Below are 55787 nucleotides of genomic sequence, written 5' to 3'. Positions count from 1 at the left end.
TTATTCTCCTGCTTGCATTGAGCAAATCAGTGGTGAATCAGAATGTAGTTTTCATCGTCAGGTACACGGCGCCACGGTCCTCGGTCGTGGCACCACCTCCGGAGAAGGACGAGTAGCCCCCGGCGTAACAGGCGTAGTTTTCGTTGCCGCTGAAGGCGTTCGGGGTAGAGCCGTCACCGCCTTTCGGGCCGGTACTCACACCGCTGGTGTTGCACTTGTCGGTCTGGCCGAAGGAGTCCACGTACTTCAGGTCGACAAAGTATTTGTTGTACACAACGGCACCGACGCCCACGGCATAGTTGCCGGTGTCCTTGGCACCACCACCGGAGACCGGCGACACACCGTCGAGACCGACGTTGACCGACATCGGCGCGTTGAGGTCGACACCGGGGAACACCTGGTACCAGGTCGGTGTGAAGTTGACTGCCAGGCCCCAGTTGTCCCGGGTCGGCGCGTCGATGCCGCGATAGCTGTCCTTGCCCTTGTAGAGTGCTTCGTTCTTGCTATCGAGCTTGAGCAGGTTGCTGTAGTACAGCTCGGCAAGCACAGTCGCCTGATCGAACACCGGCGTTTTCGGCAGGGTCATCAGACCGTTGAGCGTCCAGTGCAGGGTGTCACCAGTGGCGCTCATGCTGTCGCCACGGCTCGGGGTGTCGTAGATCACACCCGTCGCGTCGGTACGCGCAGGCAGCAGGCCGAGGCCCTTGCCCAGGCCCAGCGGGCTGTTGGTGCTGACGATCGCCGGGATACTGGCCAGCGGCATGTTGTGACGGATGTTCAGGTCCGAACCGACGCTGATCCCGCCCACGTCCTTGGACAAGCTCAGGCCAAAGATCTTGATGTTGTCGGCATAGGCCAGTTGATAGGTGGCGGAATCCAGCGAGTTAAGGGTGTTGACCACCGCAGGCACTTGCCCTGCCGGACGGGTGCCGTTGGGGTTGGCCGAGGTAATGCCCCGGGCATCCAGCCAGGCTTGCGGGAGGATTTCCGAGGTTTCGCGGTAGTAGACGCCGAGGGTGCCATCCAGCCAGGCCGGCGACCACTTGGCCATGACGCCCCAGTCGCCGCTGCTGCCCGGAGTCAGGTCATGGCCACGACGCACGTTGGTCAACGCGTTGCACGGCGCCAGGCCACAACCCAGCGGGCTGCCAGGCACCACGGCGTTGGTGTTGCCGAGCAGGAAGGATTGCGCACCAAAGCCGACCAGGTCGGAACCACCGTAGTAGGTCCCGGCTTCCGGCAGACGCGCGGCATCCCAATCGAGGAAGTACTGGGCACCCACGGTCAATTCCGGATTGACGGTGAACGACATCGACAACTGGTTGCGCGGCACGAACAGTTCCTTGGCTTCGGTGCCAGGCGATGCGGCAAGCTTGGCCAGGTCGAGGCCGGACTGGCCGTAGCTGACCGAGTGCACCGGGTTGAGAATGGTCTCGCCCCAGAACACGTTGTGCTGACCGGCCTTGACGCTGAGCATCGACTCCTCGCCCACTTCGGTGCTGTAGAACACGAAGGCATCGAGGATTTCGCCCGAAGGACCGCTGTAGTAACGCTGGGCATAGTTGCTCAGGTGCGAGCTGCCATTGCCGACGTTGTCATGGGTGACCCCAGCCAGGCGCGGGTCGTTGGCGATCAGGCCCGACGTCGAGCCATTGCCGTTGACGAACGGGTTGGAGTTGGAACCGGTGTTGTCATAGGCCTTGTCGTACCAGGTGGCGGCGCTGACACGAAAGCCCATGGCGTTCTTGTAGACCACGTCCATTTCGGTCAACAGGTCGATACGGTTGGTGATGTTGGTGCCGGCCTTGCGGAAGTTGTAATCGCCGTCGTTATTGTTCGGCGTCCCCAACATGCGCTTGTCGGCACTTTCGGTGCGCACGCCGTAGTTGTACTTGACGGTGTTATCCAGGCGCGCGGTCCAGTCCGGGTTACCCAGGTCGATCTCGACCCCATGGGCCAGCGGCGCGATCACGGCCAGAATGGCCGAGGCCAGCAAGGTGTAGCGTACGGTGGTGAAGCCGTGACTCTTATTGTTGTGCATTGCGTTGTCTCCGCCTTTTTGTATTTGTTTTAAGCGCAGCCGCCCTCACGCAAACCTCTTTGGGTTTACGTTTTAAGGAATGAGGGCAAATGCCGGTGGCGTACTGCCGGTCCAGCTCCTTGTACTAGCGGTCCAGCTCCAGGATGAGTGCTTCGGCTTGCTGCCAGTGGCCAAATCCTGCGGCCGGATTTAGGTGGCCGACATCGCCCAGATTGAGCAATTCGGCGCCCCAGCCTTCTGCCATGCGGGTGACCGCAGGCAGCGTGGCAAGGTGATCGTTGGTGCTGCCGGCCACGATGCTGCGAAATGGCAGCGGGCCTTGTGGCAGAGGATTCCAGCCCTGGTTACGCAGGGTTTCGGAAGATGGATAGTTTGCCGGCCAGACCGCATCGAGGTCCGGTGGCGCAGCCAGTAAAGCGCCCTTGATCGGGCGGCTGTAGTGCGCTGCCCAGTGCGCGACCATCAGCACACCGGCGCTGTGGGCCACCAGAATCACCGGGCCTTCGATCTGTTCGAGTTCGTGTTGAATTGCCCGCACACGGGCCATGCAATCGAGCTTGTCGGTCTCCAGTGGCGGGACGCTACGTACTTTGCCCAGCCGGGCTTGCAGCAAGGTTTGCCAATGTTCGGCCACGTGCTCGCGCAGACCCGGGACGATCAGAACGGTGGCGGCAGTTTGCAGTTTGTCCACGGTCAACACCTTCGCTTTCTCGATAACTCGACTGGCTGTTTTCGCCAGGGGCTTTTTGTAGGGTCGACATTAAAGTTCGCCCACCCGAAGCGCTTTACATTGGACGTCAGGCACTTTTCTTTTGATGACAAATTGTCGGACATCCGGACAGCTAGACCACTGGTCGAAAAACCCCGCAGGTTGGCGCAGGGTCACTGTAATCAACGGATGAACGCGGATGGCACCATGCAGCGCAGAGGATGGGTGAGCGCACAGCATGAAAACCATCAACGACATGACAACTGTTCAACTGTTGATACGCTGGATATAGTCGCCACGCTCACGCCAATCACCATCGGCCCAGGGAAGACTTTGCATGACCAAGCTTGTTCGCGCCGCCGTCTTGACCAACTACCTTGAGGTCACCCAGTACCTGGGTTTCAACCCGCGCGACGTGCTGGCCGCTGTCGGCCTGAGCAAGGCCCAACTGCAAGCCCCTGAACACCGTATCCAGATCGATGCCGCCGTCCGCTTGCTGGAAGACTCGGCCGTCGCCAGCGGCTGCCAGACCTTCGGCCTGAGCATGGCCGAGTCGCGCCAGCTCTCGGACTTCGGCGTGGTCAGCCTGCTGCTCAGCCACCAGCGCACCCTGCGCGATGCCTTGCAGGTGGTGGTGCATTACCGGCACCTGATGAATGACTCGCTGGCGATATTCATTGAAGAGGCCGGCAAGATGGTGATCATCCGCGAAGAGGTGGTCACCGAAACCCCGATGCCCAGCCGCCAGGCCACGGAGCTGGCCATCGGCGTGATGTTCCGCCTCTGCGCGGCCCTGCTCGGCTCACACTGGCACCCCTACAGCGTCAACTTCATGCACCAGGCACCGGACAACCTGCACCTGCACCGGCGTCTGTTCGGCTGCAAACTGGAGTTCGGCAGCGAGTTCAACGGCATCGTCTGCTCCGACGCCAGCCTCGACATGACCAATCCCAACGCCGACCCGGCGATGGCGCGCTACGCCCAGAGCTACCTCGACTCGCTGCAGGGCCACCAGGGCACCTCGATGCTCTTCGAAGTGCGCAAGGCCATCTACCTGCTCCTGCCCATGGGCCGCGCCACCATCGAACAGATCGCCCAAAGCCAGGGCATGAACGTACGCACCCTGCAGCGTCGTCTCAAGGACGATGGGTGTGCGTTCAATGACGTGATCAATGATGTGCGTCGCGATCTGGTGCTGCGTTATCTGGACAACCCGAATTATCCGCTGAGCCGGATTGCCGACATGCTGGGTTATTCGATGGCGAGTTCGTTTACGCGATGGTTTATCAGTCAGTTTGGAATGCCGCCGGCGGTGTGGCGGAGTTCGCAGAAACAAGGTGGGGCAAAACCTTCCTCGGATGGCAAAGAGTCTTGAACGCCGCGACCTTGCAGGCAACCTGACAAGCCACAACGCCAGGCTCAATACGCCCCATCCCCCGCTCTCCTTGGCTGAAGGCGTTTCTGACAGGTGCAGCCCACACCACTCACGCCCATATCCCACACGCTCTTCAGACCCGACTGGCTGCGCCTGCGCGCCCTCCGTCTGCATGCTTGTAGCCGTTGCAACTCGCTGATTTCACACCTAGGGACGGGCATTTCGCTGAAAGGCACGCACTCATGGAAAAGGATTTTGACGGCCACCACTGCGCCGTTTGCCGCGACCAAGCCAAGGCTCGCGCCCGGCGGCCCGCCCCGCCACCAGACCCGGTCGAGGAGCAACGCAAATACGATGAAATGCTGGTTCGCCGACGGGCCCGTGAAGAGCAGGTTATCCAGGCGTGGGAAGCCAAAGAGGCCCGGGAGGAAGCGGCGAAAATCAAGGTCACCTTGCGCATCGGAGTGTTTTTCGATGGCACCGGCAACAACCCATTCAATGTCGAACTGGGGCGTCGATGCGGGGCGCATCATCCGGTTTCGGCGCAGGACATGGAAGGGGCTTGCAAGCCGTATATGCGAGACCCTGAGGGCAGCTATGGCGGGGAAGTGACCAATATCAAGCGGTTGCATGAGTTGTATTTGGAGACGGCTACCCCAGAAGAAATCGTCCAGAAAAAGCAGGCATTCGAGAAGGTTTACATCGATGGCATCGGCACCACCCCGGGCGGGCAAGACCGTTTTTTGGGTATGGCGTTTGGACGGGGTGAAACCGGCATCGAGGCCCGGGTGTTTCAGGCATTCAGTGAAATCAAACAGAAATTATTCGGCTTTCACGATGACTACCCGAACATGCAGATCAGCGCCTTGGTCTTCGATGTCTTCGGTTTCAGCCGCGGTGCGGCCGCTGCCCGACACTTCGCCTGTTTATGCATGGCCGGAAGCAACAGCCCGCTCCAGGACACGTTGTACCTACCCAGCCGCCTGTTTGCCCGCGATTTCATCAAGGTGTTCGGTGAAGGGGTTAAGACAGGGTTTATAGGCCTGTTCGACTCCGTCGCTTCCGTAGGTGGCCTGAGTAACCTCGGCTATGTGCGCAGCCCGGCCGCACCCGGGGTCAAGTTGCATCTGCCGCCGCGCTACTTTCCTCATGTTCTGCAACTGGTAGCGCGGGACGAATACCGCGCCAATTTCGCTCTTAACAGCGTCGGTCCAGAGCACAAGGAAATCAGCCTGCCTGGGGCCCACTCGGACATCGGCGGGGGTTATCGCGATGAAGCCGAAGAGTGCGTATTACTGAACCCTCTGCAAGCACTGGACGTGGGCGCAACCACCGACGTCAAAACCACCTCAATCTATCGTGAGGCTGAGCGGGAACGGGTGAAGTGGCACGCCAAGGGTTGGCCACTGGAGATGCTGGAACTGGTGACGCCTGAGCCTGTCAGGTTGCCATCTGCCCCCAGAGAGCAGGGAGCACCGAAACAGAAACGGGTGTTCGTCGGCCTGCAGTTACGGCGCAAGGTCAGTGCAGGGCTGTCGCGGGTGTATTTGCGGGTAATGTGTGAGGCGGCCAAAAAACACGGTTGTGAGTTTTTGCCCTACCCAAACGAACCCGACACTCAGGTGCCCGAAGATCTGCAAAGTCTTTGTGCCCGTTTCATCGCTGGCGACTACAGCGTTGGCATTGCCGAAGTGCAGTTGCTGAAGCTGCGCTACATTCACCAGTCGGCGCACTGGAACCCTACTTTTCTGTCCGGACTTCGCACAACTCGATTTGAGCTGGCCTATGCCAACGTCCCCACGGCGGATGCCGTGCGGGTGCACCACCCTCATGTTCCAGAATGGACGCTGTAACCATGAAAATCCCATTTGTATTACTGACCCTGTTGGCGATAAGCGGGTGCCAGACTGCGGACCCGCTGTCCGCCAAAAATGACTACAAACTGCCATGGTGGGGCATTGGCTTCACCGAACCAGCCCACATGACGGTGTGGGTAGAAACCTCGGCCGTCGAAGACATCAAGGGTCGGACCTTTCATCATGTCGCAGCAGGAACAGCGGCCCGCATTACTCTTGAGAATGGCACTGAAAACGCCCGCGGCTGGTCGGGCGTCGGCCGGGGATCAATGCCCGTGACAGGTGCCGATCTGCCTAAACGTATTTTTGTACGCTGGCAATCGATCGTGGAACGCAAGACCTACGCCGGCTGGATCGATATCTCCGAGTCGACCCGCGACATCATGCGCAACGCAACGGCCCGGCGTTGCCACAAATACCCGGAACACAGCGCTAACCCAAGTGCGCTCCTGAATCTGGGGTTGGCGCCGGGCGGCATCATTCAGGTCTGGGCCCGGGACAACTGCTACCACGCTAACAAAGTCGACCGCGGGCAAGTCGGTATCGAGCCACTGGGTCCTTATCTTGGAAAAAACAAAGGACGCTACGCCTGGGAAATCAAAGACTCCTCCCAACGCTACATCGATCGCTTCGGCATTCCCTATGGCAGTTGGTGATCTATGCCCCCCAACATCCACAGCCAAAAAAAACGGCGACTGCTGGTACAGTCGCCGCGAAGAGCGCGATGTGGAACGCACATTCCCACAGGTGTAGTGTTCGACTGGAGGCTAGAGCCCCCAGCGCAGCAACAGCAGGACCAGCACGACGAGGAACACCGTCTCCCCGACCATCAGCAGAATCGGCTTGATACCGACCGCTGCCAGCTCCCTGAGCCGGGTCTTCATGCCCAGTGCACTGATGGAAATCACCAGGCACCAGCGCGACAACTCATTGACCCCGCCTTGCACCGCCGGCGCGATCCAGCCGGTGCTGTTGATGCAGGCCAGGATCAGAAAGCCGACGGCGAACCACGGCAACAGTGGCGGACGCTTGCCGGTCGGGTCGGCGCCTTGCATGCGGGTGATCATCGCGGCAGTGACGATCACCGGCAGGAGCATGGCAACTCGCATCAGCTTAACCACGGTGGCGGTGTCACCGGTCTCGGTCGACATGCCGTAGCCGGCGCCGACCACTTGGGCGACGTCGTGGATGGTGGCCCCGAGGAACACCCCGGCCACTTGCGGTGAAAGCGATAGCCAGTTGGCAATCATTGGATAGACGATCATCGCCAGGGTCGACAACGCCGACACGCCGATCACCGTGAACAAGGTCGCGCGCTCTTTCTGCGGATGGTTCGGCAACGCCGCCGCCAGTGCCAAGGCTGCCGAGGCGCCGCAGATCGCCGTGGCGCCACCGGTGAGCATGCCGAACAGCCGCGAGAAACCCAGAAACTTCGCGGCGATCACAGACACGCTGATGGTCACCACCACCAGGATCACCACCAGCGCTATCGGCTTCCAGCCCAGCGCCGCCATTTGTTCCAGGGTGATGCGCATGCCCAGCAGCGCCACGCCGATGCGCAGCACGGTACGGGCGGTGAACTCGACACCGGCCTTGCACGGGCCGTCATCGGCGAGAAAATTCAGGGCCATGCCCAGCAGCAAGGCGAACAGCATGACCGGCGCACCGTAGTGCTCGGACAGGAACGAGGCGGCGGCGGCCACGATCAGACTGACGATAAACCCCGGTGCCAGTTCGCGCGTGCGACTGTGGATACGGGTGAGAGCAATGGCGCTCATGGCGCGGACTCCTCGGTTGCGATGACGATAAACGCCTGGCCGTCGATGATCTCGACCGGGTAGTTGGTGACTTTGACCTGCCTTGAATTGAGCAGGTAGCCGCTGTGCAAATCGAAGCGCAAACCATGGGCGAGGCATTGAATCACCCGGCCTTCAAGACGCCCTCCGCATAGCGAAGAGCCCTGATGCGGACAGCTGTCGTCGATGGCGAACAACTGCCCGTCGACGTTGAACAGCGCCAGGCTTTTGTCTTCGAATTCGAACAGCGCCCGGCCACCGGCCGGCGGGTATTTGCCGGCCGGTACGGGAATGCGCCGGGTCATGCTGGCTGCCGCTCGCGCTCACTTTCCTTGAGGGCTTCGTTCATGGCCCCGAGCAGCGCCTGGGCCGGTTGCGCACCGATCACGGTCAAACGGCCGTCGAACTGAAAGCTCGGCACGCCGCTGGTCGCGCCGGGGGGGCCTGCAAATGGCGTGGCGTCGCCCTTCAGGCAATCGACCAGTTCGTCCGTGGCGATGCCGCAGGAGCGGGCAATGGCGAGCAGGGTCTCACGGCAACCGAGGTTTTCGCGTCTCAGGAAATAAGCGGCGAACAGTCGCTCGAGCAGCATTTCACGCTGACTGGCATTGCCCAGTGTGCTGGCACGCGCGAACAAACGATGGGCGTCCGCGGTGTTGGGCATCGTCTCGATGCGACTGAGGTCAATGGCCAGGCCCACCGCACTGGCAGCCTGCTGCACCTGTTTCTGGCGCATGGTCATGGCATCGGCATTGCCCAGGCGCTTGCGGTAGAAATCGGCGAAGGGCTCACCCTCTACCGGTATCTGCGGCAGCAACTGCACGCCATGCCACACCGTGGTGATCTGCACGTCCGGATGGCGGCTGCGAAACTGCACTTGCGCATGCTCCAGTTGGCGTTTGCCGATCAGGCACCACGGGCAGATAAAATCGAAAAACACATCAATACGTAAACGACGACTCACAACTTCACCTCTATCCCGGCTTCAACGATAGGGTCAGGCACGCTCTGACCCTGAAGGCGGGCAATATCTTTGTGGTAATGACACTTGGCATAAAAGAACACCGCTGCCGCCGCGAGGCTGACCAGTGGCACCAGTTGAAACGCGGCATGCAGACCGATCAGGTCGGACACCCGACCGGTGAGGAACGGCCCCGGTGCCAGCCCGAGCATGTTGTTGGCCAGGGTCAGCGTGGCGAACGCGGTACCGTGCACCGAGTAATGGGTCAGGTTGGCAACCATCGCACCGGCGGGGCCCGTGGTACCCGTGGCAATCAACATGCCCAGGCAGATCAGCAGCAGTTGCACCGGTCCGGCCTGCAAGGCAAACGCTGCCGACAGCAGCAAGCAACTGCCCAGGCAAAAACCGATGGCCAGGCTGACCTTGCGCTCCGGCGAGTTGCGACACAGGCGATCACTCAACATGCCGCACAGGATCATCCCCGCGCCGCTGCACAGCACAATGATCGCCGCCATGCCGCCGGCCTTGTCGGTGGGCATGTCGTAGTAGCGGTTGAGGTAGCTGGGAATCCACACCATCACCGTACCGCCGACGAACAACTGCAAACCGCTGGCGACGTAGGTCGCTACCACCGAACGGCTGGACCACAGGGTGCGCAGCGGACGCTTGACCGCGGCAGCCGTCTTGTTCGCAATCTGCGCGGCACGTTGTGGCGCAATGCGCGCTTCCTTGACGATCAGCGGATAGAGCACCGCCAGAAACAGGCCAAACAGCGACATGCCGGCGAACGACCAGCGCCAGCCCAGCTTGGCGGCAATCGCACCGCCCAAAGCCATGCCCAACACCGAACCGAACATCCCGCCGGCCATGAAGGCGCTGGCCAGGGTGGCGCGCATGTTTTTGGGGAACACCGAAATCACCACCGCGATACCGACGCTGCCGTAGGCCGCTTCGCCGACGCCGACCATGAACCGCGCGATGAACATCTGCTGGTAGTCCTGCGCCAGCGCGCAACCGAGGGTCGCCACGCTCCAGAGGAACGCCATCAGCGCCAGGCTCTTGACCCGGCCGAAGCGGTCGGCCATCAACGACAGGGGAAACGTCAGCAGGCCGACCATCAGGGCGACGATGCCGCTGAGCAGACCGAGCTGTCCGTCGCTCAACGCCCACTCAGTCTTGAGCAGCGGGAATACCGCGTTCAGCACCTGACGCGACATGTAATCGGAAATCAACAGGCCGAACGTCAAGGCAAAGACGATCCAGGCATATTGGCGCGCAACGCCGACGCAGCTTGCGTCGTCATCGTCAGCGGCGATTGGGTGAAAGGCCATGCAGCCTCCTCAAGAGCTTTGTTTTATTTTTGTTATCAAGCGTGTAACGGTCAGGCAGACGAGAGGTCACGGCCTCTCGTCCCGACCCTCGGTCAACCGCGTTGCGGAGTACCTTTCTGCCCAGCCTTGCGGTTGGGGGCCATGCCGTTGGCCAACAGGGTTTCTTCGATGGTTTCGTACTGCACGCCGATGCGGTAGATCTCGCGGGCCTCTTTGCCGGTGGCGATTTCACGGCCCAGTTCATGGGCAATGCGCACGGTTTGCTGGATCTGGGCAACGGAACCGAAACGGTCGCCCTTGTGGTCAATGATAGTGTCTTCGTTGCCTACACGCGGGTGCATGCCCATGGCCATCGACATGGTGTTGAACGGCATGACGTTTTTCAGCAGCGACTCGGAGGTCAAGGTGCAACCGTCCGGCGCGCGGTGAATGAAGTTGAAGAAGTTGAACGGGTTCGGGCCGTCGAAACCGCCGCCGATGCCGATCCAGGTCAGGTTCAGCGGGCCTTTGTAAACGCCACGACGCACCAGGCGCTCGAGGGTTTCCAGGGCGTGCATGCCGGTCAGCTGGAAGTGCGGCTGGATGCCGTTGTCCATCAGGCGCTTGAGGTGCTCGGCAACCCAGGCTGGGCCGGCCGGAACGGTCATTTCGCTGTAGGCAGCGTGGATCATCGGGTTGTCCAGGGAGGTGCCTTTCAGGTACTCCGGGTACAACAGCTCCATGATGTTCATCTGGGTGGTGTTGATCGCCACCGTGACCTGATCCGGTTTCGGCGTCAGCTCGGCCAGCATGTGACGGGTGTCGTCGGACAGCCACTTGGCCGCTTCGCCGTCACTTTCCGGGGCGAAGGAAATCGAGCCGCCGACCTGGATGATCATGTCCGGCACGGCTTCACGCACACCGGCGATCAGCTCGTTGAATTTCGACAGGCGCTTGGAGCCCTTGCCGTCCAGTTCGCGCACATGCAGGTGCAGCACGGTGGCGCCGGCTTCATAGCAATCGACCGCCTTCTGGACTTGCTCGTCCATGGTCAGCGGGATGTCTTCCGGGAAATCTTCCGGCATCCACTCCGGGCCGTACGGGGCCACGGTAATGACTACCTTATCCATGTTTTCCGGGTGCAGGGAATCGTCGAAGAATTGCATGATCTACTCCAGTTCTTATGATTGTCCCGCCCACCCGGGGTCGTGCCGGGCAGGCGTGTTTACGAGTGCGAATGCAGGTGGCGTTCGATCAGAACGTCTTGTCGCCGATGATCCCGGCGCGATCCATCTTGCGATGGCACGGCGGGTAATCCATGACGGCGTAGTGCTGGGTACTGCGGTTGTCCCAGATGGCGATGCTGTTCGGCTTCCAGCGCCAGCGCACCTGATACTCGGGGATGTACGCCTGGCTGATCAGGTAGCGCAGCAACTCGCCGGCGCCGGGATTGGCGTCCTGGCCAAAGCGCACCCGCTCAGGCGTGTGGTAGTTGCTGAGGTGAGTGGCGAAGGCGTTGACGAACAGCACCTTCTCGCCGGTTTCCGGGTGAGTGCGCACCACCGGGTGCTCGGCATCCGGGAATCTCTCCCTGAGTGCCAGGCGTTTTTCGATCGGCATGGCGGCGCCGAAGCTGGCTTCGATGCTGTGGCGGGCACGCAGGTCGGCGATCTTCACCTTCACGTCTTCGGGCAAACGCGCGTAGGCCTCGACCATGTTGGCCCACATGGTGTCACCGCCCACCGGCGGACACTCCAGGCAACGCAATACGCAGCCCATCGGCGGAGCATCACGCCAGGTGGCGTCGCTGTGCCAGGAGTTTTCGTAGCGGTCTGCCGGCTGGTCCGGACGCTTGTAGATTTGCACCAGACCCGGATGCTCCGGATCGCTGCCGGCCACCGGATGATCCTCCAGCTCGCCGAAACGCCGGGCGAAGGCCACGTGCTCGGCGCGGGTGATGTCCTGATCACGCAGGAACACCACGCGGTGCTTGAGCAACTGGGCGCGGATCTCGGCAAACAGGCCGTCGTCATGCACGGCGTCGGCCAGGTTGACGCCGATCAGTTCGGCGCCAATGCTGCAGGTCAATTGTTCGACTTTCATGGCTGGTAGCTCCTTAAACGACGAAAATCGACGAGCCCGTGGTCTTGCGAGATTCAAGGTCGCGATGGGCCTGCACGGCATCCTGCAAGGCGTAGTGCTGGTTGATCTCGATCTTGATCCGGCCGCTGCCGACGTGGTCGAACAGTTCGCCGGCCAGGGCGGCTTTTTCCGCAGGGTCGCTGATGTAGTTGGCCAGGGCCGGACGGGTCAGGTACAGCGAACCTTTCATCGCCAGCATCACCGGGTCGAACGCCGGGATCGGTCCGGATGCGGTACCCACGCAGACCATCAGGCCACGGGGCTTCAACGAATCCAGCGAGCCCATGAAGGTGTTCTTGCCAACGCTGTCGAACACCACGTTGACGCCCACGCCGTCGGTCAATTCGCGAACGCGAGCGGCGACGTCTTCATGGCTGTAGTTGATCGTATGGTCGCAACCGTGAGCCCGGGCGATTTCCGCCTTTTGCTCGGTCGAAACCGTGCCGATCACGTTCAGGCCCAGCAGTTTGGCCCACTGCGAAACGATCAGACCGACACCGCCAGCGGCGGCGTGCAACAGGATGCTGTCACCCGGTTTGAAGTCGTAGATGCGACGCATCAGGTACGAGGAGGTCAAACCGCGCATGGTCATCGCGGCAGCGGTCTCGAAGCTGATGGTTTCCGGCAGCTTGATCAGCGGCGCGGCCGGGATCAGGCGCTCGGTGCTGTAGGCGCCGAGGGTGTTGAGGAAACCGGTGTAGGTGACGCGATCACCGACTTCGACGTTGGTCACCCCTTCACCAACGGCCTGGACCACGCCAGAGGCCTCGACGCCCATGCCGTTGGGCATCGGAATCGGGTAGGTACCGTTACGGAAGTAGGTGTCGGCATAGTTCAGGCCGACTGCCACATGACGAAGCCGAACCTGGCCTGGACCGGGTTCGCCGACTTCGACGTCCTCATAACGTAGAACTTCGGGACCACCGGTTTCGTAAAAGCGTACGGCTTTGGCCATTTTTCTTATTCTCCAATCTGCAATATGGGCGTGTTGCATCGAATTGCGCTGATTGGACTGTAGGACGAGGCCTGTTGAGACGCTTCTCATCAGACGACAATGGCTTTTCATTTCGTGACAGGTGAGGTGGCGCCCTCCTTTGTGTCAGGGGCCTGCTCTCCGGCTTTCTCGCCAGCGGCAGGTGTCGAGGGGTTGGTGAACCCTGCCTTGGCGTTTTCAGCCTTGGTCTTGTGGATATCGCAGCCCTGCAACTCACTCATCTGGGTGCAGCCGGACTTCTCCAGTTGCTTGCGGTATTTGTCATTGATGGCATGGGCCGGGGATTGGGCTAACAGCAAAATGGCCAGGGCTGGGAGGAGGATTTTGTTCATTTCATGCTGCTCGAGGTCGGGAAGGATACCAGCGGATTGTAATGGACCGATTCATCATAAAGAATTGGGTGGCTGCGAAAAACACCACCCAATGGTTATTTCAAGTTTATTCGTACTTTTTCACCACCAGGTCAAAACTCACGGACTTTTTCTTTGTAGTTTCACCTTTCAGCAGGCTTTCCAAACAATCATCGCGGAGATCTTTAATCACCTCGGCATCCGACATTGCATTCGAAGAATATATTTGAGCCTCAGCGCTGATCATTATCCAATCATGGTGTTGATTATCTCTCGCAAGTTTCTCAGTAAGAGCGGCAAGCTCCAAGCCTTTTGAACTTTTCTTAAGAAGCGTTCCTGAATCCTCTACGAGTTTTTGTTTCTCCGAGTTCGATAAGCTCGACATTTTACGTTCTGCAAACACCAAATATAACTCTGATCTACCCTGACTAACAGAATCGAGTTCCTCCTTCATTTTACTACTCAACTCAGCTAGTTCAGGGCCAGTGCAGCGAAAACGTATTTCCTGTGAAGGCGTACTAACCCTTGACATCCCCATGTAACCAACTCTCCCTTGAGAAACTTAAAATTACGTTTTCACCACCATTAAAAATAGCGGACCAACTTAAACCTATGGCACCAGACAATATTCATCTGTAAAAAAACGCTCATTTCTTTACATCATTCATCTTCTGGCTCAGGCATCCCCTTCCCCAAACAGCCAGTAATGCTTAACAGGCAACAGAAACCATCTGCGGTATCATCGCCCGCCTGTGCGCCAAGAGCCTTGACCCTGGATGTCCGTACCCTTGCAATTGCCTGAACATCAAACCTCATTGCCACCGGTCCTCGCCGGCCCGCTGCTGCGGCGGCTGGAGCCAACGCGCCTGGTGTTGTGGCTGGTGGGATCGCGCGCCCTGGCGTTGACCCTGCGCTTGCAGGGCCGCGTCGACATCCGACTGGATACCGGGCAGTGCACGGTCATTGCGATAGGCGGCCATGCCTTCGTGCATTTGATCGATGTCTCGCTGGACGCCGCCCTGCCCTGTGACGAACCTATCGAATACGACCTGCTGCTGGAAAACGGCAAAGGTATCGCCGATTGGGCGCCGCACCTGCTGTATGGCGATGCGGGTTGCCCGAACTTCGTCCTGCGCTCTCGCATCGATCAACTGCTCCATGGCTCCTGTCGCAAGCCTCATCATCCGGCGACCGACGGTTTGCTGTGCGTCGACGCCCTGCTCGCGCAGGAACACCAAGCCACGGACCGCCCGGCACTGCTGATGATGACCGGCGATCAGGTCTACGCCGACGATGTGGCAGGGCCGATGTTGCGGGCGATTCACGCCTTGATCGAGCGCCTGGGTCTGTACGGGGAGCATCTCGAAGGTGCCGTGGTCAGCGACAGTGCCAAGCTCTATGAGCACCCGGCCAGTTACTACCACCGTGCCGATCTGCTGCCGGCGCTGCAAAGCAATGAAACCCTGCGCGAGCGTTTTTTCGGTGGGGCGCGCAAGCCGATTTTCACCAGCAGCAGTGCCGACAACCACCTGGTGACCTTCGCCGAAGTCATGGCCATGTACTTGCTGGTCTGGTCGCCAACGCCCTGGACCCTGATCGCGCCCCAGGCCCCCACACTGACGCCGGAAAGACTGCAGCGTTACGCCCTTGAGCAGACGCGCATCGATGCCTTCAAGGCCGGCCTGGGCAACGTCGCCCGGGCTATGGCGTATCTACCGACGCTGATGATTTTCGACGACCACGACATCACCGATGACTGGAACCTTAGCGCGCAATGGGAGGAAACGGCCTACGGCCATCCGTTCTCGCGGCGCATCATCGGCAACGCGCTGCTGGCGTACATGCTGTGCCAGGGCTGGGGCAACAATCCGGATGCGTTCGGTGCAGTGCTGGAAAAGGCCGGTGCATTGAGCGCCAGCACACACGACAGTCACCTCGACTGCTCGGTTCAGGATGACTTGATCGATGACCTGCTGAAGTTTCAGCATTGGCATTACGTGCTGCCGACTACCCCCGCCATCGTGGTGATCGACACCCGCACCCGGCGCTGGCGCAGCGAAATGAACCTCAAGCAGCCGTCCGGCCTGCTCGACTGGGAAGCCCTCAGCGAACTGCAGCAGGAACTGCTGGACCATCCCAGCGCCATCATCGTTTCACCGGCGCCGATCTTCGGCGTCAAGCTGATTGAAACGGTGCAGCGGGTATTCAGCTGGTGCGGTTATCCACTGCTGGTGGACGCGGAAAACTGGATGGCCCATCGCGGCGCGGCGCAGGTGATCCTGAACATTTTCCGACACTCGCGCACACCCGGTAACTACGTGGTGCTGTCGGGCGATGTGCATTACTCCTTCGTCTACGAAGTGCTGATTCGCCACCGCAAGGCCGGGCCGCGCATCTGGCAGATCACCAGCAGCGGCATCAAGAACGAATTCCCCGCCACCCTGCTCGAGTGGTTCGACCGCCTCAACCGCTGGCTGTACTCGCCACGCTCGCCGCTGAACTGGCTGACCAAACGGCGGCGCATGCGCATCGTTCCCCACGTGCCCGAACACGCCGAAGCCGGTGAGCGGCTATGGAACTCGGCGGGCATCGGCCAGGTGTTTTTCAATGACCTGGGGCAGCCGCAGACGATCTATCAGCACAACTCGAATGGCTCGCCGAAGACCCGGATGATTGCCCCCGAGCACAATGACTGAAGCTATTGGCGATAACACGCCAGGCCATTGCCCAGGTCCACCGCCAGGCAATCGCCCTTGACCTCCAGCTCCAGGGTTTTGAAGACCCCGGACAAATCGCGCATCTGTGTGGGGTTGACGCGTTCGTCCCACATCAGGTCGATTGCCCGGCTGTCTGCCGCGACCTCGAACCATTGCGGGCTCTGATCGTCGCTCAACTTCACACCGAGTCTTTTCAGGGCCTTGCCCGCCGGAGCCGGCATGAGCAATTGCGCTTGCCGTGAATCGGTCCAGCGCTGGGTTTGCTCCGAACCGTCATCGAACGACCAATAGATATCCACAGGCTTGATCGCCGGCGGTTCGGCGGTCACTCCGTAGATCAGGGTCAGGATGTAGTTGTGATCAATTTGCGCGAGCGCTTTGGGGGCATTGCGAAAAAACTGTTGCGACTGTGCCAGGCCAAGCTGATCCGGTTGCCCATAAGTCATTTGACCGGTCGCGCGATCAACCTTCCAGCTCAAGGAAAGCGTGCGGGTCACGGGGTCGATGGCAAACCATTGTGGCGGTTGCTCGGCACTGCTTTGCAAACCGATGCGGGTCAGGGTTCGCTGTTCGGAAAACGGCAAGTACAGCTGTCGACCCACCGCGTTGTTCCACAACAGCTGGCTGGCCGGTCCCTGGTTGAACTCGAAGGTCACCATCACCGGGGCGATGCTCGGCACGGGGCTGGAGCGGGCGTAACGCAGGTTCAGCACATAGTGGTTTTGCGCCTGCTTGTACATGTCGCCACCGTCGGGCTGATGCGCATCTTGCAGGTCTGCCAGACTGTGGGTACGGCTTAAATTGAACAGCAGGTTTTCGGCGGGCGGTTCGACGGCGTCACTGGTCAATGTCAGGGTATCGTCGACCTGCTTCCAGTGACCCTTGGCGGAACCTTCGGCTCCGGCGTACTCGATGAAGGCTTCAAAAGTGTTATCAGGCTCCAGCACCAGCTTGGAGTCGACTTCCCTGGCCTGCAGCGTGTAATTCCCGGCAATGCCCGGCTTCTCTGTCGCAACATTTACGCCTGAAACCATGCCCAGCATCATCAACAACAGAATTCGAATCCACACTGATGGAGCTCCTTTCCCTTGAGTGAGCGTCGATTCTGCGGGTTCACCCGGCGGGACTCCAGCGAATGAAGATGAAATGTCGCAATGCGCAGGACCTGGATCTGACGCGAACCCTGATCATCGGTAATTCCGGGTCCGGCAAGAGCTGGCTGGCCGCACGCCTGGCCGGCCACCTGCAAGTGCCATGGGTCGATCTGGATAAGATTCACTGGCTGTCCGACGAACACAGCATCCCCCGCCCCCGCGCCGAAGCATTGGCCATGGCGCGGATCGCGGCCGACGAGCAGCACTGGGTAATCGAAGGAGTTTACGGCTGGATCGCCAGCGAAGTCCTCCATCGGGTCACGGCGTTGATCTGGCTGAGCATCGGGGACGAGGAATGCCTGGCCAACATTCACCAGCGAGAAACACAGGATAACGAACGGTTGGTGGCATTGCTGGAGTGGGCTGGCAGCTACCGCAAGCGTGATGATTCAAGTGGATTTGCTGCGCACCAGCGACTTTTCGAGGGGTTTTGCGGCGCGAAAATCCGATTGGCGGATCGAAAGGAAATCGCGACGCTGATTCATCACCTGTAAGTTTGCGCAGCTTTGGTCGAACACAAACCCAATGGATGGCATGTCACTCAGAATGGGATTACATCTGTCACGCAAACGTCCCGAGGAACATTCGGCGATACTCGATACAGACGTGGCTGCACTTTCCACGTAACAACCACTCGTAGGTATCGCCTTGCTAACATGTACTCATTTCTGTACGTTCTCTGCATCAAGCGAGGACAATCACATGGAAACCATCAACTACACCAACGCTCGGGCACACCTGGCGCAAACCATGGACCGGGTGAATGAAGATCGCGCCCCGCTACTGGTAACCCGTCAGAAAGGCGAGCCGGTAGTGATGATGTCATTGGCCGAATACAACGCTCTCGAAGAGACAGCCTATCTGCTGCGCTCCCCCGCCAACGCTGAACGCCTGATCAAATCAATCGGTAACCTGCGAGCCGGCAAAACCAAAACCAGGCAACTGATTGAAGAATGAATATCGAGTTCACTCCGGAAGCCTGGGACGATTATCTCTGGTTCCAGCAGAACGATAAGGCCGGGCTCAAACGTATCAACCTGTTGATCAAGGCTATCAGGCGTGAGCCTTTCGACGGTCTGGGAAAACCCGAACCGCTCAAGCATAACTTGAGCGGATTCTGGTCACGCCGGATTACGGCTGAACATCGTCTGGTCTATGCCGTTGAAGACGGCGAAATACGCGTCGTGATGTGCAGATACCATTACTGAGCAGAACTTCAGCCCTCTTTCACCACACCACTCACCCCCCTGACAATCATCTCCACCTCCCGCTCATCAAGAGTCAACGGCGGCAGCAGGCGAATGGTTTTCCCCCGAGTGACGTTGATCAGCAAGCCATGATCCCGGGCAGCGATCAGGCTCAGGTCGCGGATCGGTTGCTTGAGCTCGATGCCGATCATCAAACCCTTGCCACGAATCACCAACACGTTCGGATTGCCCGCCAACTCTGTGCGCAATCTATCGAGCAAGTGCTCCCCCTGACGCCGGGCGTTTTCCAGTAGCCCTTGTTCTTCAACGATCTCCAGCACGGTGCAGCCGACCCGACAGGCCAACGGATTGCCGCCGAACGTGCTGCCGTGACTGCCCGGCGTGAACAGTTCAGCCGCCTTGCCACGGGCCAGGCAAGCGCCAATGGGCACGCCGTTGCCCAGGCCCTTGGCCAGGGTCATGACGTCCGGGACGATGCCTTCGTGCTGGAACGCGAACCACTGGCCGGTGCGGCCGATGCCGGTCTGGATTTCATCGAGCATCAACAGCCATGAGCGCCGGTTGCACAGTTCGCGCACGGCCTTGAGATAACCCGGTGGTGCGAGTTGCACGCCGCTTTCGCCCTGGATCGGCTCCATCAACACCGCCACGATCCGCGAGCCAAAGGCCTGTTGCACCTTGTCCAGTGCTTCGAGGTCGCCGAACGGCACTTTGACGAAATCCCCCGGCAGCTGGTTGAACCCCAGGCGCACTGCCGGGCCATCGCTGGCCGACAAGGTGCCGAGGGTGCGGCCATGGAACGCGTTCTCCATGACCACCACCAGCGGCTGCTCGATGCCTTTGTGCCAGCCATGCAGCCGGGCGATTTTCAGTGCGGTTTCGTTGGCTTCGGCCCCGGAGTTGTTGAAAAACGCCCGGTCCATGCCCGCCAGCCGGGTCAATTTCTGCGCCAGCCGTTGCTGCCAATCGATGCTGTAGAGGTTCGACGTATGCAGCAGCAAGCCGGCCTGCTCGGTAATCGCCGCAACGATTTTCGGGTGGGAGTGGCCGACATTGGTCACCGCCACACCGGCGACCGCATCCAGGTATTCGCGCCCAGCCTGATCCCACAGGCGAGTGCCCAGGCCCTTGTTGAAACTCAAGGCCAGGGGTTGGTAAGTGCTCATCAGGCAGGCGGCGGTCATGACATCAAGCTCCAGCAAGGGTCGGTGTTTTTGCAGTATGGTTAGCCACCAGAGCTGGATAAACAGCGAAAAACTTCAATCATTTAAAAGAAGAGCTTGATAATGGATCTGTTCCAGGCAATGACCGTCTACGTCAAAGTGGTGGAGACCGGCAGCATGACCGCCGCCGCTTTGCAGTGCGAAATGTCCACGACCATGGTCGGCAACCACCTCAAGGCCCTGGAGCAACGGCTGGGCGTGCGCCTGCTCAATCGCACGACGCGGCGCCAGCGGCTGACCGAGTTCGGCGCCGCGTACTACCAGCGCTGCCTGGAAGTCTTGGGGTTGGTGGCCGATTCCGAGCGCCTGGCCGAACAGGCTGTCGACGAACCGAGCGGCAATTTGCGCATCACCGCACCCTTGACCTTCGGGACCGAGCGCCTGGCGCCGGCCCTGAGCGAATTCAGTCGGCAAAACCCGCGAGTGAAACTCGACGTGGTGCTGACCAACCGGCGTCCGGACCTGCTGGAAAACGGTCTGGATGTAGCGTTTCGTCTCGGCGCGCTGGAGCCTTCCAACCTGATCGCCCGCCCGCTGATCGACTACACCCTGACCATGTGCGCGTCACCCGAGTATCTGGCCCGCCGGGGCACGCCGCGGACACCTGAAGACCTGCGTCAACACGACTGCCTGTCCTTTGCCTATCCGGCCGGGGATGACTGGCAATCGGTGCAAAAGGAATGGCGCCTGGCGGGCCCCGATGGTGAAGTCAGCGTGGGGGTCGGCGGTCCGATGCTGATCAACAGTTCGGCGGGGTTGCATCAAGCGGCGCGGACCGGCATGGGCATCGTGATGATGCCCGACGCCCTGGTCGAGCAGGACCTCAAGGACGGAAAACTGCTGGCCTTGATGCCCGATTACTGCCCGCCGAGTCGACCGATGCACCTGGTCTACGCCCAGGATCGCCACCGTTTGCCGAAATTGCGCCGTTTCGTCGAATTCGCCGTACAGATGTGGGGCAAGCACTAGTTGATCCAACAGGCCATGCAGTCGCGGATCGCCATTTACATCCCCGCTTTCACCAACACCGGTTGTTCCTGATAGCGATCCGGGTACAGCTGTTTCAATTGCGCCACTTTCGGCAGATCGTTGATCACGATGTACGGATAGGTCGGATGCTCGGTCAGGAAGTCCTGATGCTCTTCCTCCGCCGGGTAGAAACCGTTGAAGGTTTCGAGTTTGGTCACGATCGGTTTGTCGAAAGCATGGGCGGCATCGAGCTGGGTGATGTAGGCCTGTGCGACCCGCTGCTGCTCGGGGCTTTTGGTAAAGACCGCCGAACGATACTGGGTGCCGCTGTCCGGTCCCTGACGATTGAGTTCGGTCGGGTTGTGCGCCACTGAAAAGTAGATCTGCAGCAAGGTGCCGTAGCTGACCTGGGCTGGATCGAAAGTGACTTCGACCGATTCCGCATGGCCGGTATTACCGTCGCTGACACGCTCGTACTGTGCGGTATTGGCTGCACCGCCTGCATAGCCGGAGACGGCGTTCTTCACGCCTTTGACATGCTGGAACACACCTTGCACACCCCAGAAGCAGCCGCCGGCAAATACGGCGGATTCGCTGCGGGCCTGGGTGGTTTCATCGAGGGCCGGTGGTGGAATGATCACCGCCTCTTCGGCGCCGCCGAAGGAGAAGGCCGAACATTGGCTGATCATGCCGACAGCCGCCAACCCCAGCAGGGTACGGCGCCAGGTAAAGAGGGTTTTCATGGGGCGAACTCCTGAAGCGTTGAAGGGATATCAGCCGAAGGTGAAGGCATAGGCCGACGCGCCCGGATCAAGAAACTCGATGCTGAAAGTCCGGTCGGTCACGCCACCGTTCTGCCGCACCAGTTGATACAAGCGCTGGTCAGTCACGGTGCCGCTGCCATCGGGGGCCACGTCCATGCCGTGGTCAGCACCCGGCGCCTTGCCGTCGATCAGCACCTTGAAGCGCACCGGTTTGCCATCGGCGCCTGGGCCGAGCACCAAATGCAAATCACGGGCGTGGAAGCGATAGACGATGCGACTGGCCGGTGCGTTGGCCGTGGCCCGCTCCGCGCCGACATGCCATTGGCCACCCAGGCTCCAGTCGTTGAGGGCCAGTTGCGTTGGTGGGTTGTAGGCCGCGACCTTGTCCGGTACCAGTGCAGTTTCCGGTACGAAATGTTCCGCGCGCTGATAACCGACGTAGGTTTCCGGCGACTGCACTTCGTTGCTGTCCGGGGCCATTTGCACGCCGTCAGACTTGGCATTGATCAGCCCGTCCGAGACCTTGGCGGCGCCGGCTTCACGCAGCAACTGCTGGATGACCCGCTCCGATTCGTCGTACGCGCCTTCGCCAAAATGGTGATAACGGATGCGGCCCTGAGCGTCGGCAAAATAGTGCGCCGGCCAGTATTCGTTGTTGAAGGCGCGCCAGATCTTGAATTCGTTGTCGATGGCCACCGGGTAGTTGATGCCCAGGTCCTTCATGGCTTTGGTGACGTTGTTGACGTCGCGTTCGAAGGCAAACTCCGGTGCGTGCACGCCGATTACCACCAGGCCTTGATCGCGATACTTCTCGGCCCAGGCTTTCACATAGGGCAGCGAACGCAGGCAGTTGATGCAGGAGTAGGTCCAGAAATCCACCAGCACGACCTTGCCCTTCAGCGCCTGGGCATCGAGGGGTGGCGAGTTGAGCCATTGTACGGCGCCATCCAGCGGCGGCAGGTTGCCTTCGACCGGCAAGGTGCCCGGGGTTTTGTCAGCCACTTGCACCGCGCCTTCGGAGGCCGTGTTCTGCGCCATCATCGCCGCGCTGTTGCGCGGAGATTTGCCGGACAGTTTCTCCACCAGTGCTTGTTCGATACCACCGGTCGATGCCGTGGAAAACCGCGCCAGAACGCCCGTGTCCAGACCCAGGGCAATCGCCGCCACACCGGCCAGCATCGCCGCGCCGAGGCCGCGACGCACCCATTCGCCAGCGCCAATCGAGCGCTTCATCGCCGAAAAGACTTTGCCGCCCAACAGCAACGCCAGTGCGAGGGAGGTGGCCGCACCTGCGGCGTACGCCAGCAGCAAAAAGGTCGTTTGAGTGCTCGCCCCTTGCAGCGCCGCACCGGTCAGCAACAAGCCCAGGATCGGCCCGGCGCACGGCGCCCACAGCAGGCCGGTGGCCACGCCGATCAGGAACGAAGCACCGGGACGCGGCCGCGCATCGGCGCCCGCCGCTTCCGACAAACGACTGCCCGCCGCCACCAACGGCCGGGTCAGGCGCTCGGCCAGTTGCGGCAGCAACAGGGTCAGACCGAACAACGCGACGAACACCAGCGCCAGCCAGCGCCCGTACTGGTTGAGCTGCACCACCCAGCCACCACCCACTGCCGCCAACGTGGCGACCAGCGCGAAGGTCAGCGCCATCCCCACCAGCAGCGGCAATCCGCTTTTGACGAAGGGTTGCCCGGTGCGGGCGAAGACAAACGGCAATACCGGCAGAATGCACGGGCTGACAATCGTCAGCACACCACCGAGATAAGCGAGGACCAGCAGCCACATGGCGATTACCTGCAAAAAGTGAGTGGTAGGGAATCACACCGTCGTCGGCACGAACTTCATCGCCAGGCCGTTCATGCAGTAGCGCAAGCCGGTGGGTTTCGGGCCGTCGTCGAAGACATGCCCCAGATGCCCGCCGCAGCGCCGGCAGTGAACTTCCTCGCGGACCATGCCGAACGCACGGTCCTGACGGGTGGCCACGGCCTTGTCCAGCGGTGCCCAGAAACTCGGCCAGCCGGTGCGACTGTCGAATTTTGTCGCCGAGGAAAACAACGGCAGCTCGCAACCGGCACAAGCAAAAGTGCCGTCGCGGTGCTCGTTGTTCAGCGGGCTGCTGTAGGCCCGTTCGGTGCCCTCTTCGCGCAGGATGTCGTACTGCTCATCGCTCAGGATCGTGTGCCATTCGCTGTCGCTGTGGGTCACTTCGAACGCCTCGGCCGCGCTGGCCTCGCTGATCCATGCAGTGCCTGTGGAAAACTTTGGCAACAGGCCGATTGCCAGGGCCGTCATCCCCAGCCCGCCGCTCGCCAGAAGAAATTGCCGTCGTGAAAACATGCTCGTCTCCCAAAAATCCAGGGGTGTTTCATGGAACACAGCCTAGGCTTTGGGTGATCGCCAAATCCTCACGGGAAGTTAAACAATTCGTGATAACTCGGGCTCCGAAAAACCCGCACAATGCGCATGCCACTACTGTAGGAGCGAGCTTGCTCGCGATGGAGGCCAACGATGACACGCGATTCCTGACGCCCCGCGGCGTCCTCAGGTTTTTCGCGAGCAGGCTCGCTCCTACAGGGGGCACTACGCACATTGCGCTGAAGGATTGACCTGGATGGAACAGACCAAACGCGTCCTCGTGGTCGAGGACGACCAGCACATCGCCGACCTGATCTGCCTGCATCTTCGCGATGAGCAGTTCGAGGTGGTGCACAGCGCCGATGGCGCCGAAGGCATGCGCCTGCTGCAGCAAGGCAACTGGGATGCGCTGGTTCTCGACCTGATGCTGCCCGGCGTCGACGGCCTGGAAATCTGCCGCCGCGCCCGCGCCATGGCGCGCTACACGCCGATCATCATCACCAGTGCGCGCTCCAGCGAAGTGCACCGGATTCTCGGCCTCGAACTGGGTGCCGACGACTACCTGGCCAAGCCGTTTTCCATGCTGGAACTGGTGGCCCGGGTCAAGGCGCTGCTGCGCCGGGTCGATGCCATGGCGCGCAACCTGAAGATGGACGCCGGCAGCCTGCTCATCGACGGCCTGGCCATCGACCCGATCACCCGCGAAGTGGCCCTCGACGGACGGCGCCTGGACCTCACGCCCCGGGAGTTCGACTTGCTGTACTTCTTCGCCCGCCAGCCCGGCAAGGTGTTTTCGCGCATGGACCTGCTCAATGCCGTGTGGGGCTACAGCCACGAAGGCTACGAGCACACGGTCAACACCCACATCAACCGCCTGCGCGCCAAGATCGAGGCCGACCCGGCGCAACCGGTGCGCATCCTCACGGTGTGGGGCCGCGGCTACAAGTTCGCCACCGGTGAGGAGCCACAGCCATGAGGCTGACCCTGACGCAACGCCTGTCACTGGTGTTCGCCGTGCTGCTGCTGGTGTGCTGCGGCACGTCGGCGTGGATGCAGGTGCGCTCCAACCAGATGCATGAGCAGGAAGTGGTGCAAGGCTTGTCCCGGGAACTGGCGCAGCACATCGCCAATGACACGGTGCTGATGGACACCCAGGGCCTGATGCCCAACGCCGTGCGCGACCTGTTCAGCAAACTGATGCAGGTCAACCCGAGCGTCGAGGTGTACCTGCTCGATTCCGCAGGCAAGATTGTCGGCAGCGCTGCGCCCGAGGGCCGGATCCGACGCGAACGGGTCGACCTGGCGCCGATCCAGCGCCTGTTGCGCGGTGATGCCCTGCCGATTCTCGGTGATGACCCGCGCAGCCTCGATGCGCGCAAGGTGTTCAGCGCCGCACCGCTGAAAGTTGATGGCAAGCCGGCCGGTTATCTCTACGTCGTATTGCTCGGTGAGGATCACGACCGCCTGGCCGAACGTGGCGCGACCAGCGCGGCGCTCAACACAGCGTTGTTATCCATCGGACTGGTGGCGCTGCTGTGCCTGATTGCCGGTCTCACCGCGTTTGCCCTGATCACCCGGCCACTGCGCCGCTTGACCGAAACGGTCAGCCAGTTCGACATCGATGGGGTCCCGGTCACACCGGCCCTGCCTGTCGCGGTGGAAAAAACCGCGAGCCACGATGAAATCGCCGTGCTCGATGCCACGTTCCGGCAGATGCAGGCACGCCTGGGCGAACAATGGCGCTCGTTGACCCGCCAGGATCAGGAACGCCGCGAACTGGTGGCGAACATCTCCCACGACTTGCGCACGCCACTGGCTTCGCTACACGGATATCTGGAAACCCTGTCGCTCAAGGACGCCACGCTGTCTCCCGCCGACCGCCGTCGCTACCTCGGCATCGCCCTGGACCAGAGCCGCAAGGTCGGTGGCCTGGCGCAGTCGCTGCTGGAACTGGTGCGGCTGGAACATGGCTTCGTGCAACCGGTGCTGGAGCGCTTCTCTCTCACCGATCTGGCCCAGGACATCTTCCAGAAATTCGAACTCACTGCCGAAGCGCGCAAAGTCGAACTCAAGGCCACCTTCGCGCCAAATGCCTCGGCGGCCTGCGCGGATCTCGGGTTGATCGAGCGGGTGCTGACCAATCTGTTCGACAACGCCCTGCGCCATACCCCGGCCGGTGGCGAGGTCGAACTGGGCCTGCGTCCGCAAGGGTCATTCATCGAAGTCACGGTCAGCGATACCGGCCCCGGCATTGCCCCGGAACTGCGCGAAGGCCTGTTCCTGCGCCCGTTCAACATCGGCGGCGCACGGCGTGATGGCGGGCTGGGGCTGCGGATCGTGCATCGCATCCTGCAACTGCACGGGCGCGAGATTCAGTTGATCGATGTGCCGGGACGTGGGGCGACGTTTCGGTTTTCGTTGCCGATCGATGAAGAGACCGCTTCAACGTTGGCGGTACGGTCGATGAACCTGAATACCCCGCGGCAGGCCTGACAGACCGAGGCGCCTGCATCGCGGGCAAGCCACGCTCCCACAGGGTCTCGGTTGCTCGCGGATTTTGCGTACACCCACACACCCTGTGGGAGCGGGCTTGCTCGCGAAGGCGTCCTTACACCCACCATCGATGTCGCCTGACAGGCCCTCTTCGCGAGCAAGCCCGCTCCCACAGTGGTTTTTGTCGGTCGCGGATTTTGCGTACATCCACTCACCCTGTGGGAGCGGGCTTGCTCGCGAAGGGGCCAGCCCAATCAACCGATGGCTTGGATCAGTCGCGATAACCCGGAGCAATGCGTTCCAGCAACCGCAACAACGCCGCCCAAGCCAGTTGCATGGCATCCGGGTCAGCCAGCTCCCCCTCTTCCAGCGGCCGCCCCGGATCATTGAATTGCCGCTCGGTATGCGCACAAACCTCGTCTGATGGCAGTACCAACTCACCGGCAGCCATGGCCGCCAACTGAATGTCGCAGGCCTTTTCCAGGTAGTACATGCGCATGAACGCCTGGCCTACGGTTTCACCAACGGTCAGCAAACCATGGTTGCGCAGCATCAACACCGGCTTGTCGCCGATATCCTGTACGAGGCGCTCTTGCTCGCTCAAATCCAGCGCCACGCCTTCATAGTCGTGGTAAGCGACCCGGCCGTAGAACTCCATCGATATCTGGTTCACCGGCAACAACCCGCACTTCAGCGCCGCCACCGCGCAACCGGACTTGGTGTGGGTGTGCAGCACGCATTGCGCATCGTCACGGGCGCCATGGATGGCACTGTGGATCACGAAACCGGCCGGATTCACCGGGTATGGCGACGGCTCCACGGCGTGGCCATCGAGGTCGATTTTCACCAGGTTCGACGCGGTGATCTCGTCGAACATCAGCCCGTAAGGGTTGATCAGAAAATGATGCTCCGGCCCCGGAATGCGCACCGAGATGTGGGTGAAGATCAGGTCGGTCATGCGAAAATGCGCAACCAGCCGATAGCAGGCGGCAAGTTCTTCACGCAACCGTTGTTCGGTCGGATTCATGCGCTCACCTTCACGGTGCAGGCCTCAAGCCCCTGCCCCAACGCTTCCCAGCCGTCGAAACCACGGCGGGCGATAAACACCAGGCGTGTGGTGACCGCCTGCGCTTCATCCGTGGCCGGCAGAAACTGACTGCGTGTGCCGACGTGTTGCAGCCAATGCGCCTTGTTGCCCTGCGCCAGCTTGACCAGCCCTTTGACCCGGAACACATCGCTGGGCAGCGCCTGCAACCAGCCACGCAATCCTTCAGCATCGAGGGGCTTGTCACTCTGCCACAGCCAACTGCTGAACATCTCGCCGTGATCGCCATCGGCCACCCGCGTCAGCGGTTTCACTGTGCGCGGCTCAAGCTCCAGATCCGTGTCGAGCCAAAGCGCATCCGGCAGCTGCGCCTGCACGCTTTCGTGTACTCGAGTCCTGAGGCCCAACGCGTCGCGCAGCGCCTGCAACTGCGCCTCGTCGACCAGGTCGGTCTTGTTCAACAGCAGCAAGTCGGCAGCGGCCACCTGTGCCCGGGCCAGTCGCGCGTACTCGCCATCGAGTTGCAGATGACGGGTGGCATCGACCACGGTGATGACCATGTCCAGTTGCATCTGGCTGCGCAGCTGTGGATAAGCCAGGGTCTGCACGATGCGCTGCGGGTCGGACACGCCGCTGCACTCGATGACGATGCGCTCCAACCTTGGTTCAAGCTGCGCCAGGCTGCCGAGTTGCGCCAGCAGGTCTTCCTGCACGGTGCAGCAGATGCAGCCGTTTTGCAGGCTGTACACCGCGTCAGTGACTTCGGAGACGATGGCCGCATCGATGTTCAACTCACCGAAGTCGTTGACGATCACCGCCAGCCGACTGCCTTCGGCACGGCGCACCATGCGATTGAGCAGCGTGGTTTTACCGGCGCCGAGGAAGCCCGAGACGACGGTCACGGCGATGCGTTGGGAAGTCATTCTGCCTTGCCCTCCAGCACCGGTGGTTCGCCCTGCCACACGGCCTTGAGGCCGACAGCTTCGAGCGTCGAATGGCGGTCGTAGACCAGTTGCCCTTCAACGAAGGTCAGCAGCACCTGCGTCTTGTGGATGTAATTGCGCGCTGGCTCGGCGAACAGGTCACGGTCGATCACGATCAGGTCCGCCGCCTTGCCCACCTGCAGGCTGCCGGTGCTGTGTTCCAGGCCCATGGCGATCGCACCGTTGCTGGTGATCACGGTCAGTGCCTGTTCGAGGCTGATCGGGTCACCGAAGCAGGCCGGGTCGTCGTTCCACGGGTTCTGCCGGGTGATCATGGTTTCCAGCGCCAGCCACGGGTCGATGGACGCCACCGGCCAGTCGGTGCCCATCACCGCTGTGCCACCGGCGGCGAGCACGCCTTTGAAATCGTAGATACGCTTGAGTCGTTCCTGGCCGTAACCGGAGCGCGCTCCGCTGGCGAACGGTGTCGGGTACCAGGCGGCCGGGGAAAACTCGGCGATGACATTCAGTTCCTTGAAGCGCGGCAGGTTGCCGGGGTGCAGCAAGGTGCTGTGGGCGCACTGGTGGCGTACGCCGCTGAAACCGTTGCGACGGCGGGCCTCGGCCACGGCATCGAGGAACACGTCGGAGGCGCCGTCGCCGGTGCAGTGGGCGATCACGCGGATGCCCTTGCGGTCCATGTCCACCACCATGTCGGTAATGTGTTCCGGGGTCAGGTTGAGCTTGCCGCGCCAGCTTTTTTCTTGCGGCCAAGGGGTCAGCAGATACGAAGACTTCGGCTCCACGGTACCGTCGAAATGGAACTTCACCGCGTTGGCGCTCAGGCGTGCGCTGCGGTAGTAGTGACGTTCGCCGGCCAGCAGTTCCCAGCGGCGACGCACCGGGAAAATGTCGTCCTGCCAACTGATCGCCGCCTCGATGCGCACGGTCAGTTCGCCGCTGTCGTCCAGCTCCTTGAGGGCCTGCAAGCGCTGTTCGCAGACGTGCACGTACTTGCTCGCCGTGACGCCACGGGAACTCTGAAAGTGCACGCCATCGCGGTAGGCGCGGCGCAGCACGCTGACCGGGGTCGGCGGCATGGCGGCGTGGATCATCGCGTAGGCGCCGTCGATCATCAGGCCGGTGGGTTCGCCGGTCAGCTCGTCACGCTCGAAATAGCCGTTGCGCGGGTCGGACGTGTTGCCATCGATGCCGGCCAGTTCCAGGGCCTTGGAGTTGACCATCATGGTGCCCCACATGCGGTCGAGCAACGCCACCGGGCGGTCCGGCATGACGCTGTCGAGCCAGGCCCGGCCCGGGGTCAGGCCGGCTTCGCGGAAGGTGTAGCGCACCCAGTACTGGCCGTAGATCCAGCCGTCGCCGGGATGGCTGTCGGCGTAGGCAAGAATGCTTTCGCGCAGCTGTTCCGGGGTTGGGTCTTCGATGCCGACGTCGAGGTCATCGGCGTAGCGCGGCGCCAGCGCGAGGTCGGGGTGGGTGTGCATGTCGTGCAGGCCGGGCATGCAGAACGCGCCTTGCAGGTCATGCACACGGGTGATTGGGCCCTTGAACATTTCGATCTGGCTGAGCCCGGCGACACCGATCAACTTGCCATCGCGAATCGCCACCGCTTCGGCCCATGGGTTGGCAGGGTCCTGGGTGTAGATGCGACCGTTGACGAGGATCAGGTCGGCATAGGTCCCCTGCACGGAATGGGTAGAGGAAAAGTTATCGGACTCAGCCATGTAAGCCACCTTCGAGTTCAGGGAGATTGAAAGGTCCACCGTTCGTTATGCGAGTCGGGGACCTGAAAAAATTGTTGTTGTTTTAGTCAGCCAGAAACGTCGCGGCGTCGACCTCGACCATGACCGGTTGGTTGATGTTGTCGAGTTGCCCCAACAGCTCGCGCAAGCCATGCAGATTGCTCACCCGGTGATGGCTGACGTGGCAGCTTTGCGCGAGCGCGGCGAAGTCCGGCGTGAGGATGTCCACCCCCAGCAACGGCACCGCCTTGGCGTTCATGTAGTCGCGGATTTCCGCGTAGCTGCTGTTGTTCCACAGCAGCAGGATCACGCCTACGCCGGCCTCTTTGGCGGCGATCAGTTCGGCGCTGGAAAACTGCAAGCCACCGTCGCCGACCAACGCCACCACCGGGCGCAATGGCTGGGCGAGCTTGGCGCCGATGGCGGCGGGCAAACCGTAGCCGAGGGTGCCGTAACCGCTGCCGGCGTTGAACCAGCTGTTGGGAGTTGGCGCGCGGTAGCCGAGGGCGCCCTGATACACCGGTTGAGTCGAATCGCCGACAATCAGTGGCTGCGGCAGGTGATCACGGACCGTATCGAGCAACGCTTGCATACGGCTCTGTTTCGCGCTCCAGCCAGCACGTTCGATGGCGTTGACCCGGCTCACCCGCTCACCTGCCCAGGCCGAATCGGCCTGGCGTTGCGGCAGGCGCTCCAACAGCGCGAGCAAGCCCTGTTCGGCATCACCCAGCAAACCGACCGTGGCCACTTGTACGCCGAGGATTTGCAGCGGGTCGATGTCCAGACGAATCAGCGGCGCCTTGAACGCCACCGGGCCGAGGCCGAAAAAGTCGTAGTCGGTTTCACCCAGTTCGGTGCCGACCGCCAGCACTGCATCAGCCTCGGCGATCAGTTCACGACCATGGGCCGACGACAGCACGCCATCGAGCAGCAACGGATGTTCGGCGCACAGCAAACCACGGGCATTGGTGGTCAGCGCCACCGGTGCCTGCAAGCGTTCGGCAAGTGCGGTCAGGACTTCAGAGGCCCGGCGCGCACCACCACCGGCCAGAATCAACGGACGCTTCGCCTTGCTGATCAGCGCAACCGCCGCGTCAATGCTTTCCAGCGCCGGGGCTGGCGCGGCCGGCAACGAACGCGGGCGCAGGTCCAGATCGTCGGCGGACATCTCCAGCACATCCAGTGGAATCTCGATGTGCACCGGCCGTGGCCGCGTGCAGCCAAACAAGGCAAAAGCCCGCGCCAGCACTTCCGGCAATTGCGACGGGTGCTGCAATGTATGACTGAAAGCGCAGACCCCGGCGACCAGCGCGCGCTGATCCGGCAGTTCATGCAGGTGACCATGGCCCAGGCGCAGGTGTTCGCGACGGTTGCAGGTGGAGATCACCAGCATCGGCACCGAGTCGGCATAGGCTTGGCCCATGGCGGTGATGATGTTGGTCATGCCGGGACCGGTGATGATGAAGCACACCCCGGGCTTGCCACTGGCACGGGCATAACCGTCGGCCATGAACCCGGCGCCCTGCTCGTGGCGCGGGCTGATGTGCTGCAGGCGACTGCCGTGCAGGCCACGGTACAACTCGACGGTGTGCACGCCGGGAATGCCGAAGACGGTTTCAACGCCATAGCCTTCCAGCAACTGAACGAGCGCCTCGGCACAACGGGTCATGCAGCACCTCTTGGATAAGGGGCCGCATCGGCCCAACGACGAATGGGGCTAGTATTGTTGAATCAACCGATACAACAATCGATTTTTTTTGGCCTGACTGTTCGATTTACGTCACCATACGGAAGGCCAAAGGTGAACCTGTGGTGAGGGAGCTTGCTCCCGTTGGGCTGCGTAGAAGCCCCAATTGCATGACACGACGAGCTTTGCGCCTGCTGCGCAGTCGAGCGGGAGCAAGCTCCCTCGCCACAAGGAACCGGTGTTCGCTGGCCTTTTCTTCCATCTTTGAACGGGATGAATTATGCGCTTTCCTTCGATGACAGCCCTTCGCGCGCTGGATGCGGTTGCCCGCACAGGCAGCGTGTCGATCGCCGCCCGTGAACTGAACCTGACCCGCAGCGCGATCAGCCACCAGATCAGCAAGCTTGAGGAGTGCGTCGGTTTTGCCCTGACCGAGCGCATTGGCCGGGGCATCGGCCTGACGTATCAGGGCGAGCGTTATGCGCGGGAAGTCCACGGGATTCTGTTGAACCTGCTCGATGCCGGGCAGTTGATCGACGACCAGGAGATTTCCGGACGGCTGTGCGTCAGCTGCGCGCCGGGGTTCGCCACCTATTGGCTGTGCCACCACATCGGCGCCTTCTTGCGGCAGTACCCGCAAGTGCAATTGCAGCTGATCTCCCCGCGCACACCGGACGACGTCAACAACCCCGCCGTCGACCTGTTCATCGCCTACGGGATTGGCGACTGGCCGGAAATGAATGTTGAAGAAATCGTCGCGCTGCGCTTTTTCCCGGTGTGCAGCCCGCGCTTGATCAACGCCTTGAGCGGCCTGAAAAGCCCGCAGGAACTGAGCAACTACCCGTTGCTGCACATGACCGACTATTCGGACTGGCGCGTGTGGCTGACCGCCGCCGGTGCTTCCGGGGTCAACGCGACCAGCGGAATCCTGTTCTCAGACGCGCACTGCGCGCAGTCGGCGTGCATCGCCGGCCAGGGCATCGCCATCGGCGACAACCTGATCAGCGGCGATGCGTTATCCAAGGGTTTGCTGGTGCGGCCGTTCGAGATCACCATCGATCTGCACCGTGGCTACTACCTGGCTTCCGACCCGCAGAAGGCCGAGCGTGCGGTGGTCCAGGCCTTCAGCAATTGGGTCAAGACCCAGCTGCAGTCATCTCATCAAACCTGGCAGGACACCCTCTAATACTCACCGCATACCCAATGTGGGAGCGGGCTTGCTCGCGAAAGCGGTGGGTCAGTCAGCAAACATGTTGAATATGACACCGCCTTCGCGAGCAAGCCCGCTCCCACAAAGGGCTCTGTTTCGGTGCATCTGGCGGAGATGGAAACAACGCTTATTTGTTCAATAAAATTAACCAATACGAGCAAAATAATTCCATTGATGTAGCGATATTTTTAACAATAATAAGCCTCAAAGCCCATTTCGGATTCACATCCGTCCTCGTACGTCTTATGGGCAATAAAAAGAGGAACCTCATTGTGTCCAGCCGTTCAGCGATTCAGCTCAGCGCTCAAGGTATCAGCCAGTATTACGGCCGTTTCGCGGCGCTGGATAACGTCGATCTCGACGTTCGCAAAGGCGAATTTCTTACCCTGCTGGGTCCGTCCGGCTCGGGCAAGACCACCTTGCTGATGATCCTGGCCGGCTTCCTCAGCCCGACGTCGGGCAAGCTGATGGAGCAAGGCGTCGACATCATCAAGCGCTCCGCCGAGAAGCGGAACTACGGCATGGTGTTCCAGGGTTATGCACTGTTCCCGCACATGACCGTGGCCGACAACGTCGCCTATCCGCTGCGCATCCGCAAAGTCGCGACCGAAGAACGCAATCGTCGGGTCAAGCACATCCTTGAAGTGGTCGGCCTCGGCGCGCACATGCACAAGAAGCCATCCGAAATGTCCGGCGGCCAGCAACAGCGCGTGGCGATTGCCCGGGCGCTGGTGTTCGAGCCGGAAATGCTGCTGCTCGACGAGCCGCTGTCGGCGCTGGACAAGAACCTGCGCGAACAACTGCAGACCGAGCTGCAACGCATCCACCGTCAGGTCGGCACCAGTTTCGTCTTCGTCACCCACGACCAGAACGAAGCCCTGGCACTGTCCTCGCGCATCGCGATTTTCAACCACGGCAAGCTGACCCAGGTCGACACCCCGGAAAACATCTACAACCGCCCCGAGAGCCGCTTCGTCGCCGAGTTCCTCGGCAAAATGAACCTGTTCCCGCTGGATAACCTGACCCGCAACGGCCAGACCGCCAGCGGCCGTTGCGGCACCAGCGTATTGCACGCCCAGGCCCCGAACGCACTGAGCGCGGCACCGATCGTGTTGGCCGTGCGCCCCGAGCACATGGAACTGCACAGCGACTGCCCGACTCGCGACGGCTACAACGTGATGCCGGCGCAACTCACCGACAAGGTCTACCAGGGTTCCAGTACCCACCTGGCACTCAAGGTCGGCGGCGATACGCTACCGATCAACCTGTCCGTGCCCGGCAATCACCCGGGCGCGTTGATGCAAAGCGGTGCCCCGGTGTGGCTGAGCTGGCCGGTGCAACAAAGCTTCCTGCTACAGGCCTGACCCCCAAGAAATTGCGTCACAAAGCTCTCTTCCAATGACAACAAAAAGGCCGGTGCCCACGCAGGCACCCGCCGCCTGAGGACTTGCCCATGCGCCAGGATCACCAACAAGACTGCATCGAAGTGCTTATCGAAAAGGCCCGTGACGGTCAGATCAACCGTCGCACCTTCATCCAGGCCATGGGCCTGCTGGCCGCGGTACCACTGGCGCTACGCAGCGGCATCAGTTGGTCGGCGGACAAGCCGCTGGTAGTGGTCAACTGGGGTGGCGATGCCCTGAATGCGTTCCGCTCGGCATGGACCGACACCTTTACCAAGAACACCGGCATCCAGGTGCGCATCGATGGCGCCGGCCCGACCGAGGGCGCGATCCGCTCGCAACTGGCCAGCGGTCAACCGAGCTGGGACGTCGTCGACGTCGAGAGCTACAGCGCCATCGTGCTGGGCCGGGAAAAGATCCTGCAACCGCTGGACTACAACACCATCAAGCGTGATCAAGTAGCCCCGGCGCTCTCCTCCGATTTCGGCATCGCCAGCTACCAGTTCAGCTACGTGATGGCCTGGGACAGCGAAAAATTCGGTGAAAACGGGCCGAAGACCTGGGCCGATTTCTGGGACGTGAAGAAATTCCCCGGCAAACGCACGCTGTACAAGTGGATGAACGGCATGCTCGAAGCGGCGTTGCTGGCCGACGGCGTTCCGGCTGATCAGTTGTACCCGCTGGACGTGCCACGGGCGATGAAAAAAATCGACGAGATCAAGCCCCACGTGCTGTCGTTCTGGAGCTCGGGCGCCGAGAGCCAGCAACTGATGGTCGACGGCGAAGTGTCGGTCGGCGCGATCTGGCACACCCGCGCCAAGCTGCTCAGCGAAGACACCGACAACCGCGTGCGCTGGAGCTTCGACAACGGCTTCATCAACTCAAGCAGCTGGGCGGTGCTCAACGGCAACCCGGGCGGCACCCAGCCAACCATGCAGTTCATCCAGCAAGCGTTGCAGCCTGATGGCCAGCTCAAGCTGTTTGAACTGCTGGGCAACGGACCGTCCAACAGCGCCACGGAAAAGCTCATGTCGGCCAAGCAACTGGAAGCGAACTGCGCCTCGGAAGAAAACCTGAAAAAGCAGATCGCCCTCAACGCCCAGTGGTACGCCGATAACTACTCCAAGGCCCTCGAAGAGTACCTGACGCGGTTGTCCAAGTGAGCCTGTGACCATGACTACCACCCTGACCTCAACCCTGACCGCCCCCAAGCCCCGCTTCAGTTCGCCGGGCCTGGAGCGCGGCTTGCTGTTGTTCCCGCTGCCGGTGTTGCTGCTGGTGTTCTACGTGTTGCCATTTCTCGGCGTGGTCGGCTGGAGCTTCTCGCTGCCGACGCCGGGCATCGAGCAGTACCAGCGCATCGCCACGGACCCGGCCATCCACGAGATGCTCTGGCGCACCTTGCGCCTGTGCCTGACCGTCAGTGGCCTGGCCTTGGTGATCGGTTATCTGCTGGCCTACTGCTGGGTGTTCAGCCCGCCGTTCTGGCAGCGGGTGGTGGAGATCTGCATCTTCATCCCGTTCTGGATTTCCGTGTTGGTGCGCGCCTTCGGCTGGCTGATCGCCCTGCGCAGCAACGGTGTGCTCAACAACGGGCTGATGGGCATGGGCCTGATCGATCAGCCGCTGCAACTGAGCCGCAACGAGATTGGCGTGGTCATCGGCATGCTCCACGTCATGATCCCGTACGCGGTGTTCCCGCTGCTGTCGACCATGCGTCAACTCGATCAGCGTGTGCTCATGGCGTCTCGCGGTTTGGGTGCCGGCGCCTTGCGCACCTTCTGGCAAGTGCTGTTGCCGCAGACCCTGCCGGGGATTCTCGGCGCGTTCATCATGGTCTTCGTGTTCTGCCTGGGCTTCTTCATCACCCCGGTACTGTTGGGTGGCGGGCAAACGGTGATGATCGCCGAATACGTGTTCCTGCAAATGTTCCAGACCAGCAACTGGGGCCTGGGGGCGGCACTGAGCGTGGTGTTGCTGGCCTTGGTCAGCGCGCTGATCTGGGTGTTGTTGAAAATGACCCGCGTGAACCGACTGGTAGGCTGAGATAACCATGAATACCCATCGCACAAGCCTGAGTACCCGGCTGCTGGCCGTGATCGCCATGGCCTTCATGCTGTTCCCGCTGCTGACAGTCATTCCGGTGTCGTTCACCAGCAAACGCTTCCTGTCGATGCCCGAAGGCAACTGGTCGCTGCGTCACTACGAGGCGCTGGTCAGCAACCCGGACTGGTTCCATGCGATCAGCCAGAGCCTGACCATCGCCTTCGCCACCAGCATCATCGCCACTTTGCTCGCGGCGAGTTTCAGCCTCGGCATCTGGTACATGCGCTCCAAATGGGCCACCGCGCTGATCGGCCTGGTGCTGTTGCCGATGGCGATTCCGCCGGTGATTTCCGCGCTGGTGCTGTACTTCATGGAAACCAAGCTCGGCCGCTTCGCGCCGGGCATGGGCTACGACACCCTGACCGGCGTGGTGATTGCCCACGTGATCATGGTGGTGCCGTATGGCGTGGTGACCATGCTGGTGGCGTTGAGCAACATCGACCGGCGCATCGAACTGGCCTCGCGCAACCTCGGCGCCAGCCTGATGCAGACCACCTTCATGGTGATATTGCCGAACCTGAAACTGGGCCTGGCCTCCACCGCCCTGCTGGGTTTCGCCCTGTCCTGGGAAGAGGTGGCGGTGACGCTGTTCATCACCAGCGTCAACGTCGACACCCTGCCCAAGCGCATCTGGAGCGGCTTGCGCGATAACGTCGACCCGAGTGTCGCGGCGATTTCGGTGTTGTTGATCAGCCTGACCTTGCTGGTGCTGATCGGCAGGCTGGTGGTGCAGCATCTGGCGGACAAGCGTGCGCAGAAATTGCAGCATTCCTGAGCACTGCACATCCCTGTAGGAGCGAGCCTGCTCGCGATGGACGTCAACGATAACGCGCTCATCCTGGATGAACGCGGTGTCCTTGAGACCATCGCGAGCAAGCTCGCTCCTACAGGGTATCGGTTTATCCAGAACAAACGCGTGATCGCAAGCGCCCATCGCGAAAGCAAAAACTTGACCAGCCGCCTGTTCGCCCGTGACAACGTCGCCCCGGTCCAATAGATTAGTCGGCCTGAAAAAGCCCCCAAGCTTTCTCGCCCCTATTCAAGTTCAAAGAAGTAGTGAAATTTCAATGTCCGATTCCAACACCGCCGAATCCGTAGTTACCTTGTCGTCCAAAGCGGAATACGAAAACTCCATCAATCTTTCACAACACGTACCCCAGGCGAAAACCATCAGCGAGATGGTGCTGGACGCGTTCCAGTCCACCCGCGAAAGCGACCAGATCCGCGAACTTCGCGCCGCGATCCGCCACGCCCACGACAGTTTCGACGACGATAAGGCCTACGAACTGATGGGTCAGCTCAAGCAGCTCAAGGACGCCGAGTCGGCAGACATCGCCGCCCTGGAAGACCTGAGCAGCAAATTCCCGATCAGCCGCATCCTGTCCAGCTTCAAGGACGACCCGGCGTTCCAGGAAATCGTCTACGGCCTGGCCCTGAAAGTACTGAACCAGACGCACCAGGCCATCAGCAACCCGAGCGGCGGCAAGAGCAAGGCTGCCAAGGCCAAGAAAGAAGTCGAAGTGTTCACCATCAGCAAGGACGGCATCAGCGTCACCTTGCCGCTGCGCACCCCGCGTTCGCGCCTGAACGTCGACCGTGAAGCCCTGGAATTCCTTGGATTCACTTTCGTTGGCGAAGGCGAAGAGGCGGAGCTGGAAAGCGAGACGTTCCTGGACAACAGCGGCGCCGAGCAAGCGGTCAACCGCAAGAACATCATCACCGCCCTGCAGCAGCAGACCGCGTTCGATGGTTACAGCATCGCCGCGCAGTAATACTCACAGATGTGGTGAGGGGGCTTGCCTGTGGCGAGGGGGCTTGCCCCCGTTCGGCGGCGAAGCCGTCGTAAATCCGGCGAATGCGGTATTCCTGCAATAACTCAAATAGTTTGATTGGGGGTGGCTGCGCCACCCAACGGGGGCAAGCCCCCTCGCCACAGGCAAGCCCCCTCGCCACAAGGTCCTCAGCGACCAGTCAAGAGCCCCGCCATCCGTGCGGGGCTTTTTATTGCCCGTGATTCGGGCAAAACCGCGATTACTCTTCCAGTATCGACGCAGAACAACACTTCCCTTAACCCATGAGCACCACGGGTCCGCCTGCGGGGAGCGTCAACTCACTTTCCAGCCCAGACCTCGGTGGTGCAACTGCTGAGGTCATCATGAACACGACTCCCTTGTATCGCCAACTGGCCAACCACTATCTGGACGCGATCCGCAGCGGCACCCTGAAAACCGGTGAACGCTTGCCCTCGATCCGCTTGATGATGGAAAAACACGCCGTCAGCCTGTCGACCGCCGTGCAGGTGTGCCGGGAACTGGAGGACTACGGTGTGCTGGAAGCCCGGCCGCGCTCCGGCAACTACATTCGCCAGCCCGACTCCGCGCCCAAACCCGCCCCGGCCTTCGCGCCAGCGCTGGATTCCAGTATCTATGTCGGTATTCATGAACAGGTCTGCGCGGTGCTCAAGGCCAGTCAGCGCGCGACGATCAAGGTCAATTTCGCCAGCGCCTACTGCGCGCCAGAGCTGTACCCGCTGAAGACCTTGCAAGACAGCATGATCAAATCCCTGCGCTACGACGCCAACCTGCTCGGTGCCGCGGGTTCGACCTGCGGCAACAGCGCCTTGCGCAACATCCTTGCCCGGCGGGCTCTGGCCAGCAAGACCCACCTGGCCCCCGAGCGGATCGTGATCACCAACGGCGCCAGCGAAGCGATCAACCTGGCCTTGCGTGCGGTCACCCGTCCTGGCGACACCGTGGCCGTGGAGTCGCCGACGTTCTACGGTTTGCTGCAAATTCTCGAAAGCCTGAACCTGCGCGCGCTGGAAGTCCCGGCCTCGGCCCACACCGGGCTCAATCTGGCAGCCCTGCAACTGCTGCTGCAGGGCCCCGAACGGGTCAAGGCATTGATCGTCATTCCCAACCTGCAAAACCCGCTGGGCAGCATCATGACCGACGCCAACAAGGCTCGGCTGGTGAAACTGTGCGCCGAGCACAACACCGTGCTGATCGAGGACGACACCTACGGCGACCTGGTGGACAGCGAGCAGCCGCTGTCCACGCTCAAACATTGGGACCGCACCGACAACGTGATCTATTGCGCCTCGCTGAACAAAACCCTGGCACCGGGCATCCGCCTGGGCTGGATCAGTGGCGGCAAATGGCACGACCGCGTGGAGATGCTCAAGCATACGCAGTCGCGGGGGTGTGAGGTGCTATCGCAATTGGCGGTCAGCGAATTCATCCGCACACCGTCCTACGAACGTTACCTGCGGCGGTTGAGGAAAACCCTGACGGTGCAACGCGAGCAGATGAGTGCAGCGATCAGCCGTTATTTCCCCATCGGCACCAGCGTGACCCATCCGCAAGGCGGCACGCTGTTGTGGGTGGAACTGCCTCGCCGGCATTCATCGATGATGCTTTTTCAGGAAGCGCTGAAGGTCGGCATCCAGATTTCGCCTGGGGATATCTTTTCCAACGCCCATCGCTTCGATCACTTTGTACGCATTGGCTGTGGCGCGCCGTATTCGCCACGGATTGATGAGGCTTTGGCGACTTTGGGGCGCATTCTCAAGAATCAGGGCTAACACCTCCCACAAGGGATTTTCGGTGAACACAACATCGGTGAACGACAGCAATCAACTGTGGGAGCGAGCTTGCTCGCGAAAGCGGTGTGTCTGACACGTCAGTTTTGAATGTACTGACGCCTTCGCGAGCAAGCCCGCTCCCACAAGGTTGACGGTGATCTTCAGATTGGTGATTGGTGCAGGCAAATGATATGCGGGTCATCATTCCAGTGCGGGAAACGCTCGGCGATCAGTGGGTCGTGGCCGGGGATGACGTGGTCTTCGCTGTCGGCCAGGCGGTCGATCTCGGTGAAGGCTTCGAGGGTTTGCGCCAGGTCATCGAGAATCGGAAACGGGCTGCGCTCACGAATGTTGACCCACAGGTGCGCGGCATCCGAGGCCAGCACAATCCAGCCGCGTGCGGTACTCACCCGCACGACCTGGCTGCCGGGCGTATGCCCGCCCACCGGGTGCAGGGTTACGCCTGGAACCACCTCGACGACGCCGTTGTGCAACCGCATCCGCCCTTCGAACAGCGGCGGCAGCGCCGACATCACGTCCTCGACTTCATACGTTTTGTTCACCGTACGATGGACCATTTTCGGCCCGGTGCAAAAGCGCAGTTCCGCTTCCTGCAAATGCACCGTCGCCGTCGGGAACAGCCCGAGGTTGCCGGCATGATCCCAGTGCAAATGGGTAAGGATCAGGTGCTCGACCCGGGCCGGATCGATGTCCAGTTGCCGCAGGGATTCTTCCGGCAAGCGGTACATCTGGCGATTGCGTCGGTCCGCCGTGGCCGGCTGGAAACAGGTGTCGACCACAATTACCTGTTGCTCGTTGCGGATGACCCAGAAGTAGTAGTCCAGTGGCATCGGCGCATTCGGATCACCGCAGCAGGCGTCGTAGAGAAAATTCTCCCTGGCGGTGCGCTGGGCGTTTGCACCGACTCGAATAGCGAACACTTCGTACACAGGCGTGGACATAAGCACCTCCGGGTTCAGGCGAGCGCCGTGGTTTTGAGGGTCGGACGGAAGTCGAAATCGATCTGGTCGCTGATGCCCAGGTCCCGGGCCAGCTTATGCAGACCGCTGTAGTCACGCATGATGGTCGCGTTCTTGTTGCTCTCGCGGGTGTCGGCAATGATCAGCGCCGCATCCTCGACCCCAAGCTGCGTCAGAATCGCCTCCCACATCGAGTAGTCCTGAGCGATAAAAGCACTCAGCGCCACCGACAGGTTGCGTGCGAAAAATTCCCGCTGAATGGGCTGCATGTTCGCGTACATGACCTTGGCCACTTCGGCCAGCACCTTGCTGTGGGCGTATTCGTCGCGGTTGTGCAGTTCGGCCACGCGGCGGTTCTGCGGCTGGATGGTCTGGTCGTCCGCCAGCAAATCCAGATAGGCGTTGACGCTGATCTCGGCCACCACCGCAAAGGTGATCGCCGCCAGATCCCGCTGCCATTGCTCGGGCAGTGCTTCACGCTGCGCTTTCAGGCGCAGGTAAGTGACCGAGGGTGGCAAGTCCAGATTCTGATCCAGCGCCCGATCCAGCCGGGTCCGTTCGATCGCGCGCAGGTGCATCAACGTGTGGTAGTGCTCGTCGATCAGGGTTTGTTGCATGGCCTCGCGAAAATGCCAGTCGTCCTTGCCCAGGTACTGATTGGCAATCACGCTGAGGGCCGGATTGACGATGTGTTCTTCGGCGGTGACGGTGCGCAGGTTGTAGCCGATCCAGCCCCAAGTCACCACGCTGCTCTTGAGTTCGTCGCTCAAGGCCTGGAACTTCGGATGATGGAAGAACGGCACCATGCACTCCGGGTAATCCGGGCGCAGCGGGTCGAACGCTTCGTCGATCCGGGCCCTGTCCGGCGCACAAACTGAGGCGCGCTTGGTCCAGGCCTGGTTGAGCCGCACGATCAGTTGATGATCGACCTGGGCGATCTCGATTGCTGTTTGCATGACGCGATACCTGTAAGACGCGTACCCGCCAAGGGGTACGCCAAAAGAATGAAGGGCGCCGGAAATATCAGGTCAGCCAATAGCGGGTCAGGTTGCGCGCCGGGTCAGTGTAACGACTGCGGGCGTGGATCATGCGCCAGTTGTCCCAAATCAGCAGGCATCCGTCGGGAATCAGCACCGCAACGTTGTGCTCGACGAAGTACGCCTCGCCGAGCACGGCAAACCTGGCCAACGGCGAGGTGCTGTTGGCGACCAGGGATTGTTGTAGAGCTTCCGTGGAAGGGTTTACATCGCCGTAGTGAAACTGGTTGTAGCTGAAGCGGAAAATATCCCCGTCCTCCGTAGGCGTGAGGATGTACTCCTTGACCCGCCGCTGTCCCGGTTCGCCCGGTTTGGCGGTGGCGACAAACTCTACCGGCGTGTCATCCAGCCACTCACGCAGTTCTGGTTCGCTGCGTTCCAGGGACTTGAGAAACTCATAGCCGTCCACCAATCCGGTGTGCCCACCGCCGCACGTGGCCTGTTTATGGCAATGCAACGCCAGGTAGCGCGGCGGCGGCCCATACACCGGTGCTTCGGTGTGCGGGCCGATGCCGTTCATGCTCTGGGAATACGGCAAGTCTTCGTAACCCGGCTTGCGGGTAATGGGAAAGGCCATCTGGCCATTGAACTGCGGAATGATCGGACCGAATTCGCGCAGGGTGCCTACGACATCATCGGCAAATTCTTCCGGGGTCAACACGGTCCAGCCCAGGGTCGACAGCTCTTCATGACGATGGCCGAGTGAAATGCAAGGTTGAGACGCAACAATCCCTTGATCTGACATGGTGAGATTCCTGGCAGGTGATCAGGCGTTTACGATTGAGGTGTAGGCGGCAATGAAGTCGCGGCAGGCGCCACCCGGTCGATAGTGCTGTTCATCGATGCTCTGCACCGGGGTAATTTCAGCGGCGGTGCCGGTGAGAAAACACTCATCGAAGTCGCCAAGCTCCGTAGGCAAAATCGTGCGTTCGACGACCTGGTAGTCCAGCGCCCTGGCCAGTTCGATCACGGTCTGGCGCGTGATGCCGTTGAGGAAGCAATCCGGGGTCGGCGTGTGCAAGGTCCGGCCTTTGACAAAAAACACATTGGCGCTGGTGGCTTCGGCGACGTGGCCGCGCCAGTCGAGCATCAGCGCGTCGTGGTAGCCCGTGTTCTCGGCGTCGTGCTTGCTCAGCGTGGCGATCTGGTAATGCCCGGAGGCCTTGGCTTCGAAGGGACTGCTGTTCGGCGGTGGGCGACGCCAGGTCGCGGTTTTCAAGCGGATGCCGGCCATGCGGGCCGCCGGGTCGAAGTAACTCGGCCATTGCCAGCAAGCGATGGCCACATGCACACGATTGAAACGCGCCGAGGTGGAAATCATCTCGCTGCCGCGCCAGGCCACCGGCCGCAGATAACCGTCGACGACCTGATTGCGTTGCAGCAATTGATGGCTGGCCGCTTCCAGTTCAGCCAGTTCATAGGGGATGACAAAGTCCATCATCCGGGCCGAGCGATACAACCGCTCGCTGTGCTCGCGCAGCTTGAAGATCTTGCCGTCATAGACCCGCTCGCCTTCATACACGGTGCTCGCGTAATGCAGGCCATGGGTCAGCACATGCAACTGCGCCCGGGACCACTCGACGAACTCGCCGTCGAGCCAGATAACACCCTCGCGCTGATCAAACGGGATACTGCTCATGTCCATATCTCCCCATTGTTCATGATTTTTCCTACGCCGTTTCCAGCAACACAGGTATCAATTCCGGCACCGCAGTGAGCTCGGTCTGAAAGAAGAACGCACGCTCGCCAAAGGCCGGTTGCAAGTCGTCGAACCAGGTCACCTGCGGATCAAAGCGCGCGTAGAACGTGCGCAACACCCACTGCGGATCGCGTGCCTGGAGGAACTGCAGGACGAAGACCTTTTCCCCGGCGACAGTCTCGATGCCATTGATCAAGACCTTGCCGTAGAAGGTGCTCATGGACGGCCCGCGCACCGTTCGCGCCAGCCCCGACACCGTGCGGTACGCCGCCTGGAAGATCTCGAAGGCCCGGGCCAGCGGCATCGCAAAGTAGTGACTGGGGCCGGTATCACGCTCGACGAACATGTAATAAGGCACGGCTCCGAGCCGCACGCCTTCGGTCCACAGCGCCGCCCAATCGGCAGGGTTTTCGTTGATGTGGCGGATCACCGGTGCCTGCATGCGCACCGTCGCGCCCGTCGAGCGAATGCGCTCGATGGCTTGGCGGGCGATGACCTGGCGGATCTCCACCGGGTGGTTGTAGTGGCCCATGATCGACAGGTTTTTTCCCGCCGCGACGATGCGTTGGAACAGCTCCAGCAGCTCGGGCGCATCCTTGTCACTGACAAACCGCTGTGGCCAGTACGCCACGGACTTGGTGCCGATGCGGATACTCTTGAGGTGTGGCAAACCCAGCAGCGGTTCGATGTAACCGGCCAGCGAGCGGGTGTTCATGATCATCGGGTCGCCACCGGTAATCAGCACGTCCGTGACTTCGCTGTGAACCTCCAGGTAACTCACCAGCTCCTGGGACTCACGGGCATTGAACTTGAGTTCTTCCTCGCCGATGAACTGCGCCCAGCGGAAACAGAAGGTGCAGTACGCATGACAAGTCTGCCCGGCACCGGGGAAAAACAGCACGGTTTCGCGGTACTTGTGCTGGATACCCGACAGGACTTTGCCGTTGAGGGTGGCGCCGTTGTGAGTCAACTGCCCGGCCGGATGCGGGTTCATGCGCAGCCAGATCGCCTCGATCCGGCGCTTGATCGCAGTACTGTCGTCCAGTTCGATCAGTTGTTTGAGCGAGGCATATTCGTCCGGCAGCAACATGTCTTTGTGCGGGAAGGTCATGCGGAAAACCGGATCGTCGGGAATGTTGTTCCAGTCGATCAGCGTGCCCAGCACGTATTCGTTGGTACGAAACGGCATGACCCGGGCCACCACGGTCATGGCTTCCTGCAATTCCGGCGTCAGCTTGTGCCAGTAGGGTGAGTCGCGGATGGTGCGTGAGTTATAGGGTCTGTAGCGTTCGTGCTCCGACAGTCCTTGCATGGCCGCGCTCCTGGTGAATGCCCTGAGTGTTGTTAGGCGATGGCCGGCGCTTTGCGCTCTATGTCCATCCACGCCCGGACGCTGTCGCGATCCCACTGGCGACGCACATACGCCGCGAGCCGTGCCGGCACCGGATCACCGTTGGCAACCAGTCGGTTGAGCATGATTGCCAGGTCGGTGTCGGCAATGCTCCAGTCACCGAACAGATGCTCGGCGCCCTCTTCCAGCAAATGGTCGGCGACGAAGAACAGGCGCTCGGCGGCGGCTTGGGCCTCATCGGACAGCGCGGTGTTTTTCTTGCCGAAGTACACCAGGTCAAACGGCCGCTCCTTGCGCACCACCAGCAAGTCACTGCGCAACCAGGCCTGCAATTGACGGGCGCGGGCGCGCTGCTGGAAGTCCTGTGGATACAGTTTTTTATGCCCCGGGGAGAGCTCATCAAGGTATTCGGCAATCGCCGAAGATTCCGACAGGGCAAAACCTTCATGAACTAAAGTTGGAATTTTGCACGTCAGCGAAAGATCGCGATAACTCGCCAGATAGTTGTCGCGAGCTTTCAAATCAACCGTAACCAGTTCAAATGAAAGTTGCTTTTCCTTGAGCGCCACAAAAGCCGACATCGCAAAAGCGCTGACATAATCGGCGCCGACATACAGTTTTAGCTTCCTGTTTTCCATAAAACACTCCATTCATCAACTGCAGGAATTAACGTGCATTTGAAGTGATCCTAGTTAGTTGAATGAAGGCTGAATAGATACAGAATCTGTCCGTTTCAATCGATACAGAAAGTTTGTTTACGCAGGCAAACGCAGAGGCAAAAAGCAGGCTCGGGAGCAGGTCGTGAAGGAAATGAAAAACGTAGGAGCCGGCTTGCTGGCGATGGCGGTCTCAGGGACGCTATCGCCGGCAAGCCGGCTCCTACGAAAGCATTGTCGGGAGGAATTACGGCTGGGTGGTGATCAGGCCGTGGCTGTCGGCGAAGTTCGACAGCAATGCCATTTGCGGCATATTGCTCATGTTCAGCATCGCCAGAGGCTCGTATTTGCTGGTGTTGACGAAGCCATGCCGGGTCCAGGCCGGTACCAGCAGCACGTCGCCACTGTTGACGTTGACCCCGTCGGCATCACCGAGGGACAGCACGCCGCTGCCGCACTGGATGACAAACAGATGCCACCAGGAATGGGCATGGCCGTTGAGCGTCACACCGGGGTTCAGCCATTGCATGGCGATCGCCATCCCAGGAGTCACTTCACAACCCTCGATGCTTTTTTCGTGAGCCAACGCGACAATATCAACGTCGCTGGCTTCAAGGGTCTGACGCATACCGGCCAGCTCGCTGCCTTTCCAGACCTTTGGACTTAACGGTCGATGATGCAGGCTTTGACGAAAATCCTTATATGAAAAAAACGCACCTTGAAAGTTATCCATTTGCACGTCCCTTCTTCTTGTTATCCCTACTTTAGCGCTAAACATTAAGTTAACAGTTCAGCGCTGTAAAGTCGGACAACAGCTTACAACACCGATGGACGCAAGGCTGCAATCATGTCCACTTCTATCGCGGCATTCTTCGGTAACTGATAAACACCGACTGTGGTGCGCGTATGTTTACCGGCATCGCCCAGCACATGGCTGAACACATCCGAGGCGCCGTTGGCCACTTCGCTCAAATCGACAAAATCCGCCGTGGACTTCACATAGACCGTTACCCGGATCAATGACTTGATCTTGTCCAGTGAACCAATGGCATCGACGATCAACGCCAACCCACGCATCGCACTGATGCTGGCGGCTGCTTGCGCATCGGCCATGTTCAGGTCCAGCCCGACCCGGCCGGGATAATGGATCTTGCCATTCATGCGCGGCACCAGGCCGCTGATATACAGCTCATCGTGATGACGGATCAGCGGTGCGTAATGCCCGCCAGCGGTGTTTTCGCCGTAGATGTCATAACCAAACTCCTTGGCCAGGGCGATGAAGCGTTCATCGCAGGTCATGTGCTGGATCATTGATCGAACCTCCTGATCAGAAATACAAAAACGTTGGCGCTTGCCTGTTCAACACACGGCGCGGGTGGCCGGTGCCAGGCAAGTTACCTCGATGCGTGACTCAATCACCTCGGCCAGACGCAACAGGTCGTTGCTCAGTTGCCCGTAGTGTTCGTTGAACAGCACGATGTGGCCGATGAATGAGAAGTTGTCTTTGACCTGCGCGCTGACCGAGTCGCCGATGCGCTTGGCGTACTGGCCTTCCACCAGATCGATACACAGTGCGCGGGCCAGGGCCTCGATGTCAGGCGTCGAACGCAAGATGCCGCCGGCCGGCGCTTTGAGCAGGCGAATGCCGCAATAGCCGCGGGCCACTGGTTCATGCTGTTCGGTCTTGCCTTCCACCGCCCAGCGTACCCAGCGCTCCCACGGATCGAAATCGACGAAGGCGCGTTTGGCCAGGTCCCAGATGTGCATGCCACCGGGGCGCATGTTGGTTTCCACGGCGGAGGTCAGGTTGTTGCTGCGCAGGAATACTTCGTTGTGCCAGGCACCATTGTCCCGGGACACTAAACCGAACATATGCCGACCGGCTGCCATCAGACGCGCCTGTACCTCAGCCGCAAGCGGTGCGGGGACGACTTGCTGGATCTCTGCGCGGTAGGCGCCTTCGGTGGTGGTTTTTTCAGTCACCCAGGTGCTGCCGGCCACGTAGTCCCAACTGTATTCACGGGCGTTCTGCACCAGCTCTTCAAGGACGATGCCGCCTTCGCGATAAGGCTTCAGGGCGAGCCAGGCGTCATCGCATTCCGAAGGGTGATGGATAACGCGGCAGCCTCGGCTCGCCCCTTCGCAGGCCGGTTTGATGAAGGCCTTGCCGCCCAGTTCGACGACCCGCTGGCGCAGTTCCGGCAGGCTTTCGATCCGCGCGGAAAACACCGGCCGGTATTCTTCGGGGGCGGTGCTCGCCGCCGCTTCGAGGCGGCGGAAGATCTGCTTGTCCAGGCCCGCCCGTGCCTCGTCGGGAGTGATGCCCGGCAAACCGAAGTGACTGGCCAGCGCGGCGCCCAGCAGCACGCCACGATCGGAGAACGGCAGTACGCCGATCAGCTTCCAGCTGTCGGCATTCAGGCACCCGACGATCAGCTCAAGGGACGCGGCCACATCCTTCTCGGCCAGCGAAGTGCTGCAGACGTGATCGGCCACCTGATCATCATGGGGCTGAATTTTCTCGACCAGCAGGATGAGCCTGGCGTTGTAGAGCGACTTGCACAGCTCGCGCAGTTTCCGGATGTCGTGAACCCGATTACCGTTGTAACCGACCACTACCACGCATGAAGTCGTATTCATTGATGCCCCCGACCTGCTAAGTGAAATCCGCGACGGCGATGACTCAGTCATGCAACGACGCATTGGATTTACGGTTGAGCCAGTACCAGGCCAGGATCCCGCCGGCGCCGATGGCGGCGAGGACCAGCGCGTTGTACGGCGCCGGCACCACTCGCATGATCAACACGGTCAGCCCGGCCCCTACCCCCAGGGACACTTCCTTGACGAACATGTTGTTTTGCTTGACCGAGAAGTAATCGAGGTAGCTGAAGGCGCATTCGGCGATCGACAGCAGCGCTACCCAGATCAGTGCCCCGGCAAGGGTTTCGACGTGAAACGCCGCCGGCGACGACAGCACCGCAAACCCACCGACGATGATCCCGATCACCGCGAGCACCTTGAAGCGCCCGGTGCGCTCGATCAGTTTCATCACCGGCACCTGGGCGAAGACCACCACGGCACTGTTGAGGATCAGCATCAAGCCGTACCAGGCCGGCAGCTCGCCGGTCTTGAGCAGGATCGCCTGGGGCAGGATCGAGAACACCCCGAACAGCTTGATGCCCATGATGATCCCGGCGATTACCCAGGGCAGTTTGTTGCCCCAGGTGCTGCCGGCCTGGCTGGCCGGGCGGGCTGTCAGCGGTTCGGTGGTGAAGGTCGCACCGAGGGCGATCGGCAGGCACAGCAATACGAAGGCCGCCGCGCCGAGGAAAAACATCGTAGGTGTGAGCAATGGCGACAGCAGGATCAAACCGGCCACCAGGCTGCCCATGTTCATGGCCACGCGGTTGTAGGCCGCGCCTTCCTTGGTCTGCGCCGCTTCGCTCTTGATCAGGTAACCGGCAATGGCAATGCCGTAGGCGAACAGTGCGGCGGCAAACATCACCATGCCTTGATTGCTGGTCAGCGCCAGCAACACCAGGCCAAGGCCGGCACACAGCAGCGTGACGCTCAGGGAGCGACGGCCAAGCACCAGTAAAGTCAGGGGCAACAGCAGCAGCAAGGCGCGATAACCGAGGGCCAGGATGCTGTTGGTGGCGGTGTCGAGCCAGACGTTGGCCTTGCCCAGTACCGCGAACAGCGAGACAGCGGTGATGATCCGGATCGTGAATAACCGCAGGTTAATGACCGGCTTGGCCACCGCGACCGTTGTTTCGACACTCATGCAGCACCTCAGGAACCGGGTGAACGCCCGCCAATCAAGGCCGACATTCAGAAAAGTCTGTAAGAGCATGGTAGAGAGAGAGGCTTGTCCTGATCAGGGCAAGTTCGTATAGAATCCAACGAACTTTACTGCCGGAGAGACCAGTAAAATGCAGGTTCAACGCGCAGTCATTGCCGCCATTGAATTCCAGCCTGGCGTGCCGCTGGTGCAGCAGATCGTCGATCAGCTGACCCAGGCAATCAGCACGGGCGGCCTGCCCCATGGCGCCAAGCTGCCGCCGATTCGCGAACTCTCCGACTTGATGAACGTGGGCAAATCCACGGTGGTCGATGCGCTGGACCGCTTGCGGGCCAAGGGGCTGGTGGTGTCTCGCCAGGGCTCCGGGCATTACGTGCACCGCTCCGAAGCGGCGCTGAAAAGTGGCACCGGCCCGGATCTGCAACCCCAGGACACCCTCAGCGTGATTCGTCGCGCCTTGTTGCTGGACAACGGCGCGCTGCGCCCCGGCTGCGGCTTCCTGCCGACCTCGTGGCTACCCGCCGAAGAATTGCAGAAAGCCGTGCGCAGTACCCTGCGAGCGACGTCGTTGCGCATGGGCGAGTACGGCGTGGCCGGCGGTTACGTGCCGTTGCGCCAGGCCCTGCGGGTGAAACTGGCGACCTTCGGCATCGAAGCGCCGGTGGACCAGATCATCACCACGGCCAACACCATGCAGGCCATCGACCTGCTGATGCGCCTGCTGGTCAAACCCGGCGACACCGTGCTGCTCGACGATCCGTGCTACTTCAACATGCACGCCAACCTGGCGCTGCACGGGGCCAAAGTGATCACCATCGCCCGCGATTGCGACGGCATGGACCTCGACGCCTTCGAGCAACTGCTGATCGCCCACAAACCCGTGCTGTACATGACCAACAGCACGCTGCATAACCCCACCGGCCACTCGTTCACCCCGGCCCAGGTCTACCGCTTGCTGGAACTGAGCCACCGCCATGGTTTCCACATCGTCGAAGACGATCTGTACTGCGACATCCAGCAACGCCGCACCCCGCGCCTGGCGGCCAGCGGGCTGGACAACGTGAGTTATGTGTCGGGCTTCTCGAAGACCCTGACCGCCAACAGTCGGGTCAGCTACACCGTACTGTCACCGCAACTGGCAGCGCGAATGGTTGCCCTGAAAATGGCCTGCGGCGGCGTGACCTCGGAACTGGCGGAGCAGATCACCTGCACCATGCTCAGCGATGGCAGCTATGCCAAACATGCGCGGCGCACGGTGGATCGGTTGTATGAATCCAATAGTCGTGTGGCCGGTTGGCTGGCGGAGGCTGGGTGCTCGCTTTCCTCGTTGCCCGGCGAAGGTGTGTTTATCTGGGCGCGGTTACCGGAGGGCTTGCATGCCGAGAACCTGGCTCGCCAGGGGCTGGAGAACAAGATGGTATTGGCGCCGGGTACCTTGCTGAGCAAAGCCCCGAATGCCAGCCAGTTCCTGCGCTTCAACGTGGCTCACAGCGACAGCTTGCAGGTGCGGGAACGGTTTTTCCGGTTGCTCGAAAAACCACTTAAGTAACTGACAGTCACCTCTTCTGTGGCGAGGGAGCTTGCTCCCGCTGGAGTGCGAAGCGCTCCCCTGCGTTCATTCAGAAACACCGCATCCGCAGACTTACGACTGCTGCGCAGCCGAACGGGAGCAAGCTCCCTCGCCACAGGCCCGCTGCCACAGGGGTTGCGGTGCCCAATGAGATCCCCGGCCACCGGATCGCTACGATTGCCGGCGCTTTTTTGTGTCTACACACTCGTGCAATGCCCCTCCATCTCCAGCCCAACAAGAGGTGAAGCCCAATGACCAATCCCCAAGACCTCAAAACCATCGGCCTCACCCCCTTCTCCTACCACGCCAACGACCCCCTGTTCCGCATCAACGCCGGTGTCCCGGTGATCGAAGCCCTCTACCACGCCTCCGACCTGCTCCACCTCGCAAAACTGCTCGCCTCAGATGCCGCCATCGTTCGCGACTCCGACCGGCACGCTTGGGCCTCACATTTTTTGCAGGACATGAGCAAGGCAATCATCGACGACGTGGTGAAGGTGCTCGATGCAACGTGTAACAACCGCGCGTGAATGAAAAAGCCCCGCGTTTCGTTTGAAACGCGGGGCTTTTCAGATATTCGACGATGTGATCAGACGACTGCCAGTCGATCAACCATATCCGGAAACTTCTCAACCAGCCTGATCAGCAAGGCGGCCTGAGCATTGGGCTTCGACTTTTCCTGCTCCCAGTTTCTCAGGGTGCTGGGACTGGTTCGAATTCGCTTGGCGAAAACAGCCTGGGACATGTGTAGCTTTTCCCGTAGCGCAACGATTTCTTGCGCCCCCACCTCAGGTGCAGGGATGTCCTCCACAACCGTATTGCGCAATGTAATCTTGCCTTCGCGTTGAGCCGCCATCTCATCAACGCCCTGCATCAACTCTGCAAACAGGTCGCGTTTTTTCATGGGGTACCTCGTTTTTTCAACTCTGTCTCTATGGCTTTCTTGAGCACCTTCTCTTGGTCGGCGGTCAAATTCTCAAGCTCATCTTTGTCATAAATTGCAAACATCCAGAACTGGCCATCATTCATAAGCCAATAATAGATAACCCGCAAGCCACCTCGCCTACCTTTACCTCGGCGTCCATCAGCCCAACGCAGCTTTCGGAAACCGCCTGTTCGAGGCATGACATCACCCGCTTGCGGGTTCAACTGCATGTGCGACTGCAACGCACGATACTCATCGTCCGTCAGATAATTACCAACGGTAGCAGTGAAAGATGTGGTTTCGAAGAATACGGTTCGCATTAGCCAACTATAAGCAAATTGCCTATAGTCAGGCAACCATCGAAACATCTACCTGACGAGCAGCCCTTGCGACTTCCCCCAACAAAAAGCCCCGCTCTTCTCTCGAAGGCGGGGCTTTTCTTTAAAGCATGTCCGACGCTTACGGCGCATACGTCAGCAGCAACTCGGTCGGCACTTTGAAGTCCAGGGACATCATCACGCTCAACGCGGTAATGGTGAAGATCGAGAACACGAACAGCTTGCGTGCCCAGACCGTGTCATCCACTGCCTTGTAGCCGGTCCAGGCCATGTACAGCCAGTACATGCCCATGGCCGCGGCGACGGCGAGGTAGCTCATGCCGGCGTAGCCGCTGAAGGTCAGCATCAAGGTCGCCACGAGGAAGGCCAGGATGTAGATCAGGATGTGCTTCTTGGCCACCTGGATGCCGCGCTTCACTGGCAGCACCGGAATCGATGCGGCCAGGTAATCGTTGAAGCGGAAGATCGCGATGGCGTAGGAATGCGGCATCTGCCACAGGCTGAACATCACCAGCAGGGTCAGCGCGGCCATGTCGAAGGTGTTGCTGACGGCGACGTAGCCAATCACCGGCGGCATGGCGCCCGACAGACTGCCCACCAGCGTGCCGTGAACCGACTTGCGCTTGAGGTACAGGCTGTAGAAGCCGACATAGATCACGAAGCCGATGACTGCGAACAGCGCGGCCAACGGGTTGGCCACCTTGTACAACAGGGCAACGCCGGCGACACCCAGGACGGTCGCATAGATCAGGGCCAGTTTCAGGGAGATCAGGCCCTGGACCAGCACGCGGTTCTTGGTGCGTTCCATCTTCAGGTCGATGTCGCGGTCGATGCAGTTGTTGAACACGCAACCGGAGGCAACCACCAGCGACGTGCCGATCATGGCGGCCAGGAAGATGGCCAGATCGACATGCCCTTTGGAGGCCAGGAAAAATCCGCCTGCCACAGAAAGCACGTTACCGAAAATGATCCCCGGTTTGGTGATTTGGATAAAGTGCTTAAGGGACATGCGGATCTACCTCACTTCGCCATCATGAACGTGTGGATGCTGAACATGATCCACAGCGACAAGCCAACCAGCAGGACAATCACGATCGCGGCGAAAACAAACGCAATCACGTTGTTACGCTGCGCGGCCGAACGGTCCAGGTGGAGGAAGTACACCAGGTGCACCAGCACCTGGATGACGGCCATCGCGACGACGATCATCAGGGTGATCGACTTCGGCAGCGTCGGGTACATCACCAGACCGAACGGGATCAGGGTCAGGATCACCGACAGGATGAAACCGATGCCGTAGGACTTGACGCTGCCGTGACCGGCGTCGTGGCTGTCATGGCCATTTTGGGAATGAGCTGCGTTAGCCATTTACATAGTCCCCATCAGATAAACAACGGTGAATACGCAGATCCACACCACGTCCAGGAAGTGCCAGAACAGGCTCAGGCAACTCAGACGGGTCTTGTTGGTCGCCGTCAGGCCGTTTTTCTGCACCTGGTACATCATGATCGCCATCCAGATCAGACCGCTGGTCACGTGCAGACCGTGGGTGCCGACCAGGGTGAAGAACCCGGACAGGAAGCCGGAACGGCTAGGGCCGTAGCCCTCGGAGATCAGCATGTGGAACTCGTTGATCTCCATGCCGATGAAGCCGGCACCGAACAGGAAGGTCATGGCCAACCAGCCCAGGACCTGCTTCTTGTTGCCCTTGAAGAACGCCAGCATGGCGAAGCCGTAGGTGATCGAACTGAACAGCAGCAGAGCGGTTTCGCCCAGTACGTATGGCAGTTCGAAGATGTCGTGGCCCGACGGGCCACCCGCTACGTTGTTAACCAGTACCGCGTACGCCGCGAAGATCGACGCAAACAGAATGCAGTCGGTCATCAGGTAGAGCCAGAAACCGAATACGGTCATCTCGCCCGAGTCGTGGTGATGGTCATCATGCCCATGTCCATCGACATGGGTGTGTCCAGCATTGGTCACTAAGTTCGACATGGTTTAAGCCTGTTCCAACGAGGTTTCAACACGGGTGGCGGTGGCCGGGATTTTCCCTGCCGCAACCAGACGCTTGTGCTGCTCGGCTTCGATGCGCTCGATCACGTCGACCGGCACCATATAGCCTTGATCATCACGGGCCGCGTGGATCACGAAGTAGATCACGGTGCCGGCCAGGCCAGCGATTGCCAGCCACCAGATGTGCCAGATCATCGCGAAACCGAACACGGTCAACAGAGCACCCATGACCACACCGGTCGCGGTGTTGTTTGGCATGTGGATCGGCTCGTACTTGGCCGGGGCCTTGTACGCGGTGCCGTTTTCCTTGGCTTCGGTGAACGGGTCGACAACGTCGGCTTTTGGCAGCACGGCGAAGTTGTAGAACGGAGGTGGCGACGAGGTCGACCATTCCAGGGTGTGTGCATTCCACGGGTCGCCGTGTTCGCACATGTTTTCCGGCTTGTTGCGGTCACGCACGCTGACGTACAACTGGATCAGCTGGCAGGCGATACCCACGGCAATCATCACCGCACCGAACATGGCGACGTACAGGTACGGCACCCACTCAGGGTTGGTGGTGGCGTTCAGGCGACGGGTCATGCCCATGAAGCCCAGAGCGTAGAGCGGCATGAACGCGACGAAGAAGCCGCTGATCCAGAACCAGAACGCTGCCTTGCCCCAACCTTCGTGCAGCTTGAAGCCGAACGCTTTAGGGAAGTAGAAGCCGAAACCGGCGATGTAACCGAATACCGCACCGCCGATGATCACGTTGTGGAAGTGCGCGATCACGAACAGGCTGTTGTGCAGAACGAAGTCGGCACCCGGGATGGCCAGCAGTACGCCGGTCATGCCGCCGATGGCGAAGGTCACCATGAAGCCCAGGGTCCACAGCACCTGGCTGGTGAAACGCAGACGGCCCTGGTAGATGGTGAACAGCCAGTTGAACAGCTTCACACCCGTCGGGATGGAAATCAGCATCGTCGCCAGACCGAAGAAGGCGTTGACGCTGGCACCCGAACCCATGGTGAAGAAGTGGTGCAGCCAAACCATGAAGCCCAGGATCGAGATTGCGCCCGATGCGTAGACCATCGAGTGGTGGCCGAACAGTTTCTTGCCGGTGAAGGTCGAGATGACTTCGGAGAAGATACCGAACGCTGGCAGGATCAGGATGTACACCTCAGGGTGACCCCACGCCCAGAACAGGTTCACGTACATCATCGGATTGCCACCAAGTTCATTGGTGAAAATGTGGAAATCCATGTAACGGTCAAGCGTCAGCAGTGCCAGGGTAGCGGTC

The 55787-nt window shown here is 60.7% G+C and carries 56 protein-coding genes (1 of these 56 only partly in view); 20 read left to right on the top strand and 36 right to left on the bottom strand.

The window, feature by feature from the left end:
• Positions 1-37: 37 nt before the first annotated feature.
• Together QMK54_RS04915 and QMK54_RS04910 are read right to left on the bottom strand one after the other, a co-directional pair.
• Positions 38-2041, bottom strand: a complete 2004-nt coding sequence (locus QMK54_RS04915; protein WP_110661913.1) for a DUF1302 domain-containing protein — start codon at positions 2039-2041, stop codon at positions 38-40.
• A 124-nt stretch (positions 2042-2165) separates the two neighbouring features.
• Complete coding sequence (locus QMK54_RS04910) at positions 2166-2732, bottom strand: RBBP9/YdeN family alpha/beta hydrolase (protein WP_110661912.1); 567 nt, start codon at positions 2730-2732, stop codon at positions 2166-2168.
• A 355-nt stretch (positions 2733-3087) separates the two neighbouring features.
• On the opposite strand from QMK54_RS04910, the gene QMK54_RS04905 reads away from it, so the two are divergent.
• The 3 genes from QMK54_RS04905 to QMK54_RS04895 all read left to right on the top strand — a co-directional run bounded on the left by QMK54_RS04905 (position 3088) and on the right by QMK54_RS04895 (position 6637).
• The gene (locus QMK54_RS04905; RefSeq protein ID WP_320402156.1) at positions 3088-4125 is read left to right on the top strand and encodes an AraC family transcriptional regulator; all 1038 of its coding nucleotides are present in this window, start codon (positions 3088-3090) and stop codon (positions 4123-4125) included.
• 242 nt (positions 4126-4367) lie between these two features.
• Complete coding sequence (locus QMK54_RS04900; protein ID WP_320402155.1) at positions 4368-5978, top strand: DUF2235 domain-containing protein; 1611 nt, start codon at positions 4368-4370, stop codon at positions 5976-5978.
• A 2-nt stretch (positions 5979-5980) separates the two neighbouring features.
• The gene (locus QMK54_RS04895) at positions 5981-6637 is read left to right on the top strand and encodes a DUF2931 family protein (RefSeq protein WP_320402890.1); all 657 of its coding nucleotides are present in this window, start codon (positions 5981-5983) and stop codon (positions 6635-6637) included.
• A gap of 111 nt (positions 6638-6748) precedes the next feature.
• Here the strand turns inward: QMK54_RS04895 and QMK54_RS04890 are convergent, their stop codons facing one another.
• From QMK54_RS04890 to QMK54_RS04850, 9 genes are all read right to left on the bottom strand, one after another.
• Complete coding sequence (locus tag QMK54_RS04890) at positions 6749-7759, bottom strand: YeiH family protein (RefSeq protein ID WP_320402154.1); 1011 nt, start codon at positions 7757-7759, stop codon at positions 6749-6751.
• Positions 7756-8082 carry a Rieske (2Fe-2S) protein gene (locus tag QMK54_RS04885; RefSeq protein ID WP_160387147.1) on the bottom strand — a complete coding sequence of 109 codons (327 nt, stop codon included), beginning with the start codon at positions 8080-8082 and terminating at the stop codon, positions 7756-7758. The genes QMK54_RS04890 and QMK54_RS04885 overlap by 4 nt, the downstream gene beginning before the upstream one ends.
• On the bottom strand, positions 8079-8741 hold the full coding sequence (locus QMK54_RS04880; protein WP_223594191.1) for a DsbA family protein: 663 nt from the start codon (positions 8739-8741) through the stop codon (positions 8079-8081). The genes QMK54_RS04885 and QMK54_RS04880 overlap by 4 nt, the downstream gene beginning before the upstream one ends.
• Positions 8738-10069 carry an MFS transporter gene (locus QMK54_RS04875; RefSeq protein ID WP_223594192.1) on the bottom strand — a complete coding sequence of 444 codons (1332 nt, stop codon included), beginning with the start codon at positions 10067-10069 and terminating at the stop codon, positions 8738-8740. The genes QMK54_RS04880 and QMK54_RS04875 overlap by 4 nt, the downstream gene beginning before the upstream one ends.
• Before the next feature lie 92 nt (positions 10070-10161).
• Positions 10162-11214 carry a 3-keto-5-aminohexanoate cleavage protein gene (locus QMK54_RS04870; protein ID WP_223594193.1) on the bottom strand — a complete coding sequence of 351 codons (1053 nt, stop codon included), beginning with the start codon at positions 11212-11214 and terminating at the stop codon, positions 10162-10164.
• Between the two features lie 88 nt (positions 11215-11302).
• Positions 11303-12151 (bottom strand): TauD/TfdA dioxygenase family protein, encoded by an 849-nt coding sequence (locus QMK54_RS04865; protein WP_223594194.1) that lies wholly within the window; start codon positions 12149-12151, stop codon positions 11303-11305.
• Between the two features lie 13 nt (positions 12152-12164).
• Positions 12165-13145 carry a quinone oxidoreductase family protein gene (locus tag QMK54_RS04860; protein ID WP_008050013.1) on the bottom strand — a complete coding sequence of 327 codons (981 nt, stop codon included), beginning with the start codon at positions 13143-13145 and terminating at the stop codon, positions 12165-12167.
• A 107-nt stretch (positions 13146-13252) separates the two neighbouring features.
• Complete coding sequence (locus tag QMK54_RS04855) at positions 13253-13516, bottom strand: hypothetical protein (protein ID WP_320402153.1); 264 nt, start codon at positions 13514-13516, stop codon at positions 13253-13255.
• A 106-nt stretch (positions 13517-13622) separates the two neighbouring features.
• Positions 13623-13988, bottom strand: a complete 366-nt coding sequence (locus QMK54_RS04850; protein WP_320402152.1) for a hypothetical protein — start codon at positions 13986-13988, stop codon at positions 13623-13625.
• A gap of 322 nt (positions 13989-14310) precedes the next feature.
• Here QMK54_RS04850 and QMK54_RS04845 point away from each other — a divergent pair, with 322 nt between their 5' ends.
• Positions 14311-16230, top strand: coding sequence for an alkaline phosphatase D family protein (locus tag QMK54_RS04845; RefSeq protein ID WP_320402151.1), 1920 nt, complete (start codon positions 14311-14313; stop codon positions 16228-16230).
• Between the two features lie 2 nt (positions 16231-16232).
• Here QMK54_RS04845 and QMK54_RS04840 read toward each other — a convergent pair whose 3' ends face one another.
• Entirely contained in the window at positions 16233-17321 is a 1089-nt protein-coding gene (locus QMK54_RS04840; protein ID WP_320402150.1) for a hypothetical protein, read from the bottom strand.
• Between the two features lie 95 nt (positions 17322-17416).
• Between QMK54_RS04840 and QMK54_RS04835 the strand changes: the two genes are divergently transcribed.
• The 3 genes from QMK54_RS04835 to QMK54_RS04825 all read left to right on the top strand — a co-directional run bounded on the left by QMK54_RS04835 (position 17417) and on the right by QMK54_RS04825 (position 18613).
• On the top strand, positions 17417-17899 hold the full coding sequence (locus tag QMK54_RS04835; RefSeq protein ID WP_320402889.1) for an adenylate kinase: 483 nt from the start codon (positions 17417-17419) through the stop codon (positions 17897-17899).
• Positions 17900-18107: 208 nt separating this feature from the next.
• The gene (locus QMK54_RS04830; RefSeq protein ID WP_056728535.1) at positions 18108-18362 is read left to right on the top strand and encodes a type II toxin-antitoxin system prevent-host-death family antitoxin; all 255 of its coding nucleotides are present in this window, start codon (positions 18108-18110) and stop codon (positions 18360-18362) included.
• Entirely contained in the window at positions 18359-18613 is a 255-nt protein-coding gene (locus QMK54_RS04825) for a Txe/YoeB family addiction module toxin (protein ID WP_110662028.1), read from the top strand. Before QMK54_RS04830 ends, QMK54_RS04825 begins: the two co-directional genes overlap by 4 nt.
• Positions 18614-18621: 8 nt before the next feature.
• Here the strand turns inward: QMK54_RS04825 and QMK54_RS04820 are convergent, their stop codons facing one another.
• Positions 18622-19797, bottom strand: a complete 1176-nt coding sequence (locus QMK54_RS04820) for an aspartate aminotransferase family protein (RefSeq protein ID WP_110662029.1) — start codon at positions 19795-19797, stop codon at positions 18622-18624.
• A 102-nt stretch (positions 19798-19899) separates the two neighbouring features.
• On the opposite strand from QMK54_RS04820, the gene QMK54_RS04815 reads away from it, so the two are divergent.
• A complete protein-coding gene (locus tag QMK54_RS04815; protein WP_223594198.1) occupies positions 19900-20805 on the top strand; it encodes a LysR family transcriptional regulator in 906 nt (301 codons plus the stop codon).
• A gap of 35 nt (positions 20806-20840) precedes the next feature.
• Here the strand turns inward: QMK54_RS04815 and msrA are convergent, their stop codons facing one another.
• From msrA to msrB, 3 genes are read right to left on the bottom strand one after another with little or no spacing between them, the layout of a single operon-like run.
• Positions 20841-21548: a peptide-methionine (S)-S-oxide reductase MsrA gene (msrA, locus tag QMK54_RS04810; RefSeq protein ID WP_320402149.1), complete on the bottom strand. Its 708-nt coding sequence runs from the start codon at positions 21546-21548 to the stop codon at positions 20841-20843.
• Between the two features lie 30 nt (positions 21549-21578).
• Positions 21579-23354: a cytochrome c biogenesis protein DipZ gene (locus tag QMK54_RS04805; RefSeq protein WP_223594200.1), complete on the bottom strand. Its 1776-nt coding sequence runs from the start codon at positions 23352-23354 to the stop codon at positions 21579-21581.
• A gap of 33 nt (positions 23355-23387) precedes the next feature.
• Positions 23388-23906, bottom strand: coding sequence for a peptide-methionine (R)-S-oxide reductase MsrB (msrB, locus tag QMK54_RS04800; RefSeq protein WP_223594201.1), 519 nt, complete (start codon positions 23904-23906; stop codon positions 23388-23390).
• A 274-nt stretch (positions 23907-24180) separates the two neighbouring features.
• On the opposite strand from msrB, the gene QMK54_RS04790 reads away from it, so the two are divergent.
• Entirely contained in the window at positions 24181-24900 is a 720-nt protein-coding gene (locus tag QMK54_RS04790; protein WP_110662827.1) for a response regulator transcription factor, read from the top strand.
• Complete coding sequence (locus tag QMK54_RS04785; RefSeq protein ID WP_320402148.1) at positions 24897-26417, top strand: HAMP domain-containing sensor histidine kinase; 1521 nt, start codon at positions 24897-24899, stop codon at positions 26415-26417. Before QMK54_RS04790 ends, QMK54_RS04785 begins: the two co-directional genes overlap by 4 nt.
• A 271-nt stretch (positions 26418-26688) precedes the next feature.
• Here QMK54_RS04785 and QMK54_RS04780 read toward each other — a convergent pair whose 3' ends face one another.
• The 4 genes from QMK54_RS04780 to QMK54_RS04765 all read right to left on the bottom strand — a co-directional run bounded on the left by QMK54_RS04780 (position 26689) and on the right by QMK54_RS04765 (position 31817).
• Positions 26689-27444: a class II aldolase/adducin family protein gene (locus QMK54_RS04780; RefSeq protein ID WP_320402147.1), complete on the bottom strand. Its 756-nt coding sequence runs from the start codon at positions 27442-27444 to the stop codon at positions 26689-26691.
• Positions 27441-28385 carry a GTP-binding protein gene (locus tag QMK54_RS04775; RefSeq protein WP_320402146.1) on the bottom strand — a complete coding sequence of 315 codons (945 nt, stop codon included), beginning with the start codon at positions 28383-28385 and terminating at the stop codon, positions 27441-27443. Before QMK54_RS04775 ends, QMK54_RS04780 begins: the two co-directional genes overlap by 4 nt.
• A complete protein-coding gene (locus QMK54_RS04770; protein WP_110662206.1) occupies positions 28382-30130 on the bottom strand; it encodes an amidohydrolase in 1749 nt (582 codons plus the stop codon). Before QMK54_RS04770 ends, QMK54_RS04775 begins: the two co-directional genes overlap by 4 nt.
• An 82-nt stretch (positions 30131-30212) precedes the next feature.
• Positions 30213-31817, bottom strand: a complete 1605-nt coding sequence (locus tag QMK54_RS04765; RefSeq protein WP_320402145.1) for a 5-guanidino-2-oxopentanoate decarboxylase — start codon at positions 31815-31817, stop codon at positions 30213-30215.
• Between the two features lie 298 nt (positions 31818-32115).
• On the opposite strand from QMK54_RS04765, the gene QMK54_RS04760 reads away from it, so the two are divergent.
• The 8 genes from QMK54_RS04760 to QMK54_RS04725 all read left to right on the top strand — a co-directional run bounded on the left by QMK54_RS04760 (position 32116) and on the right by QMK54_RS04725 (position 40137).
• Positions 32116-33021 carry a LysR substrate-binding domain-containing protein gene (locus tag QMK54_RS04760; protein WP_110663185.1) on the top strand — a complete coding sequence of 302 codons (906 nt, stop codon included), beginning with the start codon at positions 32116-32118 and terminating at the stop codon, positions 33019-33021.
• 296 nt (positions 33022-33317) lie between these two features.
• On the top strand, positions 33318-34409 hold the full coding sequence (locus QMK54_RS04755) for an ABC transporter ATP-binding protein (protein WP_320402144.1): 1092 nt from the start codon (positions 33318-33320) through the stop codon (positions 34407-34409).
• Positions 34410-34498: 89 nt separating this feature from the next.
• Positions 34499-35611, top strand: coding sequence for an ABC transporter substrate-binding protein (locus QMK54_RS04750; RefSeq protein ID WP_320402143.1), 1113 nt, complete (start codon positions 34499-34501; stop codon positions 35609-35611).
• A gap of 10 nt (positions 35612-35621) precedes the next feature.
• A complete protein-coding gene (locus QMK54_RS04745; RefSeq protein ID WP_110662112.1) occupies positions 35622-36494 on the top strand; it encodes an ABC transporter permease in 873 nt (290 codons plus the stop codon).
• A gap of 7 nt (positions 36495-36501) precedes the next feature.
• Positions 36502-37329 carry an ABC transporter permease gene (locus QMK54_RS04740; protein ID WP_110662111.1) on the top strand — a complete coding sequence of 276 codons (828 nt, stop codon included), beginning with the start codon at positions 36502-36504 and terminating at the stop codon, positions 37327-37329.
• A 36-nt stretch (positions 37330-37365) separates the two neighbouring features.
• Positions 37366-37551, top strand: a complete 186-nt coding sequence (locus tag QMK54_RS04735; protein ID WP_320402142.1) for a hypothetical protein — start codon at positions 37366-37368, stop codon at positions 37549-37551.
• 70 nt (positions 37552-37621) lie between these two features.
• Positions 37622-38326 carry a hypothetical protein gene (locus QMK54_RS04730; protein WP_110662110.1) on the top strand — a complete coding sequence of 235 codons (705 nt, stop codon included), beginning with the start codon at positions 37622-37624 and terminating at the stop codon, positions 38324-38326.
• Positions 38327-38709: 383 nt separating this feature from the next.
• Positions 38710-40137, top strand: coding sequence for a PLP-dependent aminotransferase family protein (locus QMK54_RS04725; protein WP_320402141.1), 1428 nt, complete (start codon positions 38710-38712; stop codon positions 40135-40137).
• 161 nt (positions 40138-40298) lie between these two features.
• On the opposite strand, the gene QMK54_RS04720 is transcribed toward QMK54_RS04725, so the two are convergent.
• From QMK54_RS04720 to QMK54_RS04675, 10 genes are all read right to left on the bottom strand, one after another.
• A complete protein-coding gene (locus tag QMK54_RS04720; protein ID WP_320402140.1) occupies positions 40299-41099 on the bottom strand; it encodes an N-acyl homoserine lactonase family protein in 801 nt (266 codons plus the stop codon).
• 14 nt (positions 41100-41113) lie between these two features.
• Complete coding sequence (locus tag QMK54_RS04715) at positions 41114-42073, bottom strand: diiron oxygenase (protein WP_320402139.1); 960 nt, start codon at positions 42071-42073, stop codon at positions 41114-41116.
• A 67-nt stretch (positions 42074-42140) separates the two neighbouring features.
• Positions 42141-42899, bottom strand: a complete 759-nt coding sequence (locus QMK54_RS04710) for a TauD/TfdA family dioxygenase (protein ID WP_320402138.1) — start codon at positions 42897-42899, stop codon at positions 42141-42143.
• A 21-nt stretch (positions 42900-42920) separates the two neighbouring features.
• Positions 42921-43793: a branched-chain amino acid aminotransferase gene (locus QMK54_RS04705; protein ID WP_223589244.1), complete on the bottom strand. Its 873-nt coding sequence runs from the start codon at positions 43791-43793 to the stop codon at positions 42921-42923.
• 31 nt (positions 43794-43824) lie between these two features.
• Positions 43825-45165 carry a KamA family radical SAM protein gene (locus tag QMK54_RS04700; protein ID WP_223589242.1) on the bottom strand — a complete coding sequence of 447 codons (1341 nt, stop codon included), beginning with the start codon at positions 45163-45165 and terminating at the stop codon, positions 43825-43827.
• Positions 45166-45197: 32 nt separating this feature from the next.
• Entirely contained in the window at positions 45198-45842 is a 645-nt protein-coding gene (gene yfcF / locus QMK54_RS04695; RefSeq protein ID WP_110660591.1) for a glutathione transferase, read from the bottom strand.
• A gap of 265 nt (positions 45843-46107) precedes the next feature.
• Positions 46108-46593, bottom strand: coding sequence for a cupin domain-containing protein (locus QMK54_RS04690; protein WP_110660590.1), 486 nt, complete (start codon positions 46591-46593; stop codon positions 46108-46110).
• An 83-nt stretch (positions 46594-46676) separates the two neighbouring features.
• A complete protein-coding gene (locus QMK54_RS04685; protein WP_102701083.1) occupies positions 46677-47171 on the bottom strand; it encodes a RidA family protein in 495 nt (164 codons plus the stop codon).
• Between the two features lie 48 nt (positions 47172-47219).
• A complete protein-coding gene (locus QMK54_RS04680) occupies positions 47220-48500 on the bottom strand; it encodes a biotin carboxylase (RefSeq protein WP_320402137.1) in 1281 nt (426 codons plus the stop codon).
• A gap of 43 nt (positions 48501-48543) precedes the next feature.
• The gene (locus tag QMK54_RS04675) at positions 48544-49644 is read right to left on the bottom strand and encodes a hypothetical protein (RefSeq protein WP_320402136.1); all 1101 of its coding nucleotides are present in this window, start codon (positions 49642-49644) and stop codon (positions 48544-48546) included.
• Between the two features lie 148 nt (positions 49645-49792).
• On the opposite strand from QMK54_RS04675, the gene QMK54_RS04670 reads away from it, so the two are divergent.
• Together QMK54_RS04670 and QMK54_RS04665 are read left to right on the top strand one after the other, a co-directional pair.
• Complete coding sequence (locus QMK54_RS04670; RefSeq protein ID WP_110663003.1) at positions 49793-51211, top strand: PLP-dependent aminotransferase family protein; 1419 nt, start codon at positions 49793-49795, stop codon at positions 51209-51211.
• Positions 51212-51483: 272 nt separating this feature from the next.
• Positions 51484-51762 carry a DUF3077 domain-containing protein gene (locus QMK54_RS04665; protein WP_110660135.1) on the top strand — a complete coding sequence of 93 codons (279 nt, stop codon included), beginning with the start codon at positions 51484-51486 and terminating at the stop codon, positions 51760-51762.
• A gap of 59 nt (positions 51763-51821) precedes the next feature.
• Here the strand turns inward: QMK54_RS04665 and QMK54_RS04660 are convergent, their stop codons facing one another.
• From QMK54_RS04660 to cyoB, 6 genes are all read right to left on the bottom strand, one after another.
• Positions 51822-52136: a helix-turn-helix domain-containing protein gene (locus tag QMK54_RS04660; RefSeq protein WP_007970375.1), complete on the bottom strand. Its 315-nt coding sequence runs from the start codon at positions 52134-52136 to the stop codon at positions 51822-51824.
• The gene (locus QMK54_RS04655; protein WP_033047368.1) at positions 52133-52477 is read right to left on the bottom strand and encodes a hypothetical protein; all 345 of its coding nucleotides are present in this window, start codon (positions 52475-52477) and stop codon (positions 52133-52135) included. Before QMK54_RS04655 ends, QMK54_RS04660 begins: the two co-directional genes overlap by 4 nt.
• 139 nt (positions 52478-52616) lie before the next feature.
• Positions 52617-53504 carry a heme o synthase gene (gene cyoE / locus QMK54_RS04650; RefSeq protein WP_007986830.1) on the bottom strand — a complete coding sequence of 296 codons (888 nt, stop codon included), beginning with the start codon at positions 53502-53504 and terminating at the stop codon, positions 52617-52619.
• Between the two features lie 11 nt (positions 53505-53515).
• On the bottom strand, positions 53516-53863 hold the full coding sequence (cyoD, locus tag QMK54_RS04645; protein WP_110660133.1) for a cytochrome o ubiquinol oxidase subunit IV: 348 nt from the start codon (positions 53861-53863) through the stop codon (positions 53516-53518).
• Positions 53864-54490 carry a cytochrome o ubiquinol oxidase subunit III gene (locus tag QMK54_RS04640; protein WP_110660132.1) on the bottom strand — a complete coding sequence of 209 codons (627 nt, stop codon included), beginning with the start codon at positions 54488-54490 and terminating at the stop codon, positions 53864-53866. It lies immediately after the preceding gene.
• A 3-nt stretch (positions 54491-54493) separates the two neighbouring features.
• Positions 54494-55787 carry the 3' portion of a cytochrome o ubiquinol oxidase subunit I gene (gene cyoB, locus QMK54_RS04635; protein ID WP_110660131.1) on the bottom strand. Its footprint extends 737 nt past the window's final position, so 1294 of the gene's 2031 nt are visible here — the last part of the coding sequence; its start codon lies beyond the right edge, outside the window — the gene reads right to left on this strand; its stop codon occupies positions 54494-54496.

The organism is Pseudomonas sp. P5_109 (assembly GCF_034009455.1).
Lineage (GTDB): Bacteria > Pseudomonadota > Gammaproteobacteria > Pseudomonadales > Pseudomonadaceae > Aquipseudomonas.
The sequence above is the reverse complement of the archived record's forward strand: the minus strand, read 5'-3'. Positions and strand labels throughout refer to the sequence as shown.

Excerpts from the sequence above, each read along its gene's own strand:
- QMK54_RS04860 (WP_008050013.1), bottom strand. The coding sequence starts at position 13,145 with ATGGCCAAAGCCGTACGCTTTTACGAAACCGGTGGTCCCGAAGTTCTA.
- QMK54_RS04700 (WP_223589242.1), bottom strand. The coding sequence starts at position 45,165 with ATGCAAGGACTGTCGGAGCACGAACGCTACAGACCCTATAACTCACGC.
- QMK54_RS04915 (WP_110661913.1), bottom strand. The coding sequence starts at position 2,041 with ATGCACAACAATAAGAGTCACGGCTTCACCACCGTACGCTACACCTTG.
- QMK54_RS04895 (WP_320402890.1), top strand. The coding sequence starts at position 5,981 with ATGAAAATCCCATTTGTATTACTGACCCTGTTGGCGATAAGCGGGTGC.
- QMK54_RS04750 (WP_320402143.1), top strand. The coding sequence starts at position 34,499 with ATGCGCCAGGATCACCAACAAGACTGCATCGAAGTGCTTATCGAAAAG.
- yfcF (WP_110660591.1), bottom strand. The coding sequence starts at position 45,842 with ATGGAAAACAGGAAGCTAAAACTGTATGTCGGCGCCGATTATGTCAGC.
- QMK54_RS04730 (WP_110662110.1), top strand. The coding sequence starts at position 37,622 with ATGTCCGATTCCAACACCGCCGAATCCGTAGTTACCTTGTCGTCCAAA.
- QMK54_RS04690 (WP_110660590.1), bottom strand. The coding sequence starts at position 46,593 with ATGGATAACTTTCAAGGTGCGTTTTTTTCATATAAGGATTTTCGTCAA.
- QMK54_RS04890 (WP_320402154.1), bottom strand. The coding sequence starts at position 7,759 with ATGAGCGCCATTGCTCTCACCCGTATCCACAGTCGCACGCGCGAACTG.
- QMK54_RS04825 (WP_110662028.1), top strand. The coding sequence starts at position 18,359 with ATGAATATCGAGTTCACTCCGGAAGCCTGGGACGATTATCTCTGGTTC.
- QMK54_RS04805 (WP_223594200.1), bottom strand. The coding sequence starts at position 23,354 with ATGTGGCTGCTGGTCCTCGCTTATCTCGGTGGTGTGCTGACGATTGTC.
- QMK54_RS04745 (WP_110662112.1), top strand. The coding sequence starts at position 35,622 with ATGACTACCACCCTGACCTCAACCCTGACCGCCCCCAAGCCCCGCTTC.
- QMK54_RS04685 (WP_102701083.1), bottom strand. The coding sequence starts at position 47,171 with ATGATCCAGCACATGACCTGCGATGAACGCTTCATCGCCCTGGCCAAG.
- QMK54_RS04865 (WP_223594194.1), bottom strand. The coding sequence starts at position 12,151 with ATGAAAGTCGAACAATTGACCTGCAGCATTGGCGCCGAACTGATCGGC.
- QMK54_RS04665 (WP_110660135.1), top strand. The coding sequence starts at position 51,484 with ATGACCAATCCCCAAGACCTCAAAACCATCGGCCTCACCCCCTTCTCC.
- QMK54_RS04815 (WP_223594198.1), top strand. The coding sequence starts at position 19,900 with ATGGATCTGTTCCAGGCAATGACCGTCTACGTCAAAGTGGTGGAGACC.
- QMK54_RS04725 (WP_320402141.1), top strand. The coding sequence starts at position 38,710 with ATGAACACGACTCCCTTGTATCGCCAACTGGCCAACCACTATCTGGAC.
- QMK54_RS04740 (WP_110662111.1), top strand. The coding sequence starts at position 36,502 with ATGAATACCCATCGCACAAGCCTGAGTACCCGGCTGCTGGCCGTGATC.
- QMK54_RS04885 (WP_160387147.1), bottom strand. The coding sequence starts at position 8,082 with ATGACCCGGCGCATTCCCGTACCGGCCGGCAAATACCCGCCGGCCGGT.
- QMK54_RS04720 (WP_320402140.1), bottom strand. The coding sequence starts at position 41,099 with ATGTCCACGCCTGTGTACGAAGTGTTCGCTATTCGAGTCGGTGCAAAC.
- QMK54_RS04770 (WP_110662206.1), bottom strand. The coding sequence starts at position 30,130 with ATGGCTGAGTCCGATAACTTTTCCTCTACCCATTCCGTGCAGGGGACC.
- QMK54_RS04660 (WP_007970375.1), bottom strand. The coding sequence starts at position 52,136 with ATGAAAAAACGCGACCTGTTTGCAGAGTTGATGCAGGGCGTTGATGAG.
- QMK54_RS04735 (WP_320402142.1), top strand. The coding sequence starts at position 37,366 with ATGGACGTCAACGATAACGCGCTCATCCTGGATGAACGCGGTGTCCTT.
- cyoD (WP_110660133.1), bottom strand. The coding sequence starts at position 53,863 with ATGGCTAACGCAGCTCATTCCCAAAATGGCCATGACAGCCACGACGCC.
- QMK54_RS04870 (WP_223594193.1), bottom strand. The coding sequence starts at position 11,214 with ATGCAATTCTTCGACGATTCCCTGCACCCGGAAAACATGGATAAGGTA.
- QMK54_RS04655 (WP_033047368.1), bottom strand. The coding sequence starts at position 52,477 with ATGCGAACCGTATTCTTCGAAACCACATCTTTCACTGCTACCGTTGGT.
- QMK54_RS04765 (WP_320402145.1), bottom strand. The coding sequence starts at position 31,817 with ATGACCCGTTGTGCCGAGGCGCTCGTTCAGTTGCTGGAAGGCTATGGC.
- QMK54_RS04830 (WP_056728535.1), top strand. The coding sequence starts at position 18,108 with ATGGAAACCATCAACTACACCAACGCTCGGGCACACCTGGCGCAAACC.
- QMK54_RS04680 (WP_320402137.1), bottom strand. The coding sequence starts at position 48,500 with ATGAATACGACTTCATGCGTGGTAGTGGTCGGTTACAACGGTAATCGG.
- QMK54_RS04715 (WP_320402139.1), bottom strand. The coding sequence starts at position 42,073 with ATGCAAACAGCAATCGAGATCGCCCAGGTCGATCATCAACTGATCGTG.
- QMK54_RS04775 (WP_320402146.1), bottom strand. The coding sequence starts at position 28,385 with ATGACTTCCCAACGCATCGCCGTGACCGTCGTCTCGGGCTTCCTCGGC.
- QMK54_RS04710 (WP_320402138.1), bottom strand. The coding sequence starts at position 42,899 with ATGTCAGATCAAGGGATTGTTGCGTCTCAACCTTGCATTTCACTCGGC.
- QMK54_RS04640 (WP_110660132.1), bottom strand. The coding sequence starts at position 54,490 with ATGTCGAACTTAGTGACCAATGCTGGACACACCCATGTCGATGGACAT.
- QMK54_RS04780 (WP_320402147.1), bottom strand. The coding sequence starts at position 27,444 with ATGAATCCGACCGAACAACGGTTGCGTGAAGAACTTGCCGCCTGCTAT.
- cyoE (WP_007986830.1), bottom strand. The coding sequence starts at position 53,504 with ATGTCCCTTAAGCACTTTATCCAAATCACCAAACCGGGGATCATTTTC.
- QMK54_RS04705 (WP_223589244.1), bottom strand. The coding sequence starts at position 43,793 with ATGAGCAGTATCCCGTTTGATCAGCGCGAGGGTGTTATCTGGCTCGAC.
- QMK54_RS04900 (WP_320402155.1), top strand. The coding sequence starts at position 4,368 with ATGGAAAAGGATTTTGACGGCCACCACTGCGCCGTTTGCCGCGACCAA.
- QMK54_RS04845 (WP_320402151.1), top strand. The coding sequence starts at position 14,311 with ATGTCCGTACCCTTGCAATTGCCTGAACATCAAACCTCATTGCCACCG.
- QMK54_RS04670 (WP_110663003.1), top strand. The coding sequence starts at position 49,793 with ATGCAGGTTCAACGCGCAGTCATTGCCGCCATTGAATTCCAGCCTGGC.
- QMK54_RS04905 (WP_320402156.1), top strand. The coding sequence starts at position 3,088 with ATGACCAAGCTTGTTCGCGCCGCCGTCTTGACCAACTACCTTGAGGTC.
- msrA (WP_320402149.1), bottom strand. The coding sequence starts at position 21,548 with ATGAAAACCCTCTTTACCTGGCGCCGTACCCTGCTGGGGTTGGCGGCT.
- msrB (WP_223594201.1), bottom strand. The coding sequence starts at position 23,906 with ATGTTTTCACGACGGCAATTTCTTCTGGCGAGCGGCGGGCTGGGGATG.
- QMK54_RS04875 (WP_223594192.1), bottom strand. The coding sequence starts at position 10,069 with ATGGCCTTTCACCCAATCGCCGCTGACGATGACGACGCAAGCTGCGTC.
- QMK54_RS04855 (WP_320402153.1), bottom strand. The coding sequence starts at position 13,516 with ATGAACAAAATCCTCCTCCCAGCCCTGGCCATTTTGCTGTTAGCCCAA.
- QMK54_RS04675 (WP_320402136.1), bottom strand. The coding sequence starts at position 49,644 with ATGAGTGTCGAAACAACGGTCGCGGTGGCCAAGCCGGTCATTAACCTG.
- QMK54_RS04820 (WP_110662029.1), bottom strand. The coding sequence starts at position 19,797 with ATGACCGCCGCCTGCCTGATGAGCACTTACCAACCCCTGGCCTTGAGT.
- QMK54_RS04760 (WP_110663185.1), top strand. The coding sequence starts at position 32,116 with ATGCGCTTTCCTTCGATGACAGCCCTTCGCGCGCTGGATGCGGTTGCC.
- QMK54_RS04850 (WP_320402152.1), bottom strand. The coding sequence starts at position 13,988 with ATGAAGGAGGAACTCGATTCTGTTAGTCAGGGTAGATCAGAGTTATAT.
- QMK54_RS04790 (WP_110662827.1), top strand. The coding sequence starts at position 24,181 with ATGGAACAGACCAAACGCGTCCTCGTGGTCGAGGACGACCAGCACATC.
- QMK54_RS04785 (WP_320402148.1), top strand. The coding sequence starts at position 24,897 with ATGAGGCTGACCCTGACGCAACGCCTGTCACTGGTGTTCGCCGTGCTG.